Source organism: Mesorhizobium sp. P2_A12, from assembly GCF_056405075.1.
The window spans coordinates 500,534-557,933 of sequence record NZ_JBFUCU010000002.1 but is presented as its reverse complement, the minus strand read 5'-3'; the positions used below and the strand labels follow the sequence as shown (position 1 = coordinate 557,933).

47 protein-coding genes and 1 pseudogene (2 of these 48 cut by a window edge) are annotated in these 57,400 nt (G+C 64.3%); 22 read left to right on the top strand and 26 right to left on the bottom strand.

From position 1 onward, the window contains the following. The 4 genes from AC1DZU_RS07535 to AC1DZU_RS07520 all read left to right on the top strand — a co-directional run. Positions 1-1,869 carry the 3' portion of a xanthine dehydrogenase family protein molybdopterin-binding subunit gene (locus AC1DZU_RS07535; protein ID WP_477283210.1) on the top strand. It extends 390 nt beyond the left edge of the window, so only the last 1,869 of its 2,259 coding nucleotides appear in the window; its start codon lies beyond the left edge, outside the window; the stop codon is at positions 1,867-1,869. Positions 1,870-2,042: 173 nt separating this feature from the next. Next, positions 2,043-2,522: a (2Fe-2S)-binding protein gene (locus tag AC1DZU_RS07530; RefSeq protein ID WP_477283208.1), complete on the top strand. Its 480-nt coding sequence runs from the start codon at positions 2,043-2,045 to the stop codon at positions 2,520-2,522. Next, entirely contained in the window at positions 2,519-3,502 is a 984-nt protein-coding gene (locus AC1DZU_RS07525; protein ID WP_477283206.1) for an FAD binding domain-containing protein, read from the top strand. Before AC1DZU_RS07530 ends, AC1DZU_RS07525 begins: the two co-directional genes overlap by 4 nt. Continuing rightward, positions 3,499-5,793 carry a xanthine dehydrogenase family protein molybdopterin-binding subunit gene (locus AC1DZU_RS07520; protein ID WP_477283204.1) on the top strand — a complete coding sequence of 765 codons (2,295 nt, stop codon included), beginning with the start codon at positions 3,499-3,501 and terminating at the stop codon, positions 5,791-5,793. The genes AC1DZU_RS07525 and AC1DZU_RS07520 overlap by 4 nt, the downstream gene beginning before the upstream one ends. Positions 5,794-5,856: 63 nt before the next feature. On the opposite strand, the gene AC1DZU_RS07515 is transcribed toward AC1DZU_RS07520, so the two are convergent. Then, positions 5,857-6,867 (bottom strand): zinc-dependent alcohol dehydrogenase family protein, encoded by a 1,011-nt coding sequence (locus AC1DZU_RS07515; protein WP_477283202.1) that lies wholly within the window; start codon positions 6,865-6,867, stop codon positions 5,857-5,859. Between the two features lie 97 nt (positions 6,868-6,964). On the opposite strand from AC1DZU_RS07515, the gene AC1DZU_RS07510 reads away from it, so the two are divergent. Continuing rightward, the gene (locus AC1DZU_RS07510; RefSeq protein ID WP_477283200.1) at positions 6,965-7,894 is read left to right on the top strand and encodes a LysR family transcriptional regulator; all 930 of its coding nucleotides are present in this window, start codon (positions 6,965-6,967) and stop codon (positions 7,892-7,894) included. Positions 7,895-7,937: 43 nt separating this feature from the next. Here AC1DZU_RS07510 and AC1DZU_RS07505 read toward each other — a convergent pair whose 3' ends face one another. The 4 genes from AC1DZU_RS07505 to AC1DZU_RS07490 all read right to left on the bottom strand — a co-directional run bounded on the left by AC1DZU_RS07505 (position 7,938) and on the right by AC1DZU_RS07490 (position 12,331). Beyond that, on the bottom strand, positions 7,938-8,696 hold the full coding sequence (locus AC1DZU_RS07505; protein WP_477283198.1) for a slipin family protein: 759 nt from the start codon (positions 8,694-8,696) through the stop codon (positions 7,938-7,940). Next, entirely contained in the window at positions 8,693-10,084 is a 1,392-nt protein-coding gene (locus AC1DZU_RS07500) for an NfeD family protein (RefSeq protein ID WP_477283196.1), read from the bottom strand. Before AC1DZU_RS07500 ends, AC1DZU_RS07505 begins: the two co-directional genes overlap by 4 nt. A 104-nt stretch (positions 10,085-10,188) precedes the next feature. Further along, positions 10,189-11,070, bottom strand: coding sequence for an EamA family transporter (locus tag AC1DZU_RS07495; RefSeq protein WP_477283194.1), 882 nt, complete (start codon positions 11,068-11,070; stop codon positions 10,189-10,191). A 169-nt stretch (positions 11,071-11,239) separates the two neighbouring features. Beyond that, positions 11,240-12,331 (bottom strand): sensor histidine kinase, encoded by a 1,092-nt coding sequence (locus AC1DZU_RS07490; protein WP_477283294.1) that lies wholly within the window; start codon positions 12,329-12,331, stop codon positions 11,240-11,242. An 895-nt stretch (positions 12,332-13,226) separates the two neighbouring features. Here AC1DZU_RS07490 and AC1DZU_RS07485 point away from each other — a divergent pair. From AC1DZU_RS07485 to AC1DZU_RS07470, 4 genes are read left to right on the top strand one after another with little or no spacing between them, the layout of a single operon-like run. Next, the gene (locus tag AC1DZU_RS07485) at positions 13,227-14,402 is read left to right on the top strand and encodes an acyltransferase family protein (protein ID WP_477283192.1); all 1,176 of its coding nucleotides are present in this window, start codon (positions 13,227-13,229) and stop codon (positions 14,400-14,402) included. Next, entirely contained in the window at positions 14,399-15,505 is a 1,107-nt protein-coding gene (locus tag AC1DZU_RS07480) for a glycosyltransferase family 2 protein (protein ID WP_477283190.1), read from the top strand. The genes AC1DZU_RS07485 and AC1DZU_RS07480 overlap by 4 nt, the downstream gene beginning before the upstream one ends. A gap of 4 nt (positions 15,506-15,509) precedes the next feature. Next, positions 15,510-16,544, top strand: a complete 1,035-nt coding sequence (locus AC1DZU_RS07475; RefSeq protein WP_477283188.1) for a glycosyltransferase family 2 protein — start codon at positions 15,510-15,512, stop codon at positions 16,542-16,544. 9 nt (positions 16,545-16,553) lie between these two features. Next, a complete protein-coding gene (locus AC1DZU_RS07470; RefSeq protein WP_477283186.1) occupies positions 16,554-18,386 on the top strand; it encodes an ABC transporter ATP-binding protein in 1,833 nt (610 codons plus the stop codon). 1 nt (position 18,387) lies between these two features. Here the strand turns inward: AC1DZU_RS07470 and AC1DZU_RS07465 are convergent, their stop codons facing one another. The 5 genes from AC1DZU_RS07465 to minC form a co-directional block, all read right to left on the bottom strand. Then, positions 18,388-19,854 (bottom strand): coiled-coil domain-containing protein, encoded by a 1,467-nt coding sequence (locus AC1DZU_RS07465; RefSeq protein WP_477283184.1) that lies wholly within the window; start codon positions 19,852-19,854, stop codon positions 18,388-18,390. Positions 19,855-20,034: 180 nt separating this feature from the next. Next, positions 20,035-22,239: a sensor domain-containing diguanylate cyclase gene (locus AC1DZU_RS07460; RefSeq protein WP_477283182.1), complete on the bottom strand. Its 2,205-nt coding sequence runs from the start codon at positions 22,237-22,239 to the stop codon at positions 20,035-20,037. Between the two features lie 227 nt (positions 22,240-22,466). After that, complete coding sequence (gene minE, locus AC1DZU_RS07455) at positions 22,467-22,739, bottom strand: cell division topological specificity factor MinE (protein ID WP_024501686.1); 273 nt, start codon at positions 22,737-22,739, stop codon at positions 22,467-22,469. Beyond that, positions 22,736-23,551 carry a septum site-determining protein MinD gene (gene minD, locus AC1DZU_RS07450; protein WP_184875292.1) on the bottom strand — a complete coding sequence of 272 codons (816 nt, stop codon included), beginning with the start codon at positions 23,549-23,551 and terminating at the stop codon, positions 22,736-22,738. Before minD ends, minE begins: the two co-directional genes overlap by 4 nt. Before the next feature lie 57 nt (positions 23,552-23,608). After that, positions 23,609-24,412, bottom strand: a complete 804-nt coding sequence (gene minC / locus AC1DZU_RS07445; RefSeq protein WP_477283179.1) for a septum site-determining protein MinC — start codon at positions 24,410-24,412, stop codon at positions 23,609-23,611. A 322-nt stretch (positions 24,413-24,734) separates the two neighbouring features. Here minC and AC1DZU_RS07440 point away from each other — a divergent pair, with 322 nt between their 5' ends. Then, positions 24,735-26,924 (top strand): adenylate/guanylate cyclase domain-containing protein, encoded by a 2,190-nt coding sequence (locus AC1DZU_RS07440; protein WP_477283177.1) that lies wholly within the window; start codon positions 24,735-24,737, stop codon positions 26,922-26,924. A 139-nt stretch (positions 26,925-27,063) separates the two neighbouring features. On the opposite strand, the gene AC1DZU_RS07435 is transcribed toward AC1DZU_RS07440, so the two are convergent. Next, the gene (locus AC1DZU_RS07435; protein ID WP_477283175.1) at positions 27,064-28,659 is read right to left on the bottom strand and encodes an ABC transporter substrate-binding protein; all 1,596 of its coding nucleotides are present in this window, start codon (positions 28,657-28,659) and stop codon (positions 27,064-27,066) included. Between the two features lie 233 nt (positions 28,660-28,892). Here AC1DZU_RS07435 and AC1DZU_RS07430 point away from each other — a divergent pair, with 233 nt between their 5' ends. From AC1DZU_RS07430 to AC1DZU_RS07420, 3 genes are all read left to right on the top strand, one after another. Continuing rightward, entirely contained in the window at positions 28,893-29,210 is a 318-nt protein-coding gene (locus AC1DZU_RS07430; protein ID WP_477283173.1) for a HEAT repeat domain-containing protein, read from the top strand. Between the two features lie 590 nt (positions 29,211-29,800). After that, entirely contained in the window at positions 29,801-30,331 is a 531-nt protein-coding gene (locus AC1DZU_RS07425; RefSeq protein WP_477283171.1) for a FecR domain-containing protein, read from the top strand. A 6-nt stretch (positions 30,332-30,337) separates the two neighbouring features. Continuing rightward, positions 30,338-32,206, top strand: coding sequence for a CHASE2 domain-containing protein (locus tag AC1DZU_RS07420; RefSeq protein WP_477283169.1), 1,869 nt, complete (start codon positions 30,338-30,340; stop codon positions 32,204-32,206). Positions 32,207-32,385: 179 nt separating this feature from the next. Here the strand turns inward: AC1DZU_RS07420 and AC1DZU_RS07415 are convergent, their stop codons facing one another. Further along, positions 32,386-32,811 carry a globin family protein gene (locus tag AC1DZU_RS07415; RefSeq protein WP_111543346.1) on the bottom strand — a complete coding sequence of 142 codons (426 nt, stop codon included), beginning with the start codon at positions 32,809-32,811 and terminating at the stop codon, positions 32,386-32,388. A gap of 709 nt (positions 32,812-33,520) precedes the next feature. Here AC1DZU_RS07415 and AC1DZU_RS07410 point away from each other — a divergent pair. From AC1DZU_RS07410 to AC1DZU_RS07400, 3 genes are read left to right on the top strand one after another with little or no spacing between them, the layout of a single operon-like run. Further along, on the top strand, positions 33,521-37,645 hold the full coding sequence (locus AC1DZU_RS07410) for a Pls/PosA family non-ribosomal peptide synthetase (protein ID WP_477283167.1): 4,125 nt from the start codon (positions 33,521-33,523) through the stop codon (positions 37,643-37,645). Further along, the gene (locus AC1DZU_RS07405; RefSeq protein ID WP_477283165.1) at positions 37,642-38,103 is read left to right on the top strand and encodes a GNAT family N-acetyltransferase; all 462 of its coding nucleotides are present in this window, start codon (positions 37,642-37,644) and stop codon (positions 38,101-38,103) included. Before AC1DZU_RS07410 ends, AC1DZU_RS07405 begins: the two co-directional genes overlap by 4 nt. A 53-nt stretch (positions 38,104-38,156) precedes the next feature. Further along, the gene (locus AC1DZU_RS07400) at positions 38,157-38,762 is read left to right on the top strand and encodes a 4'-phosphopantetheinyl transferase family protein (protein ID WP_477283163.1); all 606 of its coding nucleotides are present in this window, start codon (positions 38,157-38,159) and stop codon (positions 38,760-38,762) included. Positions 38,763-38,810: 48 nt separating this feature from the next. Here the strand turns inward: AC1DZU_RS07400 and AC1DZU_RS07395 are convergent, their stop codons facing one another. From AC1DZU_RS07395 to AC1DZU_RS07360, 8 genes are all read right to left on the bottom strand, one after another. Then, a complete protein-coding gene (locus tag AC1DZU_RS07395) occupies positions 38,811-38,960 on the bottom strand; it encodes a hypothetical protein (RefSeq protein ID WP_023677295.1) in 150 nt (49 codons plus the stop codon). Between the two features lie 14 nt (positions 38,961-38,974). After that, positions 38,975-39,292, bottom strand: a complete 318-nt coding sequence (locus tag AC1DZU_RS07390) for a DUF2934 domain-containing protein (RefSeq protein ID WP_095091767.1) — start codon at positions 39,290-39,292, stop codon at positions 38,975-38,977. Between the two features lie 182 nt (positions 39,293-39,474). Beyond that, positions 39,475-39,744, bottom strand: coding sequence for a hypothetical protein (locus AC1DZU_RS07385; RefSeq protein WP_477283160.1), 270 nt, complete (start codon positions 39,742-39,744; stop codon positions 39,475-39,477). Between the two features lie 305 nt (positions 39,745-40,049). Further along, on the bottom strand, positions 40,050-40,568 hold the full coding sequence (locus tag AC1DZU_RS07380; RefSeq protein WP_477283158.1) for a DoxX family protein: 519 nt from the start codon (positions 40,566-40,568) through the stop codon (positions 40,050-40,052). A gap of 258 nt (positions 40,569-40,826) precedes the next feature. Next, a complete protein-coding gene (locus AC1DZU_RS07375; protein WP_477283156.1) occupies positions 40,827-41,306 on the bottom strand; it encodes a tetratricopeptide repeat protein in 480 nt (159 codons plus the stop codon). 176 nt (positions 41,307-41,482) lie between these two features. Continuing rightward, complete coding sequence (locus tag AC1DZU_RS07370) at positions 41,483-42,454, bottom strand: MBL fold metallo-hydrolase (RefSeq protein ID WP_477283155.1); 972 nt, start codon at positions 42,452-42,454, stop codon at positions 41,483-41,485. A 112-nt stretch (positions 42,455-42,566) separates the two neighbouring features. Beyond that, positions 42,567-42,809: a DUF680 domain-containing protein gene (locus AC1DZU_RS07365; RefSeq protein ID WP_477283154.1), complete on the bottom strand. Its 243-nt coding sequence runs from the start codon at positions 42,807-42,809 to the stop codon at positions 42,567-42,569. Positions 42,810-43,113: 304 nt separating this feature from the next. Then, the gene (locus AC1DZU_RS07360; RefSeq protein WP_477283152.1) at positions 43,114-44,235 is read right to left on the bottom strand and encodes a KamA family radical SAM protein; all 1,122 of its coding nucleotides are present in this window, start codon (positions 44,233-44,235) and stop codon (positions 43,114-43,116) included. Positions 44,236-44,387: 152 nt separating this feature from the next. On the opposite strand from AC1DZU_RS07360, the gene AC1DZU_RS07355 reads away from it, so the two are divergent. After that, complete coding sequence (locus tag AC1DZU_RS07355; RefSeq protein ID WP_477283150.1) at positions 44,388-45,323, top strand: hypothetical protein; 936 nt, start codon at positions 44,388-44,390, stop codon at positions 45,321-45,323. Between the two features lie 29 nt (positions 45,324-45,352). Here the strand turns inward: AC1DZU_RS07355 and AC1DZU_RS07350 are convergent, their stop codons facing one another. Further along, positions 45,353-46,924: a serine hydrolase gene (locus AC1DZU_RS07350; RefSeq protein ID WP_477283148.1), complete on the bottom strand. Its 1,572-nt coding sequence runs from the start codon at positions 46,922-46,924 to the stop codon at positions 45,353-45,355. Here AC1DZU_RS07350 and AC1DZU_RS07345 point away from each other — a divergent pair. From AC1DZU_RS07345 to AC1DZU_RS07335, 3 genes and pseudogenes are all read left to right on the top strand, one after another. After that, the gene (locus AC1DZU_RS07345) at positions 46,898-47,296 is read left to right on the top strand and encodes a hypothetical protein (RefSeq protein ID WP_477283301.1); all 399 of its coding nucleotides are present in this window, start codon (positions 46,898-46,900) and stop codon (positions 47,294-47,296) included. The two genes, AC1DZU_RS07350 and AC1DZU_RS07345, sit on opposite strands and share 27 nt — an antisense overlap. 296 nt (positions 47,297-47,592) lie before the next feature. Continuing rightward, positions 47,593-49,250 (top strand): annotated as a pseudogene (locus AC1DZU_RS07340) (acyl-CoA synthetase). A 73-nt stretch (positions 49,251-49,323) separates the two neighbouring features. Continuing rightward, positions 49,324-50,217 carry a hypothetical protein gene (locus AC1DZU_RS07335; protein ID WP_477283146.1) on the top strand — a complete coding sequence of 298 codons (894 nt, stop codon included), beginning with the start codon at positions 49,324-49,326 and terminating at the stop codon, positions 50,215-50,217. A gap of 111 nt (positions 50,218-50,328) precedes the next feature. Here AC1DZU_RS07335 and AC1DZU_RS07330 read toward each other — a convergent pair whose 3' ends face one another. From AC1DZU_RS07330 to AC1DZU_RS07320, 3 genes are read right to left on the bottom strand one after another with little or no spacing between them, the layout of a single operon-like run. Beyond that, complete coding sequence (locus AC1DZU_RS07330; protein ID WP_127263805.1) at positions 50,329-50,541, bottom strand: tautomerase family protein; 213 nt, start codon at positions 50,539-50,541, stop codon at positions 50,329-50,331. Positions 50,542-50,572: 31 nt separating this feature from the next. Continuing rightward, positions 50,573-51,469 carry an SDR family oxidoreductase gene (locus AC1DZU_RS07325; RefSeq protein WP_477283292.1) on the bottom strand — a complete coding sequence of 299 codons (897 nt, stop codon included), beginning with the start codon at positions 51,467-51,469 and terminating at the stop codon, positions 50,573-50,575. A gap of 7 nt (positions 51,470-51,476) precedes the next feature. Then, positions 51,477-52,217, bottom strand: a complete 741-nt coding sequence (locus tag AC1DZU_RS07320) for an SDR family oxidoreductase (RefSeq protein ID WP_477283144.1) — start codon at positions 52,215-52,217, stop codon at positions 51,477-51,479. Between the two features lie 103 nt (positions 52,218-52,320). On the opposite strand from AC1DZU_RS07320, the gene AC1DZU_RS07315 reads away from it, so the two are divergent. Continuing rightward, complete coding sequence (locus AC1DZU_RS07315) at positions 52,321-53,214, top strand: LysR family transcriptional regulator (RefSeq protein WP_477283142.1); 894 nt, start codon at positions 52,321-52,323, stop codon at positions 53,212-53,214. Here AC1DZU_RS07315 and AC1DZU_RS07310 read toward each other — a convergent pair. Then, positions 53,198-53,491: a hypothetical protein gene (locus AC1DZU_RS07310; RefSeq protein WP_477283140.1), complete on the bottom strand. Its 294-nt coding sequence runs from the start codon at positions 53,489-53,491 to the stop codon at positions 53,198-53,200. The genes AC1DZU_RS07315 and AC1DZU_RS07310 overlap by 17 nt on opposite strands. Between AC1DZU_RS07310 and AC1DZU_RS07305 the strand changes: the two genes are divergently transcribed. Beyond that, entirely contained in the window at positions 53,490-56,030 is a 2,541-nt protein-coding gene (locus tag AC1DZU_RS07305) for a bifunctional diguanylate cyclase/phosphodiesterase (RefSeq protein ID WP_477283138.1), read from the top strand. The two genes, AC1DZU_RS07310 and AC1DZU_RS07305, sit on opposite strands and share 2 nt — an antisense overlap. A gap of 13 nt (positions 56,031-56,043) precedes the next feature. Here the strand turns inward: AC1DZU_RS07305 and AC1DZU_RS07300 are convergent, their stop codons facing one another. Then, a protein-coding gene (locus tag AC1DZU_RS07300) for an ABC-F family ATP-binding cassette domain-containing protein (RefSeq protein WP_477283136.1) crosses the window boundary here: on the bottom strand, positions 56,044-57,400 show its 3' portion. The gene runs 266 nt beyond the window's last position; the window shows 1,357 of its 1,623 coding nt (coding positions 267-1,623); its start codon lies off the right edge, out of view; the stop codon is at positions 56,044-56,046.

Below are 57,400 nucleotides of genomic sequence, written 5' to 3'. Positions count from 1 at the left end.
ACCGAAGGGGCGGCACTGCTATCGCCGCGCTATGAAGCGCAGCCGGCGCGCGTTGGCCTCGACGGCGCTGAAAGCTTTGTGCCGGGCGGTGTCGGCATCGGCAGTCCTGCGGTGCACCACAAGGGCGATGTCGAGGCCGGTCTCAAGTCAGCGGCGACGCGGATCGAGGCGACCTACGAGACGCCGGCCCAGTACCACAACGCCATGGAGCCGCATGCGATCGTCGCCGCCTGGGATGGCGACAGCTTGTCGATCGACACGCCGAGCCAGGGCCTTGCCATGGCACAGGGCCGCATCGCTGGCCTGTTCGGCATCGCTCCGGAAAATATCCACATCCGCAGCCCTTTCCTAGGTGGTGGCTTCGGTTCCAAGGGCATGATCTCCGGGCCGCAGGTGCTCGGCATTCTGGCGGCGCGTCTCGTCGGTCGTCCGGTCAAGCTGGTGCTGAGGCGCGAGCAGATGTACGGGCCCGTCGGCCATCGCGCGCCAACGCGCCAGACCTTGCGCATGGGCATGGACGGCGAAGGGCGGCTGACAGCGATCGACCATCACGCCAAGACCGCATCGAGCACGTTTGACGATTTCTTCGAACCGGCCGCCGATGCCTCGCATACGCTCTATGCCAGCCCGGCCATCGCCACCTCGCACGAGGCGGTGCGGCTGGACACCGGCACGCCGCTGTTCATGCGCGCCCCGGGTGAAGCCACCGGCTCGATCGCGCTGGAGAGCGCCATCGATGAGGCGGCCGCTGCCTGCGGCATGGACCCGCTGGAGTTTCGGCTGCGCAATTATGCCGAGGTCGAGCCGATGACTGGCAAGCCGTTTTCGTCCAAGGCGCTACGCGAATGCTACACCCAGGCATCGGAGCGCTTCGGTTGGCGGCGCCGTCCGCTCCAGCCGCGCCAGATGCCGGACAAGGACGGCTTTCTGACCGGCTGGGGCATCGGCACGGCGACCTTTCCGGCGATCATGTTCCAGGCTGAGGCGCGTGCGGTGCTGAGGGCCGACGGTAGCGGCCTGATGGAGACCGGCGCGCAGGACATGGGGCAAGGCGCCTGGACCGCCTTCGCCCAGATCGCCGCCGACGGGCTGGGGCTCGACATCGACCAGGTCGATTTCAGGGCCGGCAGCTCCGATTTGCCAAACGCAGGCATTGCCGGCGGCTCCGGCCATACGGCGACCGCCGGCATGGCGATCCACAATGCCGGAGCCGCCGTGATCACCAGGCTCGCTGATCTCGCCACCCGCCATGAAACCTCGCCGTTGTTCGGCGCCGGCAACGAGGGCGTGCTGGCGCGTGACGGCCGCCTCTACCGGCGCGACGACGAAAGCCGCAGTGAAAGCTATGGCGAGATCCTGGCCCGCGCCGGGCTCGCCGAGATCGATGGCCGTGGCACGGGAACCCCGGACCCGGCCTCGCGGGAGGCCTATGCCATGCACGCGCATGGCGCCGTGTTCGCCGAAGTGAAGGTCGATCCCGATTTCGGCCAGATCCGCGTCACCCGCTTGGTCGGTGCCTTTGCCGCCGGGCGGGTCATCAATCCGCGACTGGTGCGCAGCCAGTATTATGGCGGCATGATTTGGGGCGTCTCCTTCGCGCTGCATGAGGAAGCCGTCACCGACCGGCGCTCGGGCCGTATCCAGAATGCCAACCTGGCCGAATACCACGTCCCGGTGAATGCCGACGTGCCGTCGGTCGAGGCGCTGCTGGTCCACGAGGACGACCCTTACGTCAACGCGCTCGGCGTCAAGGGCGTTGGCGAAATCGGCATCACCGGCACGGCTGGCGCCGTCGCCAATGCGGTCTGGCATGCAACTGGCGTGCGCCCCCGGCGCTTTCCAATCCGGATCGAGGACCTGCTGGGATGACGAGTGATCCGCGTAGCGGACAGAAGGCCAGTTGCCTGGCTTTCCAAACGACGAATGCCCGGAGCGAAAGCGAAGGGACGGACAGCTGGGAGATCCGGTAGATCTGCCGGCTGTCCTTGCCTCCCAACATCAGCTCAATCGACTCCGCGTCAAGCAACTGGAGCCAGACGCCCATGACCAAAACAACAATTCCCGTCCATCTCGACATCAACGGCCATCGCCACACCCTGCAACTCGAGCCGCGCGTCACGCTGCTCGATGCCTTGCGCGACCGGCTCGGCCTGACCGGCACCAAGAAAGGCTGCGACCACGGCCAGTGCGGCGCCTGCACCGTGCATGTCGACGGCGAACGCGTGCTGGCCTGCCTGACGCTGGCCGCGCAGGCCGAGGGCCGCACCGTCACCACCATCGAGGGGCTTGCACGGGAGGGCGAACCGCATCCCGTGCAGGCTGCCTTCCTCGACCAGGATGCCTTCCAGTGCGGTTATTGCACCCCCGGCCAAATCATGTCGGCGGTCGCCTGCATCCGAGAGGGCCATGCCGGCTCGGACGAAGAAATCCGCGAATACATGGCCGGCAATCTTTGCCGCTGCGGTGCCTATCCACACATTGTCGCCGCGGTCCGCCAGGCCGCCTTGGAGGCTCAGTCATGAGAGATTTTTCCTATCTGCGCGCCGGCTCGGTCGAGGCGGCACGCCAGGCCGCCGCCCTGCCCGGCGCCATGCTGCTCGCCGGCGGCACCACGCTGATCGATCTCGCCAAATGCGGCGTCGCCGAGCCCGATAGCCTGGTCGACATCACCCATCTCAAGGGCCTGGACAAGATCGAAGTCAGCGCGCGTGGCGTCACCATCGGCGCGCTGGCCAAAATGGGTCATGTCGCCGACCACGCCGACATCAAGCGCCACTTCCCTGCCGTCTCCGAAGCCTTGTGGCAGGCGGCGTCGGCGCAGATCCGCAACATGGCGACCATCGGCGGCAACCTGATGCAGCGCACGCGCTGCCCCTACTTCCGCGATCCCTCGAATTTCCCTGCCTGCAACAAGCGGGAACCCGGCAGCGGCTGTTCGGCCATCGGCGGTGTCACTCGGGGACACGCCGTACTCGGCACCAGCGACGCCTGCATTGCCATGTATCCGGGCGACCTCGCAACTGCCCTGGTCGCCTTCGACGCGATCGTCCATCTCGGCGAGCGCCGGGTTTCAGTCGACGACTTCTTTCTCTTGCCCGGCGCCACGCCCGACAAGGAACACGCGATCGAACCGGGCGAGATGATCACTGCCATTGAGATCCCAGACTCCGCGGCCGCCCGGCGTTCCACGTACCTGAAAATCCGCGACCGGCAATCCTATGAGTTCGCCGCGGCAAGTGCTGCTGTCGGCATCGAGTTCGAGGCTGACGGGCACACCATCCGGGATTTGCGCGTGGCGCTGGGCGGCGTCGCGACCAAACCGTGGCGGGCGCGGGCAGTGGAAGAGGCGCTGAAAGGCAAGGTGCTGGAACCGGACGCCGTCCGCGCCGCCAGCCTGCTCGCCATCGAAGGAGCTGTCGACAACGGCGCCAACCACTACAAGATCGAACTGGCGCCGCGCGTCGTCGCCCGCGCCATCCTAAAAATGGGAGAAACGGCATGACCGTTCACAACATGAGACATGGTGATGCGTCCGATGGCGGCGCCGACGCCATTGGCGGCCGGCTGTCGCGCGTCGACGGCCCGGCCAAGATCACCGGCTCCGCGAAATACGCCGTCGAGCAGCAGCTTGCAGGGCTGGCCTACGCCATGTTGGTCGAAAGCACGATTGCATCGGGCAAGGTGCGCTCGATCGATACCGCGGCGGCCGAAGCAGCGCCCGGCGTGCTCAAGGTGTTGACGCCGGACACCATCATCAGCCTCAGGACTGCCTCTGACTGGTTCGGTACACCGCCGCCCGACAAGCCCTATTGCCCGCTGGCGCGCGACATCACCTTCTCAGGCCAGCATGTCGCGGCGGTCGTCGCGGAAACCTTCGAGCAGGCGATTGCGGCCGCTGCACTGGTCAAGGTCAGCTATGACGAGACCCCCTCAATTGTCGACCTCAGCGACTCCAAGGCCGGTGACGGCATCCCGATCGACGCAATGACCAAGGAATGGGGCGACGCCCAGGCGGCTTTCGCCTCGGCCCCGGTCCGCATCTGCGCCGCCTACAACACGCCGCGCGAATACCAGGCGCCGATGGAGCCGCATGGCCTGATCGCCAACTGGGAAGGCGACAAGCTCACCGTGTGGGAGCCGAGCCAGTGGCTGGACGGCATGGCGCGCACCTATGCCGAATGGTTCGGCGTGCCGTTCGAGAATGTGCGGCTGGTCTCGCCCTATATTGGCGGCGGCTTCGGCTCCAAGGCGCTGGCGCTCAGCCATGGCGCGGTGGCGGCAAGTGCCGCCAGGATGCTGGGCCGGCCGGTGAGGCTGGTGATGACGCGGCCGCAGACCTTCACCGGCTACGGCGGGCGCGCGGCGACACGCCAGACGGTGACGATCGGCGCCGACCGGCAAGGAATAATCCAGTCGATCGTGCATCGCGGCATCAACGAGACGTCGATGGACGGTATGTGGGTCGAGCCGCTGGGATCGGTCACCTCGATCATGTACGCGACGCCGAATTTCTCATCGAAGCAGAATGTCGTGCGGGTGAATTCGGTGGTGCCGGGCGCTATGCGCGCGCCGGGCGAAAACCCCTCGGCCTTCGGCATCGAGAGCGCCATCGACGAACTCGCTTATGAGGTCGGCATCGATCCGCTGGAGATCCGCCTGAGAAATTATGCCGAGCAGGATCCGCACGCCAAAAAAGCCTGGTCGACCAGGCAGTTGCGCGAGGCCTTTGCTGCAGGTGCAGAACGCTTCGGCTGGGCCAAGCGCAGGCCCGAACCGCGCTCGATGCGTGACGGCAACCAGCTGATCGGCTGGGGTGTCGCCGCCGGCACCTATCCGGTGCGGCGCGCCTATGGCGAGGCGATCGTGCGCATCCTCGCCGACGGCTCGGTCGAGGTCGAAAGCTCCTCGATCGACATGGGCCAGGGCACCTACACGATCCTGGCGCAGACCGCCGCCGAGACAGTCGGCGTGGCGGCAGACAATGTCGTGGTGAAGCTCGGCGACTCGCGCTTCCCCCGCGCCGGCGTCGCCGGCGGCTCGCGACTGGCCGGCGTCATGACCGGCGCCGTCTACAAGGCGGCGACCTCGGCGCTCGATCAGCTCGTCGGGCTGGCGATCAGCGATCCGCGCTCGCCGTTCCACGCGCTGCAGGCCAATACGCTGATCGTCGCCAATGGCCGTATTTCATCGCCGCGCGGCAACGGCCCCGATCTCTCGATCGCCGAACTGCTCGGCAGCGTCGGCCGCGACCATATCGAGGCCACCGGCGACACCATGCCGGCCAATTCGACCGCGCAGGATCGCTACAAGAACTACACCACCATCGCCATGGCGTTGCCGCATACGGAGGGCGACTATTCCCGCCACAGCTGGTGCGCGCATTTCATCGAGGTGCGCGTCGACGAGGATTTCGGCACGGTGCGCGTGTCGCGCGTGGTGTCGGCGCTGGATTCGGGCCGGCTCTACAACCCCAAGCTGGCCGAAAGCCAATGGAAGGGCGGCATCATCATGGGCATCGGCCAGGCGCTGCTCGAGGAGGGCATAGTCGACCGCCGCCACGGCCGCATCGTCAACAACAACCTTGCCGACTATCTGGTGCCGACCAATGCGGACATTCCAGACATCGAAGTGATCTCGGTCGGCATTCCCGACCTGCATTCCTCGGTGCTCGGCGGCAAGGGCGTCGGTGAGCTCGCAATCGTCGGCGTGGCACCCGCGATCGCCAACGCGGTCTTCCACGCCACTGGAAAACGGGTGCGCGACCTACCGATCACGCTAGAGAAGCTGATTTAGGGGGCGACGGCGGGGGAGATCGTCGTCACCCTCGCCTCGCCAATCTCCGGCGTCAGCCCTTCCCTACCACTCCAGCCCGAACACCAGCTTGCCGAAGTGCAGGCCGCCGGCGGCCATGTGGGCGTAGGCTTCGGCTGCCTCGTTTGGCGAAAACACCTTGTCGACGACCGGCTCGATCCCGGCTGCACCGATGGCGCGGGCGGCATCGCGAAGGTCGGACACCGACCCGGTGTTGTTGCCGACCACCCTCAGCGCCTTGATGATGATCGGCAGCAGATTGACTGTGGCCTCGGCGCCGGTGACGAAGCCGATGGTGAACAGCGTGCCGCCGGGCGCGGTGGCGTTGACGGCGCGGGCGAAGGTGGCGGTGCCCCCGGTCTCGACGACGAGGTCGGCGCCGAGGCCGCCGGTCAGCTCCAGCACCTTGCCGTCCCAGTCGGGCATCGCGCGGTAGTTGATGAGATGATCGGCGCCGAGTGCCTTGGCCCGCTCAAGCTTCTCGTCCGACGACGAGGTAATGATGACGGTGGCGCCGGCGGCTTTCGCTAGCTGCAGGGTGAAGATCGAGACGCCGCCGGTGCCGAGCAGCACGACGACCGAGCCCGGCCCGACATCGGCGGCGCGGATGGCATTCCAGGCGGTGGTGCCGGCGATCGGCAGCGTCGAGGCCGCCTCGAAGGAGAGATGCGCCGGGACCGGCACGACCGAATTGGCCGGCAGCGCGACATATTCGGCCAGCGACCCTGGCAGCGAGATGCCGCGCATCTGCGTCATCTCGTAAGGCCGCGGCCGGCCACCGATCCAGCGCGGCTTGGCGTGGGCGACGACACGATCGCCGACGGCCAGTCTCGTAACCCCCTCTCCCAGTGCGACGATCTCGCCGGCGCCGTCGGCGACTGGGATGAGCGGAAAGCTCGGTCCGGGATAATTGCCGCTCGCCACCGCGACATCGACGAAATTGAGGCTCGCCGCACGCTGGCGGATCAGCACCTCGCCACGCTGCGGTTCGGGGGTGGCAATGGTGGCGGCGCGGAAGGCGTCCAGCCTGGGTTGGCTCAGTTCGATGGCTTTCATGGTTTCACTCCGGTGGGACGATTGATGGGTTGAGTGAACCTAGCTGCTGCGCTATCTCTGGATAATCGTTGCCAATTGCATTTAAGTACTGTGAATTATGCAGCAATCCTATGAGCCCGCGGCCCTTGCCGAAATGGCGGCCTTCGCAGCGATCGCCGAGGCGCGCTCCTTCACCACGGCGGCGGCGCGTGTCGGGCGCGACGCGACCATCCTGTCGCGGCGCCTACAATCGCTGGAGCAGCGGCTGGGGGTAAGGCTGCTCTCCCGCACGACGCGCAGCGTGTCACTCACCGAAGCGGGTGCCGAATTCCTGGTGCGCGTGCGCGCCATCCTCGCCTCCGTCGACGAGGCCGAGGCCGCCGCGTCGGCACATGCCGGCGGCCGCCCGCGCGGGCTGCTCAGGCTGGCGCTGCCCGGTACGTTCGGCCGCATGTGGATCGGGCCGCTGCTGCCTCAATTCCTTGCCGAATTTCCCGATGTCCGCATCGAGGCCGAATTCTCCAACCGCTTCGTCGATCTGGTCGCCGAGAATTTCGACGTCGCCGTGCGGCTCGGCGCGCTGGAGGATTCGCGCCTGGTGGCGCGCAAGGTGGCGACGCGGCGCCGTCTGCTCTGCGCCGCCCCCTCCTATCTCGCCCGAAGGGGCAGGCCTCAGACACCGCAGGCGCTGCTCGAACATTCCTGCCTCGGCTTCAGCGGCTTCCAGACCTTTCCGGCCTGGGAGATGACCGACCGCGAGGGCCAGCACGTGCGCATCGAGGTTTCCGGGCCGTTGGTCTCCGACGATGCCGAGGTGTTGGTCGAGGCCGCCGTGCAAGGCATCGGCCTGATGATGAGCACCGACTGGCTGGTCGGCCGCGAGCTCGCCGACGGCCGGCTGGTGCCGATCCTGGAGGACTGGACGCTGGCCGACGAAGGCGCGGTCTATGTCGTCACGCCCTCAGCCAAGGGGCAAGCCGCCAAGACCCGCGCCTTCGCCGACTGGATCGGCAAGCGCTTCGCGCCGGAGCCGCCCTGGCGGCGGTGAGCCGCCGGTCTCCTCACAAAGGGGGCGATCACACGCTCCTCCCCTACTTCCCCTGCCCCTTCATGAACTGGCTGAGCAGATCGACCGGCAGCGGGAACACCACTGTGGACGAGCGCTCGCCGGCGATGTCGTGCAAGGCCTCGAAATAGCGCAATTGCATGGCTTGCGGCTCGGCCGCAAGCATCTTGCCCGCCTCGACCAGCTTGGCCGCCGCCTGCTGCTCGCCATCGGCGTTGATCACCTTGGCGCGGCGCAGCCGCTCGGCCTCGGCCTGCTTGGCGATGGCGCGGATCATGCTCTCGTTCAGGTCGACATGCTTGATCTCGACATTGGAGACCTTGATGCCCCAGGCATCGGTGCGCTGGTCGAGGATCTCCTGGATATCGCTGTTGAGCTTGTCGCGCTCGGCCAGCATTTCGTCGAGTTCGTGCTTGCCGAGCACCGAGCGCAGCGTGGTCTGCGCCAGTTGATTGGTGGCGGCCATGAAGTCCTCGACCTGGATGATCGCCCGTTCGGCGTCGACGATGCGGAAATAGAGCACCGCGTTGACCTTCACCGAGACGTTGTCGCGCGAAATCACGTCCTGCGGCGGCACATCCTGCACCACCACCCGCAGATCGACCTTGACCATCTGCTGGATGAAGGGGACGAGGATGATGAGACCGGGACCCTTGACCCCGGTGAAGCGGCCGAGCGTGAAGACCACACCGCGCTGATATTCCCTGAGAATGCGAATGGCCGCGGACAGGAACATGACCACCACCAGCGCAAGCAACAGATAGGCCACGTAACCGATGCTCATTTTTTTGCTCCATTCCTTCCGGCGTCGCGCCGCCGCACCGTCAGCACGAGATCGCTGATGTCGGTCACCTCGACGCTGTCGCCGGGTGCGATGGGTTCGTCGGCCTTCGCCCGCCAGCGCTCGCCCTGGGCCATTACATGGCCCTTGCCGTCCTGCCAGTCGAGAATCTGGGCCGACAGTCCGCGCATGGCCTCACCGCCGACACGCGGCAGGCTCTTGCGCGCCGCCCAGACATAGGTGCCCGTCAGCAGCGCCAGCCCAAGCGTCAGCGCGGCGGCGGGACCGATGACGGCCCATGACACGGCGAAGCCCGGACCTTGGGTCTTGAGCAGCACGGTGGCGCCAAGCAGAAAGGCGGCCACGCCGCCGAGTCCAAGCACCACGGTGGGATTGAAGGCCTCGACGACGAGGAAGGCGACGCCAAGCAGCATCAGGGCGAGGCCGGCATAATTGATCGGCAGGAGATTGAGTGCGTAGAGCCCAAGCACGAGGCAGATGGTCCCGATGACGCCGGGCGCCACCGCGCCGGGGCTGGTGAACTCGAAGATGATGGCGTAGACGCCGACCAGCATCAGGATGATGGCAACGTTCGGATCGGTAATGACGGAGAGAAGCTGGATGAACCAGCCGGGTTCCAGCGTCTCGACCGGCAGCCCTTTGGTCGCCAGAACCACTTTCCTGCCCGCTACATCGATGGTCCGCCCATCGGCCAGCCGCAACAGCTCCGTGGTGTCGTTGGCGACGAAGTCGATCACATGTTCCTGCAGCGCCGCGTTGGCCGAAAGGCTCGCCGCTTCGCGCACCGCTTTCTCGCCCCAGTCGCCATTGCGCCCGCGCAGTTCCGCCAGCGAGCGGATCAAGGCAACCGCGTCATTGGTCACCTTGGCCATCATCGCGTCGCCTGCCGGCCGCCCGGTGGCGTCCTTCTGGTCGCCCTTGTCGTTCTGGTCGCCCTTGTCCTTGTCGCCGCCGGGGAGCGAGGGCAGCCCGCCCATCTCGACCGGCGTCGCGGCGCCCAGATTGGTGCCGGGCGCCATCGCCGCGACGTGGGTGGCATAGAGGATATAGGTGCCGGCGCTGGCGGCATGGCCACCGGCCGGCGCGACATAGCCGATGACGGGCACCGGAGAGGCGAGGATATCGGCGATCATCTCGCGCATCGAGGTGACCAGCCCGCCGGGCGTATCGAGCTGAAGGATGAGGACTTCGGCGCCCCGCTTGGCGGCGACGTCAAGCGCTTCCTCGAGCTGCCTGGTGCTTGCCGGCCCGATGGCGCCGTCAATGGCGACGCTCAGCGCAACCTTCTCGCTCCCGGCCGAAGAGAAGGGAGAAAAGAAAGCTGCGGCGACGAAGGCCGCGGCAAGAAGGGCCACCCGCGCGAAGGTCACGCTCAAAGCTCCGTGAAATCAATATGGGTTGTATTTTGGCGAAGTCCAAGAGGAGCGACGCCGGCGATTGCGAACGCGGCCGAGCGCAATCTCTTGTCGAGGAGCTATTCGGGCGATGGTACCGGTGGCCGCGACGTCAGCGCGGTGCCGAAGGCGGCGGCAATGACGGCGGCGATCCCTGCGCATTGCGTAGGGGTCAGGCTTTCGTGCAGGAACAGGAAGCCGGCCAGCGCGCCCAGCCCGGGCTCGAGGCAGGTCAGCGTGCCGTAGATGCGGGCCGGCATCCGGGTCAGCGCCACCATCTCCAGCCAGAACGGCAGCGCGCTGGAAAACAGGCCGACGAGCAGCGCGCTGGTCAGGATCGATGGCGCGAGCAGCGCGGTTCCCGCCTGTGCCACGCCGAAGGGCAGCACCAGCACGGCTGCGATCGCCATGCCATAGGCTGTGGTCCGAGAGCCGAGTTCGGCGCCCGCCTTCTGGGCGAGCACGATGTAGAGCGCCCAGAAGCCGCCGGCCGCCAGCGCCAGCATCACTCCGGTCGGATCAAGCGGCTGCAGCGAATGGACGAACGGCGACAACAGCACGATACCGGCCACCGCCAGCGCGATCCAGGCAAAGTCGCTGGCACGCCGCGAGGTCAACGTCGCCACCAGCAATGGACCGGAAAATTCCAACGCCACCGCGATGCCCAGCGGAATGGTGGCGAGTGCGGCGTAAAACAGAAGGTTGAGCGCGCACAGCGTCACGCCATAGGCGATCAGCCATGGCATGGTGGCGCGCGACGGCCGCATCTGCCACGGCCGCAGCACCGCGATCAGCATCAGTGCGCCGACGACCAGCCTGAGCGTCGTCGTGCCCTGCGCGCCGATCAGCGGGAACAGGCCCTTGGCGAAGGTGGCGCCGATCTGGATCGAAACCATGGCCCCCATCAGCGCGGCGATCGGCAAGGGCGCCGCTTCGCGACGGGCAACCGGCGTCGATGTCACTTTGGTTCATCCTCCCTTTGCGCCCTGACCAGGCAGCATGGATCGGGAATACGGGCAACCGGCCTGTCCTGTCGTGAGGCAGGGCGGACTGTCGGCTGGGGCAAGGCCAAGCGGTCGAAGGTCAGCCGGGCTCTTCCGCCATCCATGCCACCGGTTCAGCGTCACCCTGCTAGGCGGCGGCCGCAACCGAGCGCTTGAACAGGATGGTGACCCTCGTGCCCTTGCTTGGGCTCGACTTCACGTCGAACTCCGCCTTGGCGTTCTCGGTCAGCGAGTGGGCGATCAGCGCGCCGAGCTTGCCGCGCTTGGGCCAAGTCTCGCCTTCCGGCAGACCGATGCCGTCATCGGCGATAACGACGCTACAGCCATCGCCATCAACGATGCTGTGCAGCGTGATCGTGCCGCCGTCGCGCCCCTGGAAGGCATGCTTGAGCGCATTGGTCAAAAGCTCATTCACCACCAGCCCGGCCGGCATGGCCACGTTGATCGATACCGGATAGGTGTCGACCTTCATGTCGAGGCGGATGCCCTCGACCGCATGCGAGTTCATCACCGCCGACGCGATTTGGCTGAGATAGACGCCGAGATCGACCTCATCATTGTGATCGTCGTGATCGTCGCCAGACAGCGTCTGGTAGAGGATCGCCAGCGCGTCGACGCGCCCCGCCAGCCTCTCGAAACGCTTCTGGTCCGGCTCGGCCGCGTTGCGGGTTTCGAGGCGGATCAGCGCGGTGATCATCTGCAGATTGTTCTTCACCCGGTGCTGGAGTTCGCGCAGCAGCGTGTCCTTCTCGCGGATGTGCTCGTCGATCGAGCGCGCATCCTCTGTTTCGCCATGGGCCGAAACATCCACCAGTGCCACCAGCCGGAAGCAGACCTTGCCATCGTCATCCTGGATGAGGTTGGAGTAGACGTCGACGATCGCAGGGGCTTCTTTCCGCTCCAGCCGGAACGTGCCGACGAAATCGGTCTCCTCGACGATGGCCTCAAAGAGTGCCCGGCCCTTCTGCTGGTGCAGGCCGGTGCCGGAAAGCGCGGCCCAGCGCTCCCGGGCGAGCCTCGCCGCCTTGAGGCCGGACAATTTCTCGAATTCCGGATTGGCATACACAACGCGCTCCTTCGAGCCCAGATCCGAGACGGCAATGGCAATCGGTACCTGGTCGAGGAACTTCTTGAATTGTTCGCTTTCCAGCGCACTGGCAAGGTCCGGCGTTTCGAGCAACTGCCCGACCGCTTCGCCCTTCTGTGTATCGGATGTCATCTGCAGCACCTGTGGGGGCATCAATATCAGCGATGCGACCAACCCGCCATCGCCAATGCTCGAGGCGGCATTTTCGCGCGCCGCGTTGCCACGCACATTGAGTGGTGTTCTCGGAATTGGCGTAGCCGCTCCCGGCGCGTAGCCGGTCACTGCGTCGCCAGCCTCGATGCCAGCCGCGGCCTCGGTGCTGCTCGCCTGCCCCATCGCCTTGGCAACATCGGCGCCGGTTACCGTACCGGCCAGCGCTATGGTGCGGGTGAGTTCGGCGGTCTGCCTCCGCGATGCGGCCGAGCGCCGGGCGAGCGCGATGCGGGCCTGATAGCCGCGCGCCTGGTGACCACGCAAAGGCCGGCAGCCATGCTGCATCGCGCAAAACTCAATGCTTCTAATTCATTCGCTGCAGAGCTGGAGCAAAATTTATATAGCAAAAATATAGACTTCCGAGATTCGCGGACGATTTAAGAAAAACTCTAGACTTTCCTATTTCCAAGCTGAGATTCTCTCCAATCAACTCAAACGGGCGGATTCGGACAGCTTAACGACAGGGTTGAAGTTCTGGAGAAAATCGCCAAAAAGGGCAGGCACCGGCCGGTTTTTATCAATATTTCGCGCTCGCTCACACAAGTATTTCGGCTTGGTAAAATTTTTGTGTTGCGCTGCACAATGCGGTAACCGAACCATCCTCTGGGGGACTCATTTAACGACTGGACATAGGCCGTGAAGGATCCCCTGGCTTGACCGACTTTAGCTGCCCGTCTGTCGATTTCGAGCCCGGCCTAAGCGGACTCGCAAAACGCGGGTTTGATGCTGCCGGCCCCGTGGCGGGTCTTGGCCTACCGTTCGAAATGGCCGCCTTGCGGCTTCATCGCGGACATCACGCTGGCGGACGCCGCTGATGGGAAACACCCGCGACATCCAACTGGATGCATTGAGGGCCATCGCCGTCACGATGGTGCTGTACTCCCATTTCTTCGCGGCCGGAGGATCTTCCTTCTGGGGCCATATAGGCGTGCGGTTGTTTTTCGTGTTGAGCGGCTTCCTGATCACGCGCGTGCTGCTGGAAGCGCGTTCGGCCGCCGAATTTGAAACCGGCGCCGCGTTGCGATCCTTCTACATCAGGCGGGCGCTGCGGATATTTCCTCCCTATTTCGCCGTCCTGGGTTTCGTTTGGCTGTTTGACCTGGAACAGGCCAGGGCATCGCTGATCTGGCACGCGCTTTATCTGTCGAATTTCTGGTATGCGCTGCGCAATGACTGGACGCCCTGGGTGCTGTGCCATTTCTGGAGCCTGAGCATCGAGGAGCAGTTCTATGTCGCCTGGCCACTGATCGTCCTGCTTGTCCCACGACGGCGCTTCGAGCCTATCTGCATCGGCATCATCCTGCTGTCGCTGGCCTATCGCTTCTACTGGCCGGTCACCGCCACTCCGGCGCTGGCACGCGACCTGCTGCCGCCGGCATCCATGGATGCGCTGGCGTCGGGTGCGCTGCTTGCCTGCTGGCGGTCCAGGGGCGCTGCCCTGCCGCAATGGATGCGGCTGGGCTGGCCTGCCTTCGCGGCCGCATTTCTGATGATCGAGTGGTTCGTCCCAGCCCCTCCCGATCCGACACTGGAATGGGCCCGCTGGCTGCTGCTGCAAGTCCTGCCGCTGGTGCCGCTGATGGCCATCGTCGCCGCCTGTTCGAGCGGCCTTGGCGGCACCCTCGGCAAGCTTGCCGAGCTGCCGCCGTTGCTGGCTTTGGGTCGCATCAGCTACGGCGTTTATCTCTATCATCCGATATTGCTATCGCTCGCCGTCAAGTCGCAGCCGTGGATTCCGCTCAATGTCTCGGAGCAAGGGCCAGGGCGGTTGCTGGTTGCGAGCGCCGCCACGATTGTCGTGGCCTCGATTTCCTGGGTGGCTTTCGAAAGGCCGCTCAACCGCCTGAAGCGCCACTTCCCCTATGTGGCGCGCACCCATGCCGCGCCGGCACCCGCCGGCCATGCCGGCTGGATCGCGAGGGCGCCCGGCCGATCGCTCGATGGCCCAGCGCCATCGCTCGACCTCCAGCAAACGGATGCGACACGATGACCGCCGCGCCGCTCGTCTCGGTCCTGCTGCCGGTCTACAACGCCGGGCCCTATCTCGCCGCCGCGCTGGGAAGCATCCTGCGGCAGGACTACTGCCGCGTGGAGGTCATCGCGATCGATGACGGGTCGACCGACAATTCGCTCGAAATCCTCGAGAGATACCGGCAAGCCGACAGCCGCATCTCGATCATCTCGCGCGAAAACCGCGGCCTCGTCGCGACGCTCAACGAAGGGCTGCGAAAAGCCCAGGGCGAACTGGTCGCACGGATGGACGCGGACGACGTCGCCTACCCCTGGCGCCTGTCGCGCCAGGTGGCGCTGTTCGAGCGGCGGCCCGAACTTGGCTTCTGCGGCGCTGGCGTCGACATGTTGATCCGCGGCCGCATCGCCAGAGGCAAGCCCGATCCGGTGTTCCAGTTCGGCCGCATTCCCATATTGGCGATGTTCTTCACCATCTTCATGCACCCGACGGTCGTCTACAACAGGAAGGTCATCGAAGACGGCGATCTCCACTACGACAAGACCTACAGGCACGCCGAGGATTTCGACCTTTTCAGGCGGTTGGCCGGCCGTTACCCGGCAGCCATGATGCCCGAAAACCTGGTCGTCTACCGCATCCATCAGGCAAGCGTGACCAGCCGGCACAGCAAGGAGATGCGCCGGACGCATTTGCGGATCGTGGCGGAGAATCTCGAGCGCGAGGGCCTCGCGGAAACCACGCGGGGCCTGCGCGACATCGGCGATGCGGTCAGCCTCGACACGGTTACCCGTGCGGCCAACTTCATCGTCGCGCTCGAGGAGGAGATCTGCTCGCTGCCGGCCGAGACGCGGCGGAGCTTCGAGGCCGGCGCGCTGAACCTGTTCTATTTCCTCTACCAACTCGTCGCCGACGAAAAGCAGCCCTCGCTGACGCATGAATTGCTGACGCGGACCGCGAAATGGAACGTCATCCGGCGCCGCGAGAAATATGCGCTGCGGCCGGGCTCCTGGGCGCCCCGGCTCAGCCTTGCCTCGCTGTCGGCCGGCCGGCAGGCGGACGCCCTGGCATACTTCTTCAAATCCGCGCCCGCCGAGACGGTCCTGGCGCCTTATCAGTTGAGTTAGAGGGATGACCGTCAAAGCCCACCAACCCCTGCAGCGCGATCGTTCGACAGCGCTCGGCGCCGGCCCGGCCAATCCCCGCCCGGAACGATCGGCGCCGGAAGTCAGCTTCATCATCTGCACGCGCAACCGCGTCGCCGTGCTCGAGGCCTGCATCAAGTCGGTGCAGGCCGCGTGCCGCGCCCACGCCGGCTTCGCTGCCGAACTGGTGGTCGTCGACAACGGCTCGAGCGACCGCACGGCGGAACGCCTGGCCAGCATCGCCGCCGTGTCGGACGTCCCATTCACGCCCGTTTGCGAACCCCGCCCCGGATTGGCGACTGCCCGTAACGCCGGGTTGAAGCGCGCGCGGGGCCGTGTGCTGGTCTTTGTCGATGATGATTGCGCGGTCCATTGCGACTACCTGCGCGATCTGGAGCGACACTATGCGTCGGGGGAACAATGGCTCATCCGGGGCGGCCGTGTCGAACTTGGCGACCCCCGGGATTTGCCTTTCACGATCAAGCGCTCGCGGGTACGCGAGCGGCTGACGCCGGATGTCCATCCCGGCGGTTTCGTGCTGGGCTGCAACATGACGATGCACCGCGATGTCGCGGCCCGTATCGGCTATTTCGACGAACGTTTCGGCGCCGGCGGGCCGTTGCGGTCGGCGGAGGATACCGATTACCTCGTGCGCGCGGTGCTGCTCGGCATCGCGGTCGAGTATGTGCCGGACATGACGATATTCCATCATCACGGCCGGCGGGATCGCAAATCCATCGAAAAGCTCCACCGCGACTACAGCCTGGGAAATGGCGGGCTCTGCCTGAAACATGTTCGCCATGCGCCCTGGCTACTGCGTCACTTCTACTGGGCCGCGAGAGCCGCTTTCCGGGAATCGGCGGGCGGGCCGGCGTTCGATCGCGAACTCAACCTGTCGCACTGGCCGATCGTCGGCATGAATTTGCTCGGCGCGGCCAGATTCGCGGTTCTCATGCTGGCGAGACGGGCGCAGGGTGCACCGATGCGACAAGATCAACAGGCAAATGCCGAAGCGAGTTGAACCGCTATAATGCCATTGCTACCGCCCAGCCTGCCGATGCTGTTCCGGACGTTCGGAAAGAAGCAACTGCGCCTGCTTCCGGCGGTGGTGGTCCTCGGCCTGGTCGGCGCCGTCCTCGAAGGGTTCGGCATCGGCCTGATCATCCCGTTGCTGGGCATTATCATGGGACACGGGGATGCCGCGGGAATGGGCGGCTTCTCCGCCGTCCTCCAGCATGTCGGATCGGGCCTCAGCGAGCGTGACCGGCTTATGGTCATTTCGATCGCCATCCTCGGCTCGATCGTCCTGAAGAACATTTTCGCCTTCGCCAACACGCTGCTGACGACCTTCATCTACGGCAAGGCAAGCCATTCGATCCGCAGCGCCTTGTCGGAGCGGCTGTTGCGGGTCGGCTACCCATTCTTCCTGCGGCAGAGTCCGGGGCGGCTGCTCAACATCATCTCCAACGAATCCTGGCGGGCGTCGGATGCGATCCAGATCGTGCTGTCGGCCATCGTCAGCGCCTCGGCCGCAATCATCCTGCTGGCTTTTCTGCTGCTGCTTTCGTGGCGCATGACGCTGTTGGTCACGCTGGGACTGGCCGCCGTCCAGATCGCGCACGCCATCCTGTCGGCCAATCTGAAAGGGCCCAGCCGCAGCGTCGCCTCGCGCAACTCGCACCTCGCATCGCAGATGCTCCATCTGGTGCATGCCGGGCGCCTGATCCGCATCTTCGGACAGGAGAGCCGGGAGAAAGCGATATTCGATACGGCGTCCGATGCGGTCCGCCGCGCCTCCTTCGTTCTGCTTGTCCGCCAGGGAGCGTTGCCGCCGCTGACGGAGGTTCTCCACGCCGCGCTGTTTCTGGCGGTGGTGATCGGCGCCTGGCTGGCGCAGGTGAACTTCCCGCTGATCATCGCATTTGTCATCCTGCTCTACAGGCTGCAGCCGCATATGCGGGCCCTGCAGGGGTCGTGGAGCCAGCTGCAAGGCCTGAGCGGATCGCTCGAAGAGGTGATATGGATGCTGGATCCGTCCGGCAAGCCTCCACCGCCGCAAGGCGACGGGCCGTTCCACAGCTTGCGCCAGGGCATCAAGTTCGATGACGTGACGTTCACCTATTCCGGCACGGATCGGCGTGAGGTGGTGCTGCATTCGGCGACTTTCGAGATCCGCAGCGGCCGCTCGACGGCACTGATCGGCCGCTCGGGCGCCGGCAAGACGACGATCGTCAATCTCCTGTGCCGCTTCGTGGAGCCGGACACCGGCAGGATTCTCGTCGATGGATCACCGCTCGACGGGATCGACGCCAGCCAATGGCGCCAGCACATCGCACTGGCCAGCCAGGAGCTGGAGCTGGTCGATGGCACCATTTTCGAAAACATCACCTACGGGCAGGACGCGGCCACGGCCGACGAAGCCGAGCGTGCTGCAAGACTGGCCGAAGCGCATGAATTCATCGAACGGCTGCCGCTCGGTTACGACACGCTCGTCGGCTACAGGGGTGTCAACCTTTCGGCGGGACAGAGGCAGCGGATCGCACTGGCCAGGGCCTTGGTGCGCGATCCCGATCTCCTGATCCTGGACGAGGCCACCAATGCCGTCGACGGTCTCTCGGAGGCAGCGATCGTCGAGACGCTGAAGTCGAGAGCCGGCCGCCGAACGACCATCGTCATCAGTCATCATCACAGCACCATCTCGTTCTGCGACGACGTGGTGATCCTGAGCGGCGGCAGGGTGAAAAAGCAGGCACCTTTCGGCGCGCTGGCATCGCTTACCATGGACGAGCTTTACCAGCACGAGCAACTCGCCGCCCCAGGCCGAGCGAGTGCCAAGCGACGTCGCGGGGAGCCCGCGAAGTAGGCTACGGCGTCGCGCGCAGGTTCCTGCGGACGCGCCGCCTGCCCGTTGCACGCGCTTTCTCCGCCACCACGCCGGTGATCTCGACCACGGTGCCCTCACGCGGTCTGCCGCTGGTGGCCTTGTGGAGCCGCTCGTAGGGCAGCAATTCCTTGATCCGGGCATTGAGCGAGACGATTTCGGCCCTGAGGTCCTCGCATTCCTGCCTCTGGACATCGAGCTGTATCTGTTCCGACGCCTGTTGCAGCACAAGCTGTGAAAGATTGGCGTTCACTTTCGAAAGGCTGGCCTTGTCGCTTTCGTTCTCATCGGTGAGCGCGGTCAATTTTTCGTCGGCGATCTTCTTTTCGGCCAGGGTGTCGTTCAATTCAGTCTTGAGCCTGGCGATCTCGCTGGCGGCCTCGCTGTTCTCATTCGAGGCCCACTCCAGCCGCGATTGCAGGTCCTGGATCTCGGAGCGCAACCCGCGCGTTTCCGTCTGGCTGCGCGCCAGCTCGGCTTCCCGGTCGCCTTCCACCATGCTGGCCGCTTCGGCCATGCCCGACAGCTTCGCCTGTGCGGCCTCAAATGCCTTCTGGAGCCGCACCTCCTCCTTCTCGCTCTTGGCGAGCGCGGCCAGCAGTTCGGCAAGCCGCGCGGCTTCGCTGGCATGGATCGCCGAGAGCTCGTCGAGCCGGTGGCGCGCCTGGGATTCCCGCTTCAACGCCTTGTCGAGCTCCATCGACAGGCTGACATGCTGTTCCCGCAGCATCTTGCTCTCGCGCAAGCGCCTGTTGGCCTCGACGGTCCTGGCGGTCAGCCGCTTGGCGATGTCGCCGAAGTCCGCGTCACGTTTTGCGCTGGCATTGGCTGCCTCCGCGAGTTCCAGCCTTGTCGCGGCAAGCGCAGTGCGAAGCGCCTCCCTGTCCTGGACCAAGCTTGTCTCGCGGTGTTGCAGCACTTCGCAAGCGCTTTCACGCTCGCGCAGCTTTCTGCCCGCGTCGTGCAGCTTTTCCGACAGCGTTCTCTGTTCGGCGATCAGGCCGGCATTTACCAGCTCCAGCTCGTTGGCGCGAAGGATGTCGCCATGCAGGATGTTGAGATATTCGCGCGTCAGGTGATGTGAGGTCGCGATCTCCGACAGCTTGCCGTGGATGTCGTCCAGATAATCCCTGGCGTCATGGAACAGCCCTTCAAAGGCGCTCAACGCAGCCAGTCGGGTCTGTGCATGGGACGTCAGTCGCGGCCCGGTTTCGGGACTGTCGGTATTGCCCGCACTGTCTGCATTCTTCGCACTATCCGCATTTGCCGCATCGGCCACGGGTGGCGGCTCGTCAGGTCCTGCCGCGGCATCCGGGACATCGTCGCTCTCTGGCGGCGCCTCGTCCTCGGCGTCGAGACTTGCATCCAGCGCATCCGCCAGATCGATCTCGAGTTCCTGAATTGCTTTATCTACGTCTTCAGCACGCTTGATCAGGCCCTTGAAGTTCATAGCCGAACTCCCCCTTACGCAAACCCCAACTTGCTACTTAACGAATTGCTAACATATCCTTACATCCGCAATTTGCGCAGGGGAAGCCCCCGTTGGCGGGAGGTAGGTTCGGACATTTGGGGGTGGATGCCGCGAGCAAACAATGCCACGGCCATGGAAAACTCTACCTCAAAAGGCGTCTCAGCTGCTTTTCGGGGCTGGCACCAATTGGATCGGGGGGCGCTCCCCGGACGCGTTGCCCAGCGCGATAGCGACCCGGTCGCGCCCGTTGCCCTTGGCATCGTAGAGCGCGTGATCCGCGGCATTGGTCAACTCGGCCCAGCCCACGCCATGCTCGGGATAGGCGGCGACCCCGAACGAGGCTGTAACGGTGCCCAGCGTCCGGCCGCGATGCGTCAGATGAAGCTTCCTGATCGCCTGGCGCAGCGCTTCCGCCCGCTCGGCGCCTTCTTCGACCGAGCTTCCCGGCATGACAAGGGCAAACTCCTCGCCGCCATAGCGCGACACGACATCGCTATCCCTGGCATGCTCGATCAATGTGGCGGCGACCTGCTTCAGGACAAGGTCGCCGGCTTCGTGGCCGAACGTATCGTTGAACTGTTTGAAATGATCGACATCGAGCATGATGATCACCAGCGGCTGGCCTGAGCGCTCCATCCGGCGCAGTTCGCGGCTGCTCGTCTCCTCGAGATATCGCCGGTTGAAGAGACCGGTGTTCGGATCGCGGATCGACTGCTGCCGCAGCGTCTCGCGCAGGCGCAGATTTGCCAGCGCCAGCGCCAGCGTGTCGACAACGCCGCGCAGGATCTGCTGTCTTTCGGCCAGCCATTGCGGCTTCTCGGCCGCATTCGGCTCGCACAGATGAAGGATGCCCAGCGTTTCGCCTTGCGCCGCCAGAGGCATGCAGACATAGCCTTTCTTGCCGTTCTCGGTGATATGAGCGCAGCGCGGCGTGAGCATGCCGGGGCCGGTGACATGTTCCTGGCCGCGCCGGAGCGCCCAGCAGTCTTCCGGCGCAAACTGCGTGGCGCTCGAGCGGACGTCGCCCCAATGCGCCATCTCCTCCACCAAATTGCGCGACGCGCTGGTCAGGTGGACGGTTCCGCTCAAGCCGCTGAGGAACTCGGCCATGGCGGTGCCGACCACCGAGAACGCTTCCGGGAAGGTGACGCAGGCCTGGAGCAGTTCGCCAAGCTTCACCAGGCGGGTCGTGGTTTCGGACTTCTCGTGCAGTTCGCGGTTGAGCAGCGCCAGCTGATCGGCACGCTCGTTCACGACTCCTTCGGCGCGGCGCAGCTCGCTGATGTCGCTGAGCGTCAGCACGAGGCCGCCGTCGGACCGGCTGAGCGGACTGCAACTGGCGATGACAGGCACATGCGAGCCATCCGATTTGGTCAGGCGCACTTCGCTCTGATGCTGGCGGCCCGTGGTCAAGGCCTGCTCCACGGGAGACGTTCCCGCGGCGAACTCGGCTCCCCTCGGATCCCGCATTGCCATGACCGAGCCCCAGTCCTGCCCGACGATCTTGTCGGCGCGCCGCCCGATCATCGCCGCCGCCGCGGGGTTGACGCTTGCGATCTTGCCGTCACTGTCCAGCACGGCGATGCCTTCGGCCGCCGTCTGGACGATATCCTCGATGTGGGCCCGCGCCGATGCAAGCTCGTCCGCCATGGTGTTGAAGCCCCGCGCCAACTGCCCGAACTCATCCTTGCGGCCGTGGCTGATGCGCGTCATGGCGTTGCCTTTCGCCAGCGATTCCATGCCTCTCATCATGTCCGAAAGGCCGGCGCCGAAACGGCTGAGCAGCCCCCAGGCGAATGCCGCCGCAACCAGTATGGCGGCTGCCGCACCGAGGCCAACCAGCCAAAGCAAGCTGTTGGTGCGCTGTTCGGCGGCGCGCAGCAAGGGATCGTATTCCAGCAGCACGGCGCCGACGATCGTATCCTTGGGATGTTCGATCGCAACGGCCAGTATTTCATTGGCTTCATGCGTATCGCTGAACTTGCGCGGGATGCCATCCGCCAAAGTCTGACCGACTTCGTTGCCGGGGTCGTGATCGAACTTCTCGCCGGTCTTGTGTTCTTCGTCAGCGGCATGGGCCAGCAGGATCTTGTTGGGGTCGACGATCAGGAAATCCCTGAGCGAGCGATGGTGCTGCAGCTCCAGAAATTCGCGCAGCGCCTCAGGCCGCTCGAACAGCGAAGGTGAGCCGTCGGATGATTTGAAGACGATCGTGTCGGCCAGTTCCCGGGCGACGTTGGTCGCTTCGGTCAAACCCAGCGACTTGGTCGCGGCCATCTGAGTAAAGATCGCAAGGCCGCCAACCAGCCCGATCAAGGTCGCGGCGCTCGTCATGCTGAGGATGATCAGGCTTTTGATGCGCACGTTAGGGCACCGCCGAAAGCGACGGCATCCTGCATGTCAGATCGAACCAGCATTTCATTCCTGGCTTTTATTACCAAATGCTTATCATCGTCCTAACGGTGCCAGCCCGACCACACCTCGCGGGATGGGACAGCCAAGGTGAAAGCGCAATCTCCCCCTAGGGGGAGATCGGACGTCACGCCGGCTTTCGCCAATAGCCAACGTCAGCGAGGGTGAGGAAAGGCTTGTCAGCCCGCCATCGCCAGCGGCACTGCGCTCTTGTTGGGGATCTGGATGTCGATTTCCAGCGTCGACATGGTCTCGCCGCGGTCCATCGAGACCTGCAGATAGTCCTGGTCGATCTGCACGTGCTTGGCGATCACGGCCATGATCTCCTCGCGCAGGATGGAGACGAGGTCGGGCTGGCTGCGGTTGCGGCGCTCATAGGCGAGCAGCACCTGCAGCCGCTCGCGCGCCACCGGCGCACTGGAGCGCCGCTTGAAGATGTCGAGCAGGTTCATGCCGCCCTCCTTCCCAAAAGACGATCGAGAAAACCCTTGCGTTCGAACGGCACGACGACGGGCAAGTTCTCGCCCTCGAGCCGCCTGGCGGCGTCGATATAGGCCTTGGCGGCAGCGTTGAGCGGCTCCGACAGCGTCACCGGCGAACCGAGGTTGGAGGCCCTCAGCACATCCTGGCTCTCGGGAATGATGCCGAGCAGCGGCGTCGAAAGGATTTCCAGCACGTCGTCGATGGACAGCATTTCGCCGCGGGAGGCGCGCGCCGCGTCGTAGCGCGTGACCAGCACATGCTTGGCGATCTGCTCGCCCTGCTCGGCCCTCAAGGTGCGGGCGTCGAGCAGGCCGATGATGCGATCGGAATCGCGCACGGAGCTGACTTCCGGATTGGTGACGATGACCGCCTCGTCGGCAAAGCGCATGGCGAGCTGCGCGCCGCGCTCGATGCCGGCCGGGCTGTCGCAGAACACATAGTCGAACACCGAGCGCAGCTTGTCGATGACCTCGCCGACGCCGTCTTCGGTCAGCGCATCCTTGTCGCGCGTCTGCGAGGCCGGCAGCAGGAACAGCGTCTCCACCCGCTTGTCGCGGATCAGCGCTTGCGAAAGCTTGGCCGAGCCCTGGATGACGTTGACGAGGTCGAACACCACGCGGCGCTCGGCGCCCATGATCAGGTCGAGGTTGCGCAGGCCGACGTCGAAGTCGACCAGGGCCACCTTCTTGCCGGTCTTGGCGACCGCCGCCCCCAGGGCTGCCGTCGAGGTCGTCTTGCCGACGCCCCCCTTGCCCGAGGTGACCACCACTACCTTGCCCATGAGAATGCCTCCGTTGTTGTTGTGTTATTGTCCGTCGCGCGGCCCATATCGGCCCGCTCAGCTGAGCGGCGCGACGCGCAGCCCGTCCCCGTCGAGAAATGCCTGGATCGGCTTGCCGCGCGAAACGCCTTCCATCTCCTCGGCGGTCACATACCAGCCGTCGACCGCCAGAAGCTCGGCCTCGTTGCGGCGGCAAAAGATGCGCGCGGCCTTGTTGCCGAGCGCACCCGCCGAAGCGCGCCCGCGCAGCGTGCCGTAGACATGGATCGATCCCGCCGCGATGATCTCCGAACCCGAAGCGACCGAGCCCAGCACGATGACATCGCCATGCGGATGCACGATCGCCTGGCCGGAACGGATCGGCGACTTGATCATCAGCGTGCCCGAAGCTTCAGGCTGCGCGGCCTGCGGCTCGCTTTCGCCTGCCTTGCTTGCGCCAGCCTTGCCTTTGCCGGCACCGCCCGCATCCGCGCGCCCTTCCGGCGCCTTGCCCTCTGCCTTGTCGGCCTCCCTCGCCTTGCGGCCGGGCAGCAGCCCATCCGTCGTCGCCTCCTTGGCGCCGGTCAGCACCGGCGGCAATTCGGCGCCGAGGGCAGCCCCTTCAAGCTCGATGGCATAGATGCGGATGCCGCGCAGGCCAAGTTCAGCCACCAGCGCCGCGATCTCGCTCGGCTGCGGCTTCAGCGTGTTCAAATCGAGCAGCACCGGGCGGCCGGAGAAATAGCCGGGCGAGTTACCGATCCAATGGTCGAGCCCCTCCAGCCAGGCCCCCAAGGGCGCCTCCGGCGTCAGCGTGAAAGCGACGAACGAGCGGGCGCGAAAGCGAATGGATTTGGCCTCGAGGGGAGCGGCAAAAGTCACTGGCGGCGAATCCTTACTGATAGGTAAACGCTAGCGAGTGAATGGTTAACGAATGGTTAATGATGGGGGCAACTTGGCAGCTGCGCGAGAAATCGGCAGGGTCGACTAGGGCCAGTAGCGGACGCTGACCGGCTACATGCCGAACGTCTTGATAGGGCCGGAGCGGAATGGCGGGTTCAGGCTGCGCATCTTAAAAGAGCGGACTTTCCGGTGGGCGCGGACATCGTCGTGACCTGACCCGAAGCAGACCTGAACAGGGCTAGGCTGCGAAGCGATACCCTTCTATCATGATGCGACCGATGCCCTACGTCTGGAGCCAAGCATGGAGCGGAGGCTTGCGGCGATACTCGCCGCCGACGTTGTTGGCTACAGCCGCCTTATGGAGGCTAACGAGGCGGACACTTTGGCACGCCTCAAGAGCACCCGCGAGAATCTGATCGACCCGAAAATTACTGCTCACAAAGGGCGCATCGTGAAGCTCATGGGCGATGGCGCGCTGATAGAATTCTCCAGCGTGGTCGACGCGGTCGGTTGCGCAGTCGAAATCCAGCAGACGATGGCGGAGTGCAACGCCGAACTCCCGAAGGAAAAACAGCTCGAATTCCGGATTGGCGTAAACCTTGGCGATGTGATTGTCGAAGGGCAGGACATCTATGGCGATGGCGTGAATGTCGCCGCGAGACTGGAAGGATTGGCCGAACCCGGGGGCGTCCTGATTTCGGGATCGGCATTCGATCAGGTCGAGAGAAAGCTGGGTTTCGAGTTCGAATTCTTGGGTGAACAACAAGTCAAGAACATCGAAAAACCTATTCGCCTGTATCGGGTAGGCCCGCGGGCGCGCGCCGCGTCCGGGACGGTTCCAGCAAAACGCAAACGTCGTTTCGACTGGCGCCGGCTGACTGTCGCGGCGATGGTGCTGATCCTGGTCGCCGGAAGTGTAGCGCTTTGGAAGGTGCTTGGGGACGGTTCAGGATCGCCGGTCGAGGTGGCCTCGAAGGCAAGGATGGTGCTCCCGCTACCCGACAAGCCATCCATCGCTGTGTTGCCGTTCACCAACATGTCGGACAACGCCGGCCAGGAGCACTTCGCCGACGGCATGACCGATGACTTGATCACCGACCTTTCCAAGGTTTCCGGCCTCTTCGTGATCGCGCGAAACTCGACATTCGTTTACCGCGGCAAGCCTGTAGAAATCAGGCAGGTCGCGGAGGAACTTGGCGTGCGCTACGTCCTGGAGGGGAGCGTACGGCGCGCCGGCGAGCAGGTGCGAGTCAACGCCCAGCTTATTGATGCCCTCACCGGCGGGCATGTGTGGGCGGAGAGGTTCGATGGAAACGTCGCCAATATTTTTGCGATCCAGGACGTTTTTGTAGCAAAGATCGTCGAAGCGTTGAAGGTCAATCTCACCACCACCGAAAAAACGGAAATTGTCCGCGCCAAGCCGGACAACATTGCAGCCAAGGAAGCTTTCGAAAAGGGTTGGAGCCTTTATCTCCGTTACAACTCAAAGGACACAGCTGCCGCCATCACTTCCTTGAAAAAAGCAACTGAACTTGACCCTGAATATGGGCGCGCTTATGCCGCCCTGGCGCTGGCCTACTTCCGCGTGGTTGAGTCACTCTGGGGTAAAGAACTCGGTAGGGACGAACCATATTTCTGGTTGGGAGCTCAAGATTACGTAGAGCTGGCCAAGAAGTATCCAACGTCACTGTCTTATACGGTCGAGGCATTGCGGGACGTTTATCAAGGTCTGGCCGAAGATGCACGCAGGAATGCCGGTCGAGCGATTGCATCGGATCCCAACGACCCCGAGGCACACATCGCAACGGCTTGGGCGCTGACGATCTCAGGCGAACCTGCCGAGGCGCTGAATTTCGTCGCGACCGCCATGCGGCTCAACCCGAACTATCCAAGTCACTACGTTCTCGCTCGTGGATTGGCGCTTTTTGCAATGGGCGATCTGAAACAAGCGGCTGAGGTGTTCGGAGAAGGCGTTAGGCGAAACCCAGACGCAACTGCGCTCTTTCTACCTCTGAGTTCCGTGCTGGCGCAGCTCGGTCGCCGAGAAGAAGCGAGGCAAATGCTACTGAAGTTCCGACCGGGTGTAGGCCAGAAAGGGCTCGAAAACCTTCCCGACACCTTACACCTCTCGTTCAAATGGGATCATGAACATGCAAGCGTCCGGGAGCGCCTGAATGACGGTGTCCGCGTCGCTGCGCTGCCGCTGGACGTCACCATTACGAGCCTGGAAGCAGAGCTTGAGACCGGCAATCCCTTTTCCCAGCAATATGCAGCAAAGCGACTGGGCTGGTTTGGAGCTGCGGCAGCAAAAGCCGTTCCGGCTCTGGTTGAAGCGCTTAAGGTTGAATATCTCCGCCGGGAAGCCATCGAGGCGCTGGGAAAGATCGGGCCTTCGGCAGGAGCTGCGATACCTGCCCTCGTGGCACTCCAGAATGAAGCTCTGGTTGGCGCTTACGCAAAGGACGCGCTGTCCAAAATCAGAGGCAATTGATGGACTTGGACGCGCGCCAGGGATTTCCGCTTGTGGTCCAACTCGGACCTGCTGCGATATCCGCTCCGGAACCGCTGTTGGGGGGACAAGGAGACATCAAACGCGTCCAGTTCGCCATCCCAATTTATGAGTACACGGCCTAGGCGAACCACCAGCGTTCGGCGATCTTCTGCCCGTCCATCGGCCAGTTCGACGCCACCTCGCCATGGGCGAGAGCCTTGGTGTGGGCATCGACGTAGGAGTTGAAGACCAGGTTCACCAGCCCGCCGTCGTCATGCAGCAATTGCTGCATTTCGGCATACATGCCGGCACGCTTGGTATCGTCGGTCTCCGAGCGGGCGGCGACGAGCAGCTCATTAAAGCGCGGATTGTTCCAAAACGTTTCGTTCCACACCGCTTCCGCCGCATAGGCGGTGGTGAACATCCAGTCGCAACTCGGCCGGCCGGCCCAGTAAGAGGCGTAGAACGGCTTCTTGAGCCAGACATTGTCCCAATAGCCGTCATTGGGCTCCCTGATCACATTCAGGTTGAGCCCGGCCGCCCGGGCATGCTCCTGCCAGAGGAGAGCCGAGTCGGTCGCACCCGCGAACGCGGCATCCGCGACCGACAGTTCGAACTGGGTGTTCTCGGCCCCCGCCTTCTTGAGGAGGCTCTTGACCATGTCGGGGTCGTAGACGTGCTTCGGCTGCGGATCGGTCGCGAACTTGACGGTCGGTGCGATCGGATTGTCGTTGCCGATGGCGCCGTGGCCGAGAAACACCTTCTGCACGATCTCGTCGCGATTGAGCGAGTACTTGATCGCATTGCGCACATCGGGATTGTCGAAGGGCGCCTTCTGGACGTTCATGACATAGACGTAGTGGCCGTAGCCCGTCGTCTCCGAGATCAGGAGATCGGGGTTCTGCGTCAGGATGTCGAGCGTCTTCAGATCGCATCGATCCATGTAGTGGACCTCGCCAGTATAGAGCGCGTTGGTGCGCGCCGTTACATCATTGATCGCCAGGCATTCGACACGGTCAAACCAGCCCTTGTCGGATTTGAAGTAGTTCGGATTCTTGTTGAAGGTGGCGATGACACCGGGCTCGAATTTCTCGAGCATATAGGGGCCGGTGCGGATGCCCGACTCCCAGTCGACGCCGCCCTCTTTCGCCGGCACGACCGGGAGGTCCGACATGATGTAGGGGAAGTCGGCATTGCCGCCGTCGAGTTCGAACACCACCGTCTCGGCACCGTCGGCGACGACATTCTTGACCGAAGCCAAGAGCGATTTCGCCACCGAATTCGTGCCCTCGATGGTGTGATGCCTGACCGAGGCCACGACATCATCAGCGGTAACCGTCTTGCCATTGTGAAAGGTGGCGCCTTTCCTCAGTTTGAACACCCACTTCTTGGCGCCGTCTGACGGCTCAAAGCTCTCGGCGAGGTCGGGGACCACGTTGCCCTTGGAATCGATCTCTGTCAGGCTGTTCGACAAGGTTCCCAACAGCGCGGTGCCGGTGAACGAGTTGAGGGAGAGACCCGGGTCCAGTGTATCGGTGGCGGCACCCTCGCCCATGCCGATCTTCAAGGTGCCGCCCTTCTTGGGCTCGGCGCGCGCCGCTTGGACGAACATCGCATTGGCGGCCATGGCGGTAAGGCCGGCGGCGAGCGCCAGCTGAACAAAGTCACGACGCGAAACCCTGCCTTGCGCGGCAAGCTCGGCGGCCGACTGCAGCTTCAATTCGAATTCCGTCATTTCCTGGTTTCTCCTTCAGATGCAGATGGAGAACGGGCATGTCCAAGAGGAAACGAGGAGGCGCATCCCCTCACGAGATGGGCCGGTAACCTCTCCTGTTCGTTCTTGTTCTTGTTTAGTTACTCCGTCGCGGGCCAAACGGTTTCGGCCCGCGGCAGATCATAGCGGGCCCGAGTGTGGCGGGCAAACCGGCCGACGCTCGCGACGCGTGCTACATGCAAGGGAGCGCCTGTATGACGGTCTCCGTATTGCTGCGCTGCCGCTGGACGTCACCGTTACGAGCCTGGAAGCAGAGCTTGACCCCGGCAATCCCCTTTTTCCATCTATATGCAGCAAAGCGACTGGGCTGGTTTGGACCAGCAGCAGCACAAGCCGTTCCGGCTCTGGTTGAAGCGCTCAACGTTGAATATCTCCGCCTCGAGGCCATCGAGGCGCTGGGAAAGATCGGGCCTCCGGCACGGGCTGCGATACCTGCGCTCGTGGCACTCCAGAATGAAGCTCTGGTTGGCATTTACGCAAAGGACGCTCTGTCCACAATCAGAGGCAATTGATGGATTCTGGACGCGCGCCAGGGATTTCCGCCGTGGCCCAACCACGACCTCCAGCGTGATCGCCGGCACGGTCTGCTTTCAGGAAGCTGCGAAGCCGACCTCTACGGCCGACATGAGGCCCTAAGCTGCCATTTGTCGCACAGAGAATTAAGGTCTCCGCTGAATGTACAACGGTCTTTCAGGGTGGTTGCAATAGTCTAACATGTATGTCTCGCCATTGCGGCCGCCAGACTAAGGTAATTACGAACAACTCAACCCCTCACCGCCTCTTGAAATATTGCACTGGGTGCGGCATGCCGCGCGAGGTCGCCCTGGTGCAGGCTTCTTACGCTGATGCGCTCCGTCAGTTGCCAGCCCCTCCGGCCCCCGACCGGTGTCATCGACGGTAAACGTCGTCGCCTGATCGACATTCGCATCGCGGCCGCCGCCTTGCTTGGTGTCGGAGCAGGTTTGTCGTGCTAGGATCGCCGGTCGGCACCTTGCTGCCTCGGCGCAACGCGACTGCAAGTGCTGGTTCGTACGCATGCTGCAGGCTGGGCGGCAGCAGATTTTCTTGGCCGGAGGTTTTTGCAGGAGCAAGGGGGACATCGATGAGCGCAAGGAACCGATTTTTCCGTGGCCTGGTGGCCGGCCTGTTTGCCGGTGTCTTCTGGGTGGATGCCGCCCTGGCGCAGGGCGCGGGGTGTGCGTTCGCGCCGGTGGCCGGCACGTCCCGACAGATTGTGAGATGTCGGGAAGGCCTGACCATCATTGTCGAAGGTGGCGCTCGTTTCACGCTGGTGGACCGCGACCGAAACGGCAAGGTCGACGCGGTTCGGTTGCGGCGCAAGGCGCTGCTGCTCGATGCTCCGGCCGGCTCGATCCCGGCTGGCTTCGCGGTTGTCACGCCGCAGGCGATCGCCGCGGCGCGCGGCACCAAATGGGCAGTCGACGTCGGCCGGGGCAAGACGTCTGTCTTCGTCCTCAGGGGTCGCGTCGCCGTGAACCGGCCGGCGTCCCGAGCCGGCGTGGTGCTGGCGCCGGGCGACGGCGTCGACGTCGAGGCCGGAACAGGACCGCTGACCGTCAAGCGCTGGCCCGCCAAGCGCGTTTCCGCCTTGCTGGCCCGTTTCGGCCAGTGAGCCGCAGTGAGCAGGCGAGCGCTTCCGACGCTGATCGCGCTCATCCTGGCGGGTCTTTGGGGCGCCGGCCTGGGCTTCGCGCACTGGCGCGGCAATTTGTGGTTTCTCGATCGCGTCGAAGCAACGATGACCGATCTTCGAACGCTCGTTCGAGGAACCGCGAAGCCACCGGAGCTGATCACCATTGTCGCGATAGACGATGAAGCGGTGCGGCACGAGGGTGCATATCCCCTCAGCCGTGCCACGCTTGCCCGGCTTGTCGATACGATCGCGCGGCTCGGACCGAAAGCCATTGCGCTCGACCTGCTGCTGGTCGATCCCGGGGAAAAGGACAACGATGAGGCGCTCGCACGTTCGCTGAGCGGGAGTGCGAGCGTCATCGCTGCCGCGGCGGTCTACCCCGGAGGTGAACAATGGGCGGTGGCCGAGGGCGACGGACCCATCGCCGGCGTGCCGAATGCCGAGCGGTTCCTGTGGCCGCTGAAAGCATTCTCGGATGCCGCCGCCGTCGGCGTCGTCAACGTGGCCACCGACAAGACGGGAACGCCCCGCTTCGTGCCGTTGCTGTTTCGGGCCGGAGATCGGCTGGAAACGTCTTTCCCCTTGCGTGTTGCCGCCATGGCAGCAGGAGGGGATCCAGAAATCGCCGCCGATCATCTATCGCTGGGCGGACGCTCGATCCGGACCGACATTGGCCACATCCTGCCTCTGACCTTCTATGGCCCCCGCGGCACGATCCGCACGATCAGCGCGGCGACCGTGCTGGAGGGCCAACTCGATCCCGGCACTATCCTGGATCGAATCGTGGTGATCGGCGCCACTGCAACCGGCACCGGCGATGTTTACCCGACACCGTTCGATCCCATCCTCCCGGGCGTCGAAGTCATGTCGACGGCGATTGCCCATCTGATGGCCGGCGACGCAGTTGTGCGAGACCAGTATGTCCGGCTTGCGGATGCCGGCTTTGCGGTGGTGCTGCCAATGGTTCTTGTCGGGCTGTTGGCATGGCGGCGAAACGCAGGCGGCCTCGCGGCGATCGCCAGCGTGATCCTGATCTGGCTGGTGGTCAACATGACCGCTTTCCTGCACCACGTCTGGCTGAGCGCCGCGCTGCCGATGACCGCCGCCATTCCGCCTGCGATCCTGTTCGGCGCCGCGCAGCTTTGGCTGGGCAGGAGCAGGGCGCAATTTTTCGCGACGCAGAGCCAATTGCTTCAGCGCGTCGAAGCCCCAGGCATGGGGGAGTGGCTGGCCAGGCATGGCGACTTCCTCTCGGAGCCCGTCCGGACAGACGCCGCCATCCTGTTCATCGACCTGTCCGGCTTCACCGGATTGAGTGAAACATTGGGGCCGATCGCCACACGCGAACTCCTGAACAGTTTTCATGCGCTGGTCGGCGAAGAAGTGACGAATAGCGGTGGCGTCGTCACGAGTTTCATGGGTGACGGAGCCATGATCCTGTTCGGTCTGCCGGAACCGGCGGCAAATGACGCCTTCAATGCCGCCGGCTGTTGTGTGGGGCTCTCCAGCCGCACCAACGATTGGCTCGCCTCGATGCCTGCATCGACCGCATCCCGGCTCGGCTTCAAGATTGGAGCCCACCACGGAACGATCGTCGCCTCTCGACTCGGCGGCGAAGGCCGTCAGCACATCGCGGCCATAGGCGACACGGTCAACGTTGCCAGCCGCCTGATGGAGATCGCAGCCGACCAGGATGCCGAAGTCGCGGTGAGCGACAAAATGCTCGATGCCGCCGGCCGCGACTGCGCGTTGTTCAAATCCGGCACCCTGAAAGGACCTGTGGAAACACAGATCCGAGGGCGATCCGGCTCGCTCGCAATCTGGCTTTGGCGCAGTGCAGGGATGCTGCCGTAGAGGATTGCCGCCAGGCCTGCGGCTTGCCTGCCCCTGCAATCAGCGGGGCCTATCCCCCCTCACCGCCGCTTGAAATACCGCACCTCGCGCTCATCCTTCTCCGCCGCCTCGCGCGTATCGAACGTGCCAAGGTTGCTGCGCTTTGCCTGTCTTTTCGTTCTTCCTGCGCGCGCCAGCCCTCACGCCGCGAGTTGGACCTCACGGGCGGCCGCGATCATGACACTCGCGAGCAAGCCGTAGGCTGCCTCCCAGGCCTCGCGCACCGCCGGTGTGAAAGCGGGCCCGAGGCCGGCCGCCAGCGTCTCGATCAGCGCCTGGCCGACGATCGGGTAATGATGCTCCTCGACACCGTAGGTGACGTGACGCTTGGCGAGTTCGCGCACGGTGGGCAGGATGGTCTCGGCACGATCCAGACCATGCACGACAAAGCCCAGGCTCGCCATCAGCTTGGCGCCTTGTTTGGTCATGTCTCTCACCGGAAACAGCGCCCGAAGATTCCCGTCGATGGCGAACAGGCGTTCATAGAACAAGGCGGCGGCAGCGGCACGGATCGGGACGACTTCGCGAAAACTATCCTGGACAAGTCGAATCTGGTCGGGTGTCATCGGCGCGCTCCTGGGTTTGTGGGTAAGGCGCAACCATCTCCCCAGGGCGTTTCGCACGCATGTCGCCTGTCGCGTCGATGTGTTTCAGTTATGTCTCAATCTGGTTTCATGTTGCATTCAGTTGTTTTCAATTTCCTTCCCGCGCCGCAATGTTCGGCAGCCCATCCCCTCAATGCCGCTTGAAATGTTGCAAGAAAACGCCGGCGCCGAAGCTGCCAATCTCCCCATAAGTGGGGGAGATGGCCGGCAGGCCAGAGGGGGCGCCGTGGAGCTCGACGGCGGAGGCTTCACCCTCCCCCAAGGACCAACAAGGGAGAGCAGCGCAACAAATCCAAGTTAACGGGTTCCTTCGGGCGCCGGTGCGTTGGTTGACGAAGCATCAAACGCAAAAACCCGCCTGTGTGGCGGGTCATTGGCACAATTCAGCACCATCGACGAATATGTAGCATAGCTGCCCTCACGATGTCAAGAATAAATTCCTATCGAAAAGCCCCCGGCACAAAAGCCGCCGACACCGGCGGGCTGGCTCTCGTCAGGCTTTGTTGACCTGAGCTCGCAGCCCTCAGGCGAGGGTCGGAAGAGCGCCCAGACACACTCCAGAAACAATATTCAACAGTTCGGAAAAACTGGCGAAAAGATCGGATGGCATAACCTCCCGTGGCGGCCCGAAACGGCTGCGATAGCCGTTGCTCGGCCAAGACGGGAAAGAATGGAAATGGACCACGGTTTCGATATCGCCGAACTGGACGCGGCAAGACCGGACAGCCAGCCGGAAACTGGCCTGGCAATCGTCGATGCGCTCGTGGAGGCCGCTCACGGCTCCGGAAGGCGCGCGCGCAGCCAGGTCCTGACGGGCGCCGACTTTGCCCGGCAGGGGCAACCCGGTGAGCGGCTCGATACCGTCTTCGAAGAGCTCGCCGAGACATTTGCGGCGTTGCCGGCGGTGATCTCCGACGGGCGTGTCTGGACGTATCAGGAGCTCAACAACCGGGCCAACCAGGTCGCCCGCCTGCTGGTCAAGCGAGGCGTGCGAAGGGGTGATCGGATTGGGCTCATTCTCGACCGGTCGGCGGAGACCTATGTTGCCGTGCTGGCGGTGATGAAGGCAGGCGCGGCCTTCGTGCCGCTGGCCACCGCGTTTCCCCAGGAGCGGATGACGCTCATCATCGAAGACGCCAGCGTCAGCCTGGTCGTCACCATCGCCGCCTACGCGTCGCGAGCCGATCAACTGCCCGTTCCCCACCTGTTGATCGACAGCGCCGCCACCGAGATCTCCAAACAGTCCAGCGCGCCGCTGAAGCCGGATGCGAGGACCGCTGTATCGGACGACACCTGCTACATCCTCTACACCTCGGGCACCACCGGCAAACCCAAGGGCGTGGTCATCAAGCACCAGAGCTTCGTCAACTTCATCCGCGTCGCCGCCGCATCCTACGGATACCGGCCGGGCGATCGTGTCTATCAGGGCATGACAATCGCATTCGATTTTTCCTCCGAAGAAATCTGGGTGCCGTTTGTCGCCGGCGCGACGGTCGTGCCGGCACCGGGCCAACTGCCTCTCGTGGGCGAGGAACTGGCGGATTTCCTGCGGCTCCATGACATCACCTGCATGGCCTGCAGCCCGACCCTGTTGTCGTCGATGGCGAGCGACGTGCCCAGCCTGCGCACGCTGCTGGTGGGCGGCGAGGCCTGTCCGCACAATCTGGTGGTGCGCTGGTCGAAGCCGGGGCGGCAAATCCTCAACACCTATGGCCCGACTGAAGCGACTGTCACCGCAACCATGGGCGCGCTGACGCCCGACAGTCCGGTGACGATCGGCGCGCCGTTGCCGACCTACTCGATCGTCATTCTCGACGCTTCGCTGCCGCAGCTTGCCGAGCCTGGTGAACTGGGCGAGATCGGCATCGCCGGCATCGGGCTCGCGGTCGGCTATCTCAACCGGCCGGACCTGACGCATCAGAAATTCATTGCCGATTTCGTCGGCCTGCCCAACAACCCGTCGCAGCGCATCTACCGGACGGGTGATCTTGGCCGCATCAACGACAAGGGTGAGATCGAGTACAACGGGCGCATCGACACCCAGGTGAAGATCCGCGGCTATCGCATCGAGCTCGGTGAGATCGAGGCAGTGCTGCTGGACCAGCCGGAGATCGCGCAGGCTGCCGTCACCACCTGGGAGATCGAGCCCGGCCGTGTGGAACTCGTCGCCTATTACGCGCCAAAACCCGGCCTGCCGGCGATCTCGCGCGCGGATCTCGCCCAGGTGATGAAGCGGCGCCTGCCCGATTACATGGTGCCCTCCTATCTGGAGGAACTGCCGGCGATCCCGATGACGGTCTCCAACAAGGTCGACCTTCGCCAGCTGCCGAAACCGACAAGCCTTCGGCTTTCGGCCGACCGCGCCATGGTGCCGCCCGGCAATGACGACGAGCGTTTCCTTGCCGACGCACTGGCCGCGGTGCTGAAATTCGACGAAGTGTCCGTCGAGGACAATTTCTTCGACGATCTCGGCGCCAACTCGCTGCTGATGGCCCATTTCTGCGCGCGCGTGCGCACCAGGAAGGAATGGGCGACGACGTCGATGCGCGACATCTATCTCTATCCGACCGTGGCGCGGCTGGCCAAACATCTGAGCGTAGCGGAAGAGATGACCACGCCCACCAATGAGCGTGTCCTCACCCGACAGGCATCGAACTTCGCCTATTGGACCTGCGGCGGGGCGCAGCTCCTGTTCTACGGGCTCTACAGCTATGTGGCGCTGTGGGCGATCAATGACGGCCTCAACTGGATGTATGACGCGCTCGACAATCCGCTGCAGCTCTATTTGCGCTGCGTGGCGCTTTCGGCCGCCGTGTTCTTCGGCATGTCGGGCTTTGCCGTCATCGCGAAATGGGTTCTCATCGGCCGCTGGAAGGCAGAGGCGTTTCCCATCTGGGGCCTGCGCTACTTCCGCTTCTGGGTCGTCAAGACATTGATCCGCACGGCACCCGTCGTGCTGTTCCGGGGCAGCCCGCTCTACAGCTTCTATTTGAAGCTTCTCGGCACCAAGCTCGGGAAAAACGCCGTCATCGAATCGAAATCGGTGCCCGTCTGCACGGATCTCATTTCGATCGGTGCCAACACCATCCTGCGCAAGGAATCGATGATCCTCGGCTTCAGGGCCCAGTCCGGCTACATCCACACCGGCCCGCTGACCATCGGCCGCGATGCCTTCGTCGGCGTCGGCTCCACGCTCGACATCGACACCAGGATCGGCGACGGCGCCCAGCTCGGCCATTCGTCCTCGCTGCACCGCGGGCAAAGCATCCCCGACGGCGAACGCTGGCATGGATCGCCAGCCGTGCCAACCACGGCGGACTATTGCAAGGTGCGCAACGTCGATCCGTCCAACATCCGGCGCTTCCTCTTCGAAGCGGTCCAGCTGATTGGCCTGTTTGCCATCGTCACACCGCTGCCGCTGCTGTTCCACAGCTATTGGGAGAACGTCGGCGACGACTATCAGGAGACCATCGGCATTGTCGCGATCGGCACCACGGTCACGCTTTTTGGCTACATCGCCGTGGCCTTTCTCGCGGCGACGCTGGTGCCGCGCCTGTTCAGCCTGATCCTGAAGCCCGGCCGCACCTACACGCTCTATGGTTTCCGCTACTGGCTGCAGACCGTCGCCGAATTCTCGAGCAACTCCCGCGTGCTCGGCCTCCTGTTCGGCGACAGTTCGGCAATCGTGCACTACATGCGCGCCATCGGCTGGAACCTCAACAAGGTGGTGCAGACCGGTTCCAACTTCGGCAGCAACCAGCAGCACGAGAACCCGCTCCTGTGCGAGATCGGCACCGAGACCATGGTGTCGGACGGACTTTTCATGATCAACATGCACAAGTCCGCTTCCGCATTCAGGCTGGAGCCGACGCGGATAGGCGAGCGCAACTATCTCGGCAACAACATCTATTACCCGCCGGATGGGCGCACGGGCGACAACGTCCTGCTCGGCACCAAGGTGATGATCCCCATCGACGGGCCGTTGCGCGAGAATGTCGGCCTTCTCGGTTCGCCGTCCTTTGAAATCCCGCGCATGGTGAACCGCGACAAGGAACTCATCGCCGGTGTCGACGAGAACGACCGCCGCCGGCGCATCCCGCTCAAGAACCGCCACAACATGGTGACGATCCTGCTGTTCGTGGCAACGCAATGGGTCATGCTGTTCGCCACACTGGCGATCTGGGACCGCGCGCTGAACTACTATACCGAATGGGCTGAGGTCGCCCTCTTCGTCGCCGTGCTTTTGACGTCCGCGATCACCATTCCGTTCTACATCCTGGTCGAGCGGGCAAGCCTTGGCTTTCGCAGGCTGAAGCCGCAGATGACGACGATCTACGACGTCGCCTTCTGGCGCCATGAACGCCACTGGAAGCTTGCGGATTCGCCGATCGTGCGCCTGTTTGCCGGCACGCCGTTCCGGCCGATGATCCTGCGCATGCTGGGCGTCAAGGTCGGCAAGCGGGTCTATGACGGCGGCAGCAACCTGACCGAGCGTTCGCTGGTCGAGATCGGCGATGACGTCACGCTCAATGAAGGCTGCGTCATCCAGGCCCACTCGCTGGAAGAAGGCGCGTTCAAGTCCGATTACATCCGCATCGGCAAGGGCTGCACGCTCGGGCCTTCCGCATTCGTCCATTACGGCGTCGTGATGGGCGAAGGATCGGTGGCCGATGTCGACTCCTTCGTGATGAAGGGCGAAGAGCTGGAGCCCAACTCCATATGGCGGGGCAACCCCGCCAAGTTGCATCGGTTCGTGGAGCCGATCACGGACGATGCCTCCAGGGCATCGGCTTGAAGACCGGAGAAATCCGCCTCGCCTCCGTGACCAAGGCCAACCAGGCCTTGGTCACGTCGCTGCAATTGGCCTCGGAGCAGATGGATCTCGTTGCCGGCAATGCGGAGTCCCTGGACGAAGCCGCATCTGACGGCGACGCGCGGCCCTGCGTCGTGATGGCTGGGGATCTTGTCGTCGGTTTCCTGATGTACGAGGCGCCGCAGGATGACGACGAGGCGCGGATCTACCGTTTCATGATCGACCGCACGTGGCAGGGCAGAGGCTACGGCAAGGCTGCGTTGCATGAAGTGCTGGACGAAATCAGAAGGCTCGGCCACATCAGGCACGTTTCAATCTGCTACGAACCGCACAATGAAGCGGCACGACAGCTCTACCGTGCCGCCGGTTTCGTGGAACAAGGGCTCGACGAAGATGGAGAAATGATCGCCGACCTCGCCTTCGCGGCGGATGATCGTTGACGCGACCACCCTCCCCTGAAAACGCGGTTGCGCAAACATCCCTGCTGCAGGCGATGGCCGCCATCGCGCCCAAAAGTGTCCGCATCGGATGCCGGGTGATACGCGATGGCGACGAGACCCATCTGCTGCCCGAGGAAGCGCGTTCCATCCCCGCGCGCCAGCCGGCCATGCGCCGCGCAAGCGGGGCGGCCCGCTGGATCGCCCACGGACTGCTGGCGGATGTTGGTGTCAACGATTTCGCCATCCTGCGCGCGCCATCCGGCACGCCGGTCTGGCCCGACGGGATAACCGGTTCGCTCGCCCATGACGACGAAATGGCCGTAGCGGCGGTTGCGCCTGTTACCGACATCGGCTCCCTTGGCATCGACGTCGAGCCCGCCCAACCCTTGCCGCACGACCTCCTTGCGCTTGTTGCAACCCGTGCGGACCGGACAGACGCCGCGGACCCGGATCTTGCCGGTCGCGTGCTGTTCTGCGCCAAGGAAGCGGTCTACAAGGCGGTTTATCCGCTCGATCGCGAGGTCCTTGGCTATGAGGATATAGAAGTGGACCTCAACGCAGGCCGAGCGACGACCAAAGGCGGCCGCAAGCTCACCCTCGCCTACTGCGTTGCCCCGCGCGTGGTCGTCCTGGCGTTTGTTGACCCGGAGGCGGTTTAGGTCTGGCGCGGATGGTGGAAATGGATCACGGCGTGACCCACCACCCCATCAATGCCGCTTGAAATACTGCACCTCGCGCTCATGCTTCTCCGCCGCCTCGCGCGTATCAAACGTGCCGAGGTTGCGCCGTTTGCCGGTCTTTTCGTCCTTCTTGCGCGAATAGAGGCGGTATTTTCCATCCTTGAGCTTTCTGATCATCTGGCTCTCCCTGCTTAGGACCGCCGTTTGCCCTTGAGGTTGCGCGCGGCTTGCTCGACCGCCGCGCGGTCGTGGCCCAGCCTATCGATCAGTTCCTGCGCCTCGTCGCCCGATATGCCGGTGCGCATTGCCAGCGCCTCGACCGCCAGGACGTCGGAGCTGGCGATCTCGCTAGTCTCCGGCAGCGCATCGCCGGCCGTCAGTGGCAGTGCCGCCTCCCGGTCGATCTCGGCCGCGGCCTGATGCCAGTGCCGCTCGGGATCGCCGCCGCCTTCGCGTTCCCATATCTGGTATGCGCGCTGCTGGATCTTCTCATGCCGTTCGTCGCCCATGATCATTCCTCCGTTGCGTCAGGGAGGAACGCCGCACCTGTCCGAATGATCCAAAAAATCTGCGTGATCGTTGCGCCGTTGCGGCGATGGCGCGAGGCGCCGGGTAGCGCTGGCCACGAGGTCATTCCAGGCCGCGGGCGAGCCCACCGCCTGGATGTCGGCCGTTCCCGCAGGCTTTGTTGTCAGTGCCCCCAGAATCCCTGGCCATAGCCGGCTGACATGTCCGAGTTCGCACTTCCTCCCGGGGCCGGTGCGCTGTTGGCACTGCCGATGCTCTTCGTGCCGCTGAGGTCGAGCGCATTGGCGCCATCGGACCCCATCGAATGGTAGACGCTGCTGCTCGGATAGGCGTCGGGGCCAGGGATGTAGTCCGAGCCATAGTTGTCGCTGCCGGCAAAAGCCGTGCCGGAGGCAACCAAAACCGTGGCAATGGCCAAAACGATCTTTTTCATTTCAAGCTCCATCTTTGGAAGTTGACATTTGGCCACCACGCGCCGCCCGCACCGCGTTCATGAGGCCGTCCCTTGATTGCTCTCGGGCGAAACCAGCCAACCGCGATGCCTACGGATTTGCGGCGGCAGGTCCAGCGTACGGTCGTGTTGGTCCTTCGTGCGCTGTTGGCCTATTCATAGGGGCGTGGCGTTTGCACCGGCGTGGGACGGCGCGTGGTACCAACCACCGCAAACGTGGAATTTTGCGTTGAATGCAGCCGGGAAGCGCGCCGAACGCTGCCCGGGAGCGCAAGGCCGTGGCACTTTCAGATCGGCAGGGTGGTCTCGCCGTGCTGGGGATAGGCCGCCATGAACGCGCCGACCGTGTCTTTGTCGCCACGCCGGGGCTTCACGAAACCAGTGAGCACCCTGTCCAGCGAAATCCTGCCGGCGCCTGATATGGCCAGCACGAACATGCCACCGGCAATGGCGAGATCCTTTTCGAAATGCAGCAATTCGTTCTGGTTGGCGAAGTTGGTGTGGAAGAGTGTCGCCGTTGCCAGGCAGAACAGGCCGAGACCGATGGCGCCCAGCCGCGTCAAAAGGCCCAGCCCGACCGAGAGCCCTGCCCCCAGTTGCAGCGCAACCGTGGCAACAAACAGCGGCAGGCTCACGCCCAGCGCGGCCATCGCCTTGGCGGCGCCGCCGAAATGGGTGGCCAGTGTCAGGCCTTCATGCAGGAAGAGCAGGGAAAGCAGCAGGCGGCCGGCAAGGAGGGTCACATCCCCAGCGTATAGCTTCGTGGCGAGGAGGTGCAGCCTCGCGGCAAGTTCAGTCGGTGTCATGGTCGGGCTCCAATTTCTCTAACAGGCAGGCACCGCGTCCGGTCGGACAGGCGCAATGGCGCTGCCAAGCGTCTGATTGAAAAAGGCCGGAGCCAGCGCAAGGGAGGGGATGCCGGCTCCGGCAATGGGCGCCAGCCACGAGCGCCCAAACTATGGTGCTTAAGAGGGATGGTGCGACGCCAAGCCCCCCTCTCGGTCTCGGCTTCGCCGAGCCACCTCTCCCCACATTCGTGGGGGAGAGGAACAGCCCTCTGGGCCCTACTTCGTCACCTTGGTATCGATGGCCTTCTGCAGGTCCGACAGTTCCTCGCAACCGGCCGGGCAGAGTTTTTCCAGCGACGCCAGCTGTTCGTTGGCCTTGGCCATGTCGCCGGTCTCGACATAGAGCTCGCCCAGATATTCGCGGGCGGCCTTGTGGTCGGGCTTCAGCTCCAGCGCCTTGGTGTAGTAGGTCAGAGCGGTCTTGTAGTCGCCGGTCTTGCGCAGCGTGAAGCCGAGCAGATTGTAGACGTCGGGCTGCTGCGTGTCCTGCGCCAGGTCGCGCAGCTGGGCCAGCGCGCCAGTATAGTCCTTGGCCTCGATCTTGGCCTTGACGGCGGTGAGGTCAGGCGCGTCAGCGCCCTCGATGTCGTCGACGGCATAGGCGGGCATCATGGTCGCGACCGGAACCACGGTCAGCACCGCAACGGCGCCGAGCAGGCCGAACAGGGCATGTTTGCCAAAAACAGAATGTTTCATTGTCTTTCTCGCTTGGGTTGAGTGCTAGCGTTGAGAAGACCGTTTCGAAATTCGCTCTGGCGAGTCAGCTGAAGGTGGTTTCGAGAACCGCAGCGCAGCGGGACGTCCGGTCCGTGAGCAACGGAAGCGCAGAAAACCCCTTCAGATGGCCGCCAGAGTGGAGTTTCCAAACGGCCTCAGATCTGGACCGGAGTGAAGCCGTAGGCGTTGCCGTCCTTGACGAAGACGCCGGTGCCCGGGAATGGAAAATGCGAGCCCGAGATGCGGATGTTGTCGGCAATCACGCGGTCGATGATCTTGTGGCGCGTAGTGATCGCTGTCGGCCCGTCCTGGTCGTAGCTGCCCTGCCATTCTGGATGCGGCGCCAGAAGGGCGGGCACATACATGGTGTCGGCCGAGATCATGAGCTGCTCTTTGCCGGAGTTGGCCAAGTAGACCGAGTGGCCGGGCGTATGGCCGGGCGCGGCGATGATGTGGATGCCGGGCGCCACCTCGGCGCCGTCCTCGACCAGCTTCCAGTTTTTCCATTTGGGGAAGTTTTCGGCGATGCGCTTGCCCGCCGGCTTGCGGCCCTCGGGCAGCTTGGCCAACCGGCTGGGGTCGGTCCACCAATTGTATTCGGTGGCGTTTACGATGAGCTCGGCATTCGGGAAAACCGGCGCGTTGGTGCCCTTTTCCATCAGGCCCCAGACATGGTCGGGGTGGAAATGCGAAATCATGATGGTGTCGATCGCCTTGTAGTCGATACCGGCGGCGGCCATGTTGGCTGGCAGGTGGGTGGCGTTGGTCTGCCACTGGCCGACACCAGACCCGGCATCCATCATGATCAGCTTACCGTTCATCTTGAGCACGGCGACGGTGAGCGGAATGGGCATGAAGTCGGTGGTCAGCCCCGCCTTGGCGAGTGCTGCCTTGGTATCGTCAACCGAAACATCCTTGATGAAGGCCGGGTCATGCGGCTTGCGCCAGATGCCATCGTAGATGGCGGTGATCTCAATGTCGCCGACCTTGTATTTGTAGAAACCGACTGTCGGCTCCACCGGCGTTTCGGCAAAGGCCGGTCGGGTGAATTCAAGCTTACCGGCAAGGCCGAAGGCGGCAGCGGCAGCGGCGGATCCAAGCAGTGTGCGTCGTGTCATGCTGAACATGGTGGTCTCCTCAGTTGGTGGGTGCGGAAGGGATGATGGAGGGCCAAGTCCGGGGCCATCCCGATGTGGTTGAGGTCCGACCGTTGGGATTCGGTCTTGCCCCCTGGCGAACTCAACGGCCCCAGATGCCTTGGCCTGGTTCGCTCGCATTCGATTGCATCGTCGGGTGCCGCGGCCCTGTCGTGACCTTGGTGTCGACGCCGTCTGTAGGTGCGATGTAGGGGATCGAGGCGGTGGCGTTGGTGTCGACGGAAGCGACCGGTGAATTGGCGTTGTTTGCGCCGTGGTCACTGCCGGCAAAGGCAGCGCTCGAGGCAAGCAGCATGGCAGCCACGCTGAGAGCGAGCTTGGTCATTGTCAAAGGTCCTTGTTTCGTTTCTTCGGGTTGCGGGCCGGGCGAATGGCCTCGCTGAAGGGAAGACCCGGCAGGGCGGGCCTTTATTCCCGGTGCGGCATGATTTTTATGAAAGAATCGAATTCAAGTGCTCAGTGGCCACAAGGCTTGGGTTCCTCTCCCCATGTCATCGGTGAGAGGTGGCTCGGCGAAGCCGAACCGCAGAGGGGAATGGTGTCGACTTGAGAAGGCAGGGCTCTACCAGGCCTCCACCGCCCGCTTCGCGGCCACCCTTCCCCGCTCCGGGGGGGCGCGGAACCCAGGCTTAGGGGCCGCCGACAACCTCCGCATAACCCCTCACCTCGCCATCCAGCCCGCGCAGCCGCCAGCTCTCCCCGTCGCGTCCCTCGACATAACACGGCCCGATCGGCACCTTGCCGCCGCCTTCCGGCAGGTCGAGAACATAGACAGGGTTGCAGATGCCCGACAGGCGGGCGCGCAGCGCGGCGGCCAGCGCCTGGCCTTGCGCGATGGTGGTGCGGCGGTGCGCCATGCCGCGCGCGAGATCGCCATGGTGCAGGTAGTAGGGTTTGACGCCGAGCCGGTACATCAGCTCGCGGCAGAGCTCCTCCAGCACCTCGACCGTGTCGTTGACGCCTTTCAAGAGAACGCTCTGGTTGAGCAGCACGAAGCCGGCTTGCCGCAAGGTGCGGCAGGCCGCTTCGGTGGCGTCGGTGATCTCCCGCGCGTGGTTGAAATGGGTGACGACCGTGACCATCAGCCTGCCCTGCAGGGCCGCGACCAGTCCCCGCGTGATGCGCGAGGGCAGCGCCACCGGCACGCGCGTGTGGATGCGCAACAGCCGCACATGCGCGATCGCCTCGATGCGGGCGCGGATTTCGGCCAGCGCCTTGTCCGGCAGCGAGAGCGGATCGCCGCCGGTCAGGATCACCTCGCGGATTTCCGGGTGATCGGCGATATAGGCGAGCGCCGGCTCCAGCGTCTCGCGCGTATAGCCGCGGCCGATCGAGGTCAGCGACTCCTTGCGGAAGCAGAACCGGCAATAGACCGCGCATTGATAGGTCGGGAACAACAGCACCCGGTCGGCATGGCGATGCGTCAGCCGCGGCACCGGGCTGAACGCATGGTCGGCGATCGGATCGTCGAGCTCGCCCTCCTGCTCCAGGAGTTCGTCCGGCGACGGGATGACCTGCGCCCGGATCGGGTCGGCGGGATCGTTCCAGTCGATCAGGTCGAGATAGGCTTTCGGGATGCGCACCTTGTGGTTCGCGGCCGCGGCTTGCACCGCCGCGCGCTCGCCCGGCGACAGCGGCAGGGACGCGAGATCGCGCACATGGCGCACGCCGGCGCGGACGTCGGTCTGCCAAGCGGCGTCGGAGGTGTCGATGCGCTCGCTCGCATCGGAGAGGTTGGCGTCTGAAGTCATCTGATATCTCGGGGGCAATTTCTGGCGGAGCTATCGGCCGGATGGCCGGGCGGGTCAACCACCTGCTTGCCGCAGACCCGCCGACACGAGCCCATAGGTATTTAAGCAAAATGGCACTATTCTGCGCAGTCCGGGGGTTTCAGGGAAAACAGATGGACTTCAATACGGGCCATGGCTACCTGCTCATCGGCGGCCTCATCCTGGTTGGCGCCGGCCTGCTGATCCTGTCGCTGATCGTCAATCTGCGCGTCGCCCACAGCGTGCGCGACGACGTGCGCCACCGCGAAAAGCTGCTGGAATACTACCGCAACATCTTTTCGCAGCTGGGCGTGATCCTGATCGGCATCGGCGTGTCGCTGTTCATCTTCTTTTTCCAGCAGAATTACCAGGACCAGCGAAGACGCGAAGCGGAACTCCAGCAGGTGCTGGCCAAACTGGCGGGGCGCATTGCCCACGGCGCCCCCATCGTCGGATCGCTTGGCCAATTCGACGCACTGCTGGATGAAGGCGGGGCCTATGTCAGCCCCGAACTTGGTGGAACCAACGCCGCGATCGGCGCGCAGGGGGCGGAGCTCGGCAAGCAGGTCGGCGAGATTGCGCTGGTCGAGCGCGACATCGACGTCCGCGACTTCGACGTCCTCAACCTGTCGCGCGATTTCGAATCGTCGTTCGTCGTCAACGAACTCGATCCCACACTGTGGTTCGACATCGTGCGTGACGAGAGCGAGATCAAATATGCCACCACCCAGCTCGCCCTCGACTACAAGGACCTGCAGGATGCGATCGGCGGCCAGCCGGTCGAGCTTGCGATCGCCAATCCTGAAACGGGGCGCAAGATCAAGCACGAGGTGCTCGACGTCTTCTACGATGCCGATCTCCTGCGCCAGCGCAGCAGGCGATTCCTCGGCCGTGCATGCTGGCTCTTCAGTCACGGGCGCAGCTTCGTCAGGCTTGCACCGGTCGATGCAATCGAAGCCGATGCGAGGTCGCATCAGGAATGGATCGACCGGTCGAAACCCTTCCTGACGCAGGCGAAGTCGGGCAACGGCGATTGCTTCAAACTGCTCCAGTACGGCCCGTCGCCTTGAGCTGCTGCCGGCACTGTTCGATTTGACGGTCAGTCACCCACGCGTTGAAGCGTCCCGAGATGATTGTCGTCGAGGAAGCCTATGGTCATCGCCGACGCCTTGCCGTCGGGGCCGACGACAAAACTTACGCCCGAGGGCCTGTCCGGGGTCTCGGCATCTGGAAAGGTCAGGAAAATGTCGCCGTCGAAATGGGTCAATGAATAGGACCGGGCTGCAGCCGGGCCTACCCTCAGCACGAGGTCGTCTCCCGCTTTCGATACGATTGCGTCGCCGATGAAGTCGTTGGCGTAGCGGCCGGCATAGGCGCTGGCCGGTCCGGCCGGCCTCGCCGGGGAAGGTGGCGCTGCATAGGTGGCCTTGGCTGCCGCCACCGCTGGGCCGAACAGGCCTGCATAGATATCGTCCCACGCCTTGACCCAGTCCTTCTCGACCGTGCCGTCGAAGGCGAGATCGGCGAAGCTGTCGGACAATCCCTCCGGCAGGCCTGTCGGAAAGGCGTTGGTGATGATGACGATGCCAAGCTTCTCCTTCGGGAAGACTGTCACCAGGGTGCGCGCGCCGACGCTGAAGGCGCCAGCATGGCCCCAGCTCAGGCCGTGCCGGCCGAATTCGACATTCCAGCCGAGGCCATAGAACGAGGCACCGCCGGAAACGGGATTGTTGCCGCGCGCCATCAGCGGAACATGCGTCTGGTCCAGCGCATCGGCGGCAATCAGTGTCTTGCCGGCGTGGACGCCGTTGCCGATGATGAGGCGCACCCATTGCGAGAGGTCACGTGCCGTGGAACTGACGCCGCCGGCAGGCGCCTGCGCATCCGGATCGCGCTCTATCTTCGCGGCCCAGGCGCCATCGACCCTGACGTGAAGCGCGGCGCGGTTCGTGTGCTTGACGAAGTCCGAATGGCGCGAACTGGTCGAGGCCATGCCAAGCGGACGGTAGAGCTTCTCCTCGGCCACCGCCTCCCACGGCTTGCCTGTCGCCGTCGCGGCCGCCACGGCACCCTCCGTCAATCCGAAATTGCTGTAGGAATACCCGGCGCGAAAGCTCGACGATGGCGGCACGAACCGCAGGCGATGCAGGATCTCGGCGCGATCATAGCCAATGTCCTCGAGGTCGTCGCCGGCGGTGCCCGGGAGCCCGCTGCGATGCGAAAACAGGTCTCGAACGGTGAGCTGGCTTGCCGGATAGGGATCGGCCAGGCGGAAGGCCGGATGGAGGTCGGCGATCTTCGAATCCCAGGACACGATCCCGTCGCTGACCAGCGCCGCCACGGCGGTGGCGGAGACCGGCTTGGAAAGCGACGCGATCTGGAACACCGTGTCGGCGTCGACGACCTCGGGCTTGCCGGCCTCGCGATGGCCGAACCCCTTAAGGAAGATCACCTGGTCATCGTGCACGACGGCGATGGCGAGGCCGGGTACGGCACCCTCCGCGACGGCGGCTTCGGCGAGCGCTTCAAGCTTGGGCAGGGCAGCCGTGATCCGCTCCGGCGTGATGCTGTCGGCCGGCGCCGTCTGCGGCCAAAGCACCATGGCGGTGATGAGGGCCCAAATCTTCAAATGCCAGATCCTCCAATGACGGAGATACCGATTCAGCCGCATGAGCGAGCCTCCTCTATGTGCATTCACCTTGCGATCATACAGGCCCGCGCGGGCGAGGCCAGCCCACGCGCCATCCGTCATGGGGCGCGTAATCGGTTCCTGCCGTCAACCCTCGGGGCCCATGCGGGCAAGGCAGCGGGCCTGGTCGCGCGGGCGGCCGAGTTCCTGATAGCGCGAGGCCGCCTCGTCGAAGGCGGCGAGCGCGCGGATCTCGTGGTTCTGCGCCCGCCGCTGCACACCGCGCGCTTCCCAAAGGGCGGCTGCCCAGGGCTGCGCCAGAGCGGCAGCGGCTCCCTCTATGACGGCTTCGGCACCTGCTATATCGAGTTCGGCGGCGGCCGCATCGGCAAGGTCGAGGTCGATTTCTTCTGAGGCCCAGCACCAACCGGCACCTACCACGAGCCCTCGGTGGCGCTGCGCGCTGACAAGGAGACTTTTGGATCGAGCCGCCGCTCACGCTGGTTCGGCCTCTAGGGCCAAAGGATGAAGAGCGCTTGGGGCCGGATAACCCCTCGGCGCGGTCATGACGCCCGAAGCGGGCAGGCGAGCCCCTACCCCGTTTGCACCAAGCCTCGCGGCGATCACCTCATCGACCGTGAGTGTGATCTTGGCTATCCTGTCGGCAATGACGATGGTCCACGAGGACGCCGCTACGGAGGGATGCTGCGATGGTTGGAGCTTCGGCTGGCTTGCCGCGCTACGCGGATGCCGTTCAGAGCTTCGTATCGAGAATGAAATCGCGCGCCTTCATGGCGACCCCTCGACCGGCATCAATGCCTGCGTCGAATGCTGCGATCGCCACGCCGGGCAAAACCGGCTGGCGTTGCGCGCGATCTCCGCCGATGGCGAGCTGCGGGAATTCAGCTTCGATGCTCTTCGCGACATGTCGGCGCGCGTCGGCAACATACTCAAGAAAGCGGGCGTGCGCCCCGGCGATATCGTTGCCGGCATGCTGCCGCGCATTCCCGAACTGGTGGCACTCATCCTCGGCACCTGGCGCATCGGCGCGGTCTACCAGCCGCTGTTCACCGCCTTTGGCCCGAAGGCCATCGAGCACCGGCTGAAGACCAGCGGTGCAAAACTCGTCGTCACCAACACCGCCAATCGCGGCAAGCTCGACGAGGTGGAGGACTGCCCCCGCGTGGCCACCATCCTTGCCCCTGGCGAGTCCTTGCCGGCGGGCGACATCGATTTCCACGCCGCGTTTGCCGCCGCCTCGACGTCCTGCGAGGCGGTCATGCGCAAGGGCAACGACCTGTTCATGATGATGTCGACCTCGGGCACGACTGGCCTGCTCAAGGGCGTGCCGGTGCCGCTGCGCGCGCTGCTGGCCTTCGGCGCCTATATGCGCGATGCGATCGGTTTGCGGCCCGGCGACGTCTTCTGGAATATCGCCGATCCCGGCTGGGCCTACGGCCTGTATTACGCGATCACCGGCCCCTTGCTGCTCGGCGTCGCCACGACCTTCAACGAGGGCACCTTCACCGCCAAAAGCACCTACGACATCATCGAGCGCCTCGGCGTCACCAGCCTCGCCGGTTCACCGACCGCCTTCCGCCTGCTGCTGGCCGAGGGCGCGGTGCCCGCCGCCCGCATCAAGGGCCGACTGGGAGTGGTGAGCAGCGCCGGCGAGCCGCTCAACCCGGAAGTCATCCGCTGGTTCGACGCCCATCTTGGCGTACCTATCCATGACCATTACGGCCAGACCGAAAACGGCATGATGGTCAACAACCATCACGGCCTGTCGCACCCGGTGCGCCCGGGCTCGGCCGGCTTTGCCATGCCGGGCTACCGCATCGTCGTGCTGGACGAGGCCGGCCGGGAGCTCGGCCCCAACCAGCCCGGTATCCTCGCGGTCGACATTGCCAACTCGCCGCTGCGCTGGTTCGACGGTTATCACCAGGCGGAAACTCCGGCGATTTCGGGCGGCTATTACCGCAGCGGCGACACGGTCGAGTTCGAGCCGGACGGCTCGATCAGCTTCATCGGCCGCGCCGACGACGTCATCACCTCGTCGGGCTATCGCATCGGCCCGTTCGACGTCGAAAGCGCGCTCATCGAACACCCGGCGGTCAACGAGGCAGCGGTTGTCGGCGTGCCCGACCCGCAGCGCACCGAGATCGTCAAGGCCTTCGTCATCCTGGCATCTTCATTTCGCGGCAGCCCGGAACTGGCCGAGGAACTGGCGCAGCATGTCCGCAAGCGGCTCTCGGCCCACGCCTATCCGCGCGAAATCGACTTCGTCACCGAATTGCCGAAGACGCCTAGCGGCAAGATCCAGCGGTTCTTGCTGAGGAAGGCGGAGGTGGAGAAGCGGAAGGGGTGAGGCGTGCCGCGCAATAGCCGCAAAGCTGCTCGATGGCTCCCAATCTGTCGATCGCCATAAGGGGGGCAATGTCATGCGGTTGGTCTGGATGATCGTGTTCGCACTCGCGACCGGAGCGGCTTTCGCGGCCTCGCCGGAGGACGACTATATCGCCGCGCGCGACAAGGCGATTTCCGCTATCGCGGCGCTGGAAAGCGCCAACGAGCCCGTGGAAACGCTCGATGCCGCCGGGACGAAAGCGCTGGCCGATCTGGAAAAGCGGCTTTCAGCCCTTCTCGGCCCCTTGGCGGTTTCAGGTTTTCCGGCAACCGGCACGATCAATCTCGAAAGCCTGAGCGATGCCGATATCGGGTTCGGCATGCTGGACGGGTTGCGCTACACCAAAGGCGACGACGGCCCGAGCCTTGTGGCAACGACGCGGGGGCTTCTCGCGCGCTGGCTCCAGTCCAAAGCCGCCGAGATGGACGCGAGCTTCAGACTGCCCACGGGTATCGATGCGGCACTGAAGCTCGATGCCTTCTACACCCAGGCGATCAACAGCGACGCCGCGTTCACCGGGACGCTCGACTTTGCGCTGAAGAAGCCTGAAGGCGCCGACATCGCCTTTGCGCGGCTCGGCGGCTGGGCGCAGGACATTGGACCGAACCCCGACCAGCAGGTCATCGTCACGCTCGTCAAGGGCAACAGCGTCATGATCGCCTCGGCCCCCGCGGCACCGCCTGTTCCGAAGATCGCCGCCTGCGACGCCTTGTGGGCGTCGGCGGACGCCGCCGCCCAGAAGTTCCAGGAGGCCTACCAAGCCTCGGACCTCAAGGACCAAAAGGCGTATGACGCCGCCAATGCCGCCTGGGAGAAAGGTGACGCCGACTATCGTGCCTGCATGGGCCAGCACCTGCCGAGCGAGCCTGTCTTCCCGGCGCTTCTCGCCCAGGCCCAGGAGCTTGCCGATCACATGGCCGGCAAGTAGGCCCTCCCGGCGCGTCGGGCCAGCGCCTCCTCAGGCCCGCCGGCCCGTTGCGCCGGCCATGGCTTCAACAATGACCCGGGCACGTGCCCAAGGTAAGGCTCGGTTCGGGCGCTACTCCTTCGCGCGATAGGCCTCTGGCACGACGAACACTTCGTCGGCCCGGCCATAGCCGCCGTCGGCGACTTCCTCCACCAGCACCATCGTGTAGGGCCGGACGCCTTCGCCGAAAAAGTCGACGAACATTGCCGTGGTTCGATGGATGAGGTCTTCCTTCTGCGCCTTGGAGAGAGCCGCTTGCGGCATCTTGATGTTGGCGAATGGCATGATCGTTTTCCTTGGTCTTTGAGGGTGGATTTCAGGCTTGGGGATGGAGAAGGTCGGCAAGGCCGATCCGTTCCATGAGTTGCGCGCGAACGCGATCGGCGACGCCATTGACGACCGCCGCACCATCGTCAGCGGGATCGACGTGCACGCGCAGCGGACGCCTTCCGTGCGGCATCGCCACGAGGTCGACGATGGCCGCCGCGATATCGGCCGGGTCGGCATCCGCCGGCTCAAGTGCGGCCAGCCCCTTCAGCACCTGCTGATCGACGCCGGCGTAGGGGCCAGACCAGTAGAGCGCGGCGCGCTCCGCATCCGCCGGCGCTGCCGCATGATGAAAATGCTCCGTGCCCTTGGTGAAGGCGCCCGGCACGACGATGGTCGTCTCGATGCCGAAGCGGGCGAGTTCCAGCGCATAGCTCTGCGCCAGTGCATCCATGCCGGCCTTGGCCGCGAAATAGGCCGCGAGGAAGGGCGGCGTGCCGCCGCGCGTGCTGCTCGAGCCGACCCAGATCATCTGGCCCCGGCCAAGAGAGCGCATATGCGGCAAGGCCGCACGGTTGACGCGCTGTGTGCCGACGACGTTGACGTCATAGAGCTGCGCCAGCTGTTCGGGTGCGAAAGCCTCGGTCGGTCCGAATCCCATGTGTCCGGCGTTGTGGATCAGCACGTCGAGCCGGCCGGCCTCGCTGACGATCAGCCGGACCGCCGCCTCTGCCGAGGCGTCCGAGGTCACGTCGAGCGCGATAGGCTTGAGCGCCACGCCCTCATCGCGAGCGAATTTTTCCATCTCCGCTGCAGCAGAACCCCCGCGCGCCGCCGGGTCGCGCATCGATGCGTAGACCTTGTGGCCCGCCCTTGCGAGCGCCCGCGCCGTCATCGCGCCGAAGCCGCTGGAAGCGCCTGTGATCAAAATTGTCTGTTGCATGATTGTCTCCTCAGACCACGCCGCCATTGGCGCGGATGATTTGCCCGTTGACCCAACCGCTATCCGGCCCGGCCAGGAACGACACCAGCCCGGCAATGTCGTCGGGCTGGCCGAGCCGGCCGAGCGGGATCATTTTGCCGATGGCCTCGATTTGCGCTTGGCTCTTGCCGTCCGTGAACAGGGCGGTCTCGATCGGTCCGGGTGCCACGGCGTTGACGGTCACGCGGCGCGCGCCAAGCTCCTTGGCCAGGATGTGGGTCATCGCCTCGACGCCCGCCTTGGTGGCGGCGTAGACGCCGTAACCCGGCTGGTAGAGGCCGACGACGCTGCTTGAGAAATTGATAATGCGGCCGCCATCGCGAAGCCGGTGCGCACCTTCCCGCATACCGCGGAACACACCGCCGAGATTGATCGCGACCTGCATGTCGAACGAGGCGTCATCGGTCTCGGCGATCGGCGAAAGCTTCATGATGCCGGCATTGTTGACGAGAATGTCGATGCCACCGAACGCCTTCTCGCCGGCATCGAACAGCGTGGTGAGGCCCGCCGGATCGGCGATATCGGCCTGCACGGCGATCCCCTTGCCGCCGCCGGCTTCGATCGCCCGGACAAGCTCTTCGGCCTCTACGCGTCCCCGTGCATAGTTGACGACGACGGCCACGCCGTCGCGGGCGAGCCGCTGCGCGATGGCGGCACCGATGCCCTTCGAGGCGCCGGTCACGATCGCCGTTCTGGTTTGAGTATCTGTCATGGAAGTGTCTCCGCGTTGTTGGTGACACGGATATAGACCAAGCCAGCTTCCGGACAATCAGCCGCCTATTGACATGACTATTCGGAAACTGCGAACAAAGACCATGGATCGTCTGGACACCATGCGGCTCTTCGTTCGCGTTCTGGAGCGGCGCAGCTTCACCGCCGCCGCGGCAGATCTCGGCCTGCCGCGCTCAACCGCGACGGAAGCGATCCGGCGGCTCGAAGAGCATCTCGGCGCGCGCCTGCTGGAGCGAACGACGCGGCAGGTCAACGCCACGCAGGACGGCGAAGCTTATTATCGGCGCTGCCTGTCCATCCTTGCCGAGATCGAGGATGCCGAGGCCGCCTTCCGCAATGCCGAGCCTTACGGGCTGCTGCGCATCGACGCCAGCACGCTGCTCACCCGCACATTCCTGTTGCCGCGACTGCCCGAGTTTCTCGCCCGCTATTCCCGCATCGACCTGCAGATCGGACAGAGCGACCGGCTGGTCGATCTCGTGCGCGAGGGCGTCGACTGCGTGATACGCGTCGGCGAGCCGTCCGACAGCGGCATGATCATGCGGCGCCTGGCGATGATCCGCGAGATCACCTGCGCCAGTCCCGCCTATCTGGAGCGCCACGGCAGGCCGATCTCCCCCGATGCGTTGGATGGTCACCAGGCAGTGGGCTTCGTCTCGTCGCGCACCGGCGAGACCCTGCCCTTCGAATTCACCGTGGCCGGCAGGATCCGCGAGGTCCGGCTGCCGGGCCGTGTGGCAGCCAACAATTCAGACACCGCCGCCGATCTGGCACGGCTTGGACTTGGCCTCATCCAGGCACCGCGCTATCGCTTCGAGAAGGACCTTGCCGATGGGACGCTCGTCGAGGTGCTGGCCGACTACCCGCCTTCGCCGTCGCCGCTGTCAGCGCTTTACCCGCAGAACAGGCAGCTCTCGCCGCGGCTTCGCGTCTTCCTCGACTGGGCATCGCGCATCTTCGCTAAGGCAAACCTCTAGCGGCCAGCATCGACCGTGAATAAGCCCAGACGACGCCGGTTCGCCAGTACTGGTTCAGCCCGCGGGCTGAAATGCCGGCATAGGCACGATGCTGAAACTTCAGGCTGGTCTGGAAGGTTAAATTTAAGCGTTTGGCAGTAGGATCGACCGACGAGCTATTGTCCAGCAAAGGTACCCGGGTCGAATTGGCCACAACGCGATATAGTCTCGGCCGCTTGAGACAGGCCGTTTTTTCTTCCGCCAACTTGCCGGCGGCAATAGCCTTTGTTGTGCTCATGATCTGCGCCGTCGTTGCCGACCAGCAGAACAGGAAGGTCTCTGATCAGCTGGCGCGCGCCGATGTGCTGGCCAAGGTCAACGTCATCCGCGCCAAGCTCGAAGGTAATGTAAACGGCAATCTCCAGCTTGTTCAGGGGCTCGTCTCAGCCATCGTTACAGAGCCCTATATGGGCCAGCAGAGATTTGCGTCGCTCGCAGGCAATCTGTTCGCGCAGAAATCGCAATTGCACAACATCGCCGGCGCGCCCGACCTGGTTATCTCGCTGATGTACCCGATGGAAGGCAACGAGAAGGCTATCGGGCTCGATTACCGCAAGAACGAGGAGCAACGCCTGGCAGCGCTTCGGGCGCGCGACCAGCGCGTGCTCGTATTTGCCGGACCGGTCAAGCTGGCGCAAGGCGGGCGCGGCTTCATCGGTCGCATCCCGGTCTTCGTGCCGACGGCCGGAGGCGGCGACCGCTTCTGGGGCATTGTCTCGGCAGTCGTCGATGTCGACCGGCTCTATGCGGCGAGCGGACTGGCCGACCCCGATCTCGATATCGATGTGGCGCTGACCGGCAAGGATGCGCTGGGCGGCGGGGGCGAACGTTTCTTCGGCAACGGCACTGTCGTCGCCGGCAATCCCGTTGCGGCCGATGTGCAGCTGCCTTCGGGTTCCTGGCAGATTTCGGCCATCCCCAAGGGTGGCTGGCCAGCGGCTCCGAAAAATCAATTGGCCTTGCGGGCGCTCATGGCACTTGCCGGCGCGCTGGTGGTGTTGCCGATCCTGGTGGCCGGGCGGCTGTTCGGCGAAAGGCAAAGGAACTACGCCGAGTTGAGGCGCTTGTCCGGCCGCCTGGAGCTGGCCCTGGAAGCCTCGGGCATCGGCGTTTGGGAGCACGATCTCGCCACCAACGAACTGCTGTGGGACGACCGCGTCAACGAAATCTATGGCAAGCCAGCCGACGGCAAGCCACGCGGCTATAGCGACTGGGCGCTGGCGATCCACCCCGAGGACATCGAGCGGGCAAAGCAGGACTTCGATTCGGCCGCGGCGACAAAAGGCCCCTACTTCTCGCAATACCGGCTCCTGCGCCCCGACGGCGCCATCCGTCATGTGCGCACGCGCGCAAGTTTCTTCCAGGACATCGGCGGCACGCCCAAGCTGATCGGCGCCGAATGGGACGTGACCAGCGACGTCCTGCTTAATGAGAACCTCATTCGCGAGCGCCAGCTGTCGGAATCGAAGAACGCCGAGCTGAAGCTGGCCAAGGCGCGTATCGAGCATGTGGCGCTGCACGATTCGCTCACCGGCCTGCCCAACCGCCGCTATCTCGACGAGATGCTGGCTGAAACCGGCCAACACGACCGCATGGCGCTGCTGCATCTCGACCTCGACCGCTTCAAGCAGATCAATGACACGCTCGGCCACGCAGCGGGCGACGCCATGCTGATGCATGCCTCGAAGGTCATCACGGCCAATGCCGGCTCTGCGGATTTCGTTGCGCGCATCGGCGGCGACGAGTTCATTGTGGTGAGCCATGGGCGTGACGATGACGACCTCTCGGCACTCGCCGACCGCATCATCGAGGAGATGCGCCAGCCTGTCTATTATCGAGGCCATCAGTGCCGGTTCGGAGTCAGCATCGGCATTGCCGCCAACAGCGGCGTCGACGCAAAGCAGTTGCTCGTCAACGCCGATCTCGCGCTTTACCGGGCGAAAGGCCGTGGCCGCAACCGCTACGAGTTCTTCAACGAGGAACTGCAGAGCGAGATCGTGCGGACCAAGCAGGTCGCCGACGAGATCCTGGGCGGGCTGGAGCGGGATGAATTCGTCGCCTACTACCAGCCGCAGTTCGACGCCAGGACGCTCGAGATCGTCGGCGTCGAAGCGTTGTCGCGCTGGAAGCATCCGCGACGCGGCATCCTGGCCCCCGACGCCTATCTCAAGGTGGCCGAAGAGCTCAATGTCGTGGCGCTGATCGACCGCATCGTCCTCAAGGATGCGCTGGAGAATTTCGAGCGCTGGTCGCGCAGCCATCTCAACATCCCGCGTGTCTCGGTCAACGTCTCGGCCAGGCGCCTGGAGGACAAGGACTTGATCAAGGGTTTGCGCGAGCTCGCCATCAAGGAAGGAACCGTGTCGTTCGAGCTGGTGGAGTCCATCTTCCTCGACGAGAACGACGATCTGGTCACCTGGAACATCGAGCACATCAAGGAGCTCGGCATCGACATCGAGATCGACGATTTTGGCACCGGCTATGCCTCGATCGTCTCCCTGCTCAAGTTGCGGCCGCGTCGCCTCAAGATCGACCGCCAACTGGTCACGCCCATCACCGGCTCAACCGCGCAGCGACAGCTGGTGTCGTCGATCATCGAGATCGGCAAATCGCTCGGCATCGAAGTGGTTGCCGAGGGCGTCGAGACGATGGAGCACGCGCGCATCCTGAAAGAGCTTGGCTGCGATATCCTGCAAGGCTATTTTCTTGGCCGCCCGATGGAGGCGAAGGCCTTCAAGACCTTCGCCCAGTCGCGCAAGTGGCTGGCCGCGGGGTAGTGGCTCGGCACCCTTAGCTCCGCAGCCCCGGCGCTTCGTGCCCGGTGCGCTCGACATATTCGGTATAGCCGCCGCCATAGGTGTGGATGCCTTCGGGCGTCAGTTCCAGCACGCGGTTGGAAAGTGCCGCCAGGAAATGCCGGTCGTGCGACACGAACAGCATGGTGCCTTCATACTGGGAGAGTGCCGTGATCAGCATCTCCTTGGTGGCGATGTCGAGATGGTTGGTGGGCTCGTCGAGCACCAGCAGGTTGGGTGGGTCGAACAGCATCAGCGCCATCACCAGCCGCGCCTTCTCGCCGCCTGACAGCACCCGGCATTTCTTCTCGATTTCGTCGCCGGAAAAGCCGAAGCAGCCGGCGAGTGCCCTGAGCGGCGCCTGGCCGGCCTGCGGGAATGCGTCCTCCAGCGTCTGGAACACGGTGCGCTCGCCTTCCAGCAATTCCATGGCGTGCTGGGCGAAATAGCCCATCTTCACGCTTGGACCGCGCGCCACGGTGCCGGCGTCGGGCTCGGAGGCACCGGCGACCAGCTTCAGCAGCGTCGACTTGCCGGCACCGTTGACGCCCATGATGCACCAGCGCTCGCGGCGGCGGACCTGGAAATCCAGCCCTTCATAGATGCTGCGGCTGCCATAGCCCTTGTGGACGCTCTTCAGCGTTACGACATCCTCGCCGCAGCGCGGCGCCGGCTGGAAGTCGAAGGACACCGTCTGGCGGCGCTTGGGCGGCTCGACGCGGTCGATCTTGTCGAGCTTCTTCACCCGGCTCTGCACCTGGGCGGCGTGCGAGGCGCGCGCCTTGAAGCGCTCGATGAAAGCTATCTCCTTGGCCAGCATCGCCTGCTGGCGCTCGAACTGCGCCTGCTGCTGTTTGTCGGCGATCGCCCGCTGCTGCTGGTAGAATTCGTAATTGCCGGAATAGGCGGTCAATGAACCGGCGTCGATCTCGACCACCTTGTTGACGATGCGGTTCATGAACTCGCGGTCGTGCGAGGTCATCAGCAATGCGCCATCATAGTTCTTCAGGAAGGATTCCAGCCAGATCAGGCTTTCGAGGTCGAGATGGTTGCTCGGCTCGTCGAGCAGCATGGCGTCGGGCCGCATCAGAAGGATGCGGGCCAGCGCCACGCGCATCTTCCAGCCGCCGGAGAGTTTTCCGACATCGCCGTCCATCATCTCCTGGCTGAAACCCAGACCATCGAGCACCTCGCGCGCGCGGCCGTCGAGCGCATAGCCGTCGAGCTCCTCGAAACGGTGCTGGGCCTCGCCATATCTGGCGATGATGTCGTCCATCTGGTCGGCCTGGTCGGGGTCGGCCATGGCGGCCTCGAGTGCGGCCATCTCGGCCGCCACGTCGCTCACCGGCCCG

Bases quoted from the DNA above. Each gene is read 5' to 3' on its own strand.
- AC1DZU_RS07400 (WP_477283163.1), top strand. From the start codon at position 38,157: ATGGCCGCCATCGCGCCCAAAAGTGTCCGCATCGGATGCCGGGTGATA.
- AC1DZU_RS07410 (WP_477283167.1), top strand. From the start codon at position 33,521: ATGGAAATGGACCACGGTTTCGATATCGCCGAACTGGACGCGGCAAGA.
- AC1DZU_RS07510 (WP_477283200.1), top strand. From the start codon at position 6,965: ATGCAGCAATCCTATGAGCCCGCGGCCCTTGCCGAAATGGCGGCCTTC.
- AC1DZU_RS07330 (WP_127263805.1), bottom strand. From the start codon at position 50,541: ATGCCATTCGCCAACATCAAGATGCCGCAAGCGGCTCTCTCCAAGGCG.
- AC1DZU_RS07490 (WP_477283294.1), bottom strand. From the start codon at position 12,331: ATGACATCCGATACACAGAAGGGCGAAGCGGTCGGGCAGTTGCTCGAA.
- AC1DZU_RS07430 (WP_477283173.1), top strand. From the start codon at position 28,893: ATGACGGTCTCCGTATTGCTGCGCTGCCGCTGGACGTCACCGTTACGA.
- AC1DZU_RS07505 (WP_477283198.1), bottom strand. From the start codon at position 8,696: ATGAGCATCGGTTACGTGGCCTATCTGTTGCTTGCGCTGGTGGTGGTC.
- AC1DZU_RS07395 (WP_023677295.1), bottom strand. From the start codon at position 38,960: ATGATCAGAAAGCTCAAGGATGGAAAATACCGCCTCTATTCGCGCAAG.
- AC1DZU_RS07415 (WP_111543346.1), bottom strand. From the start codon at position 32,811: ATGACACCCGACCAGATTCGACTTGTCCAGGATAGTTTTCGCGAAGTC.
- AC1DZU_RS07320 (WP_477283144.1), bottom strand. From the start codon at position 52,217: ATGACAGATACTCAAACCAGAACGGCGATCGTGACCGGCGCCTCGAAG.
- AC1DZU_RS07515 (WP_477283202.1), bottom strand. From the start codon at position 6,867: ATGAAAGCCATCGAACTGAGCCAACCCAGGCTGGACGCCTTCCGCGCC.
- minD (WP_184875292.1), bottom strand. From the start codon at position 23,551: ATGGGCAAGGTAGTGGTGGTCACCTCGGGCAAGGGGGGCGTCGGCAAG.
- AC1DZU_RS07390 (WP_095091767.1), bottom strand. From the start codon at position 39,292: ATGGGCGACGAACGGCATGAGAAGATCCAGCAGCGCGCATACCAGATA.
- AC1DZU_RS07315 (WP_477283142.1), top strand. From the start codon at position 52,321: ATGGATCGTCTGGACACCATGCGGCTCTTCGTTCGCGTTCTGGAGCGG.
- AC1DZU_RS07350 (WP_477283148.1), bottom strand. From the start codon at position 46,924: ATGCGGCTGAATCGGTATCTCCGTCATTGGAGGATCTGGCATTTGAAG.
- AC1DZU_RS07345 (WP_477283301.1), top strand. From the start codon at position 46,898: ATGACGGAGATACCGATTCAGCCGCATGAGCGAGCCTCCTCTATGTGC.
- AC1DZU_RS07360 (WP_477283152.1), bottom strand. From the start codon at position 44,235: ATGACTTCAGACGCCAACCTCTCCGATGCGAGCGAGCGCATCGACACC.
- AC1DZU_RS07520 (WP_477283204.1), top strand. From the start codon at position 3,499: ATGACCGTTCACAACATGAGACATGGTGATGCGTCCGATGGCGGCGCC.
- AC1DZU_RS07335 (WP_477283146.1), top strand. From the start codon at position 49,324: ATGCGGTTGGTCTGGATGATCGTGTTCGCACTCGCGACCGGAGCGGCT.
- AC1DZU_RS07475 (WP_477283188.1), top strand. From the start codon at position 15,510: ATGACCGTCAAAGCCCACCAACCCCTGCAGCGCGATCGTTCGACAGCG.
- AC1DZU_RS07375 (WP_477283156.1), bottom strand. From the start codon at position 41,306: ATGAAACATTCTGTTTTTGGCAAACATGCCCTGTTCGGCCTGCTCGGC.
- AC1DZU_RS07485 (WP_477283192.1), top strand. From the start codon at position 13,227: ATGGGAAACACCCGCGACATCCAACTGGATGCATTGAGGGCCATCGCC.
- AC1DZU_RS07530 (WP_477283208.1), top strand. From the start codon at position 2,043: ATGACCAAAACAACAATTCCCGTCCATCTCGACATCAACGGCCATCGC.
- AC1DZU_RS07465 (WP_477283184.1), bottom strand. From the start codon at position 19,854: ATGAACTTCAAGGGCCTGATCAAGCGTGCTGAAGACGTAGATAAAGCA.
- AC1DZU_RS07440 (WP_477283177.1), top strand. From the start codon at position 24,735: ATGGAGCGGAGGCTTGCGGCGATACTCGCCGCCGACGTTGTTGGCTAC.
- minE (WP_024501686.1), bottom strand. From the start codon at position 22,739: ATGAACCTGCTCGACATCTTCAAGCGGCGCTCCAGTGCGCCGGTGGCG.
- AC1DZU_RS07370 (WP_477283155.1), bottom strand. From the start codon at position 42,454: ATGTTCAGCATGACACGACGCACACTGCTTGGATCCGCCGCTGCCGCT.
- AC1DZU_RS07305 (WP_477283138.1), top strand. From the start codon at position 53,490: ATGATCTGCGCCGTCGTTGCCGACCAGCAGAACAGGAAGGTCTCTGAT.
- AC1DZU_RS07310 (WP_477283140.1), bottom strand. From the start codon at position 53,491: ATGAGCACAACAAAGGCTATTGCCGCCGGCAAGTTGGCGGAAGAAAAA.
- AC1DZU_RS07380 (WP_477283158.1), bottom strand. From the start codon at position 40,568: ATGACACCGACTGAACTTGCCGCGAGGCTGCACCTCCTCGCCACGAAG.
- AC1DZU_RS07525 (WP_477283206.1), top strand. From the start codon at position 2,519: ATGAGAGATTTTTCCTATCTGCGCGCCGGCTCGGTCGAGGCGGCACGC.
- AC1DZU_RS07365 (WP_477283154.1), bottom strand. From the start codon at position 42,809: ATGACCAAGCTCGCTCTCAGCGTGGCTGCCATGCTGCTTGCCTCGAGC.
- AC1DZU_RS07480 (WP_477283190.1), top strand. From the start codon at position 14,399: ATGACCGCCGCGCCGCTCGTCTCGGTCCTGCTGCCGGTCTACAACGCC.
- AC1DZU_RS07425 (WP_477283171.1), top strand. From the start codon at position 29,801: ATGAGCGCAAGGAACCGATTTTTCCGTGGCCTGGTGGCCGGCCTGTTT.
- AC1DZU_RS07355 (WP_477283150.1), top strand. From the start codon at position 44,388: ATGGACTTCAATACGGGCCATGGCTACCTGCTCATCGGCGGCCTCATC.
- AC1DZU_RS07435 (WP_477283175.1), bottom strand. From the start codon at position 28,659: ATGACGGAATTCGAATTGAAGCTGCAGTCGGCCGCCGAGCTTGCCGCG.
- AC1DZU_RS07470 (WP_477283186.1), top strand. From the start codon at position 16,554: ATGCCATTGCTACCGCCCAGCCTGCCGATGCTGTTCCGGACGTTCGGA.
- AC1DZU_RS07385 (WP_477283160.1), bottom strand. From the start codon at position 39,744: ATGAAAAAGATCGTTTTGGCCATTGCCACGGTTTTGGTTGCCTCCGGC.